Below are 57,671 nucleotides of genomic sequence, written 5' to 3'. Positions count from 1 at the left end.
GTTGAAAATGAATTAGAAAAAAGAACGTTAACGGATTCATTAACGGAAGTGTGTAATCGTTTTGCCTACTTAGAACGTATGAATACATTGCTTGAGTCGAGTACGAATTTATCGCATAATGTACAACATGCCGTATTTTTTTTAGACTTAGATCGTTTTAAACAAGTAAATGAAACACTTGGTCATACAATGGGTGACTTATTATTAATTGAAATTGCTAAGCGGATTAAAGCGCTGTTAAAAAATAAAGACATATTAGCACGATATGGTGGCGATGAATTTGTTATTACGTTAACAAATATTGTCCATCCGCGTGAAGCAGCAAAATTTGCAGAGCAAGTGATTCGTGTCATTGAAGCACCGATTATTATAAACGATCAGGAAATTTTTGTTTCTACGAGTATGGGCATTAGTATCTTTCCGACAGACGGTCAAACAACAGAAGAATTAGTAAAATGTGCAGATAAGGCAATGTCTTATTCTAAACAAAATGGCCGTAATGGTTTTTCATTTTATTTCGATGACTTAAGTACAGATACGAAACGGGTCCTTTTACTAGATATAGAACTTCGAAAGGCAATCGAACAGCAAGACTTCACACTTTATTTTCAACCGAAAATTGATATAAAAACATTGCAAGTGAATGGGGTTGAAGCACTTGTTCGCTGGCAAAATGAAAAATTAGGGTTCGTATCACCAGCTGAATTTATCCCATATGCAGAGGAAACAGGTCTAATCATTCCTATAAGTGAAATTATATTTGAAAAAGCTTGTGAAGGATACAAGCAATTAGTGGAAGCCGGTTTTCCTAAAATACCGATTGCTATTAACGTATCGAGTATTCATTTCCAACAGCAAAAGTTTTTAGAGTCAATACAAGCAATACTAGAAAAAAACAATACTTCTGCTCAAAATTTTGAAATTGAAATGACAGAACGTACTGTTATGAATAGTGCGGCGGAAACGATTAGTAAGTTAGTAAAGTTAAAACAACTTGGCTTTAAACTTTCGCTGGATGATTTCGGAACGGGCTATTCATCACTTAGTTATTTAGTAAGATTTCCACTTGATGTACTAAAAATTGATCGTAGTTTTATTCAACATATTTGCTCTCTTGATGACAAACAAGCTGTTGTCGATGCGATTATTCAAATGTCGCATCGTCTAAAAATGAAAGTTGTAGCTGAAGGTGTTGAAAGTGGGCGACAAGTGGAAATATTAAAGGGAATGGGCTGTGATATGATTCAAGGATATTATTACAGCAAGCCATTGCCCATGAATGAACTGTTAGATTTTTTACAGTTCTGGGAAGTCGAACATCAAGGAAGGTAATACATTTATGACAAAATTTCAATTAGTTGCAACAGCAGCGATGGGTCTAGAATCCATTGTAGCGGAAGAAGTACAAGCTTTAGGTTACGAAACACGTGTAGACAATGGGAAAGTATATTTTGAAGGTGATGAAACAGCAATTGCTCGGTGTAACTTATGGTTGCGTGTTGCAGATCGTGTAAAGATTGTTGTGGCACAATTTCCTGCGACAACATTTGAACAACTTTTTGAAAGCACGAAAGCAATTGAATGGGAGCGCTATTTACCGGTCGACGCAGCGTTCCCTGTATCTGGGAAGTCTGTGAAATCTAAATTATTTAGTGTCCCGGACTGCCAGGCAATTGTGAAAAAAGCTATTGTTGAGCGAATGAAATTCCATTACAAACGGTTAGGCTTTTTAGATGAATCGGGTGCAACATATAAAATTGAAGTATCCATTTTAAAAGATGTGGCAACTTTAACGATTGATACATCGGGTGCAGGCCTTCATAAACGTGGGTATCGTCAAGTACAAGGGGAAGCCCCATTAAAAGAGACACTGGCAGCAGCATTAGTGAAAGTTTCGAAATGGAATCCGAACCGCCCGTTTGTTGATCCGTTTTGTGGCTCTGGGACAATTCCATTAGAAGCAGCGATGATTGGTCAAAATATTGCACCGGGGTATAACCGGGAATTTATCTCAGAAGATTGGCACTGGATGAAAGCGAAAATCTGGGATGAGGTACGGGATGAAGCGGATAGTATAGCGAACTATGACCAACCACTTCAAATTATTGGTTCAGATATTGATCATCGAATGGTAAATATTGCACAAGAAAATGCATTAGAAGCAGGTTTTGGGGATATAATTACATTTAAGCAGATGCAAGCAACAGATTTTACAACAAAAGTAACGGATGGTGTTATCATTTCCAATCCACCATACGGCGAGCGTATCGGGGAGAAAGAAGAAATTGAACGTGTCATTCGTCAGCTTGGTGAAGTGATGAACAATTACCCAACATGGTCTGTCTATATGTTATCTTCAATGGAAAATTTTGAGGCACTTTACGGGAAAAAGGCAACGAAAAAGCGTAAACTATTTAATGGCTTTATCCGTACAGATCTGTATCAATTTTGGGGACAAAAGTCGAAGCGCGAAGATTAATCTAGACGGAAGGGGGTGGCTCCTTCCGTTTCGTGTTGTAATTTAAGAGTTTTAAGGGAGACGTTATATGAGAGAATCTTTACCATTTGAGTTACAAAAAGACAAATCCTTCTTTGATTCATTAGGAGATTGGTTAGGGGATGTCCTATATGATGAGCTACCAGAAAAGGGCTTTGAATGCCGCGATGAACAAATTTTTATGGCCTATCAAATTGAACAGGCATTAAAGGAAAAGAATGTGTTATTTGCTGAGGCAGGGGTAGGCACAGGAAAAACAATTGCTTATTTATTGCCAGCGGTATCGTATGCTCGTTATACAGGACGTCCTGCACTCATTGCTTGTGCTGATGAAACATTGATTGACCAGCTTGTAAAAGAAGGTGGCGATATTCATAAGCTTAAACATGTGTTAGGTTTAAATATCGATGTCCGTCTAGCAAAATCGCGGGATCAATACTTATGTTTAAAGCGTTTTGAAGAAGCAGAAAAAGTGGAGACAGATGAATGGATTGATGATATCGCCTTTACAATCCCAGAAGAAGTATATGCTTCCGGTCCCTTGACAAAAGCTGTGCCGTACGGTGATCGCTCGGATTTCCCAACGGTTGGGGATGAAGATTGGCAAAAGGTAAATTACAATGCTGTCATGCAATGTGCTGTTTGTGATATGCGAAATCGTTGCGGTCAAACATTGCATCGAATGCATTATCGTCAATCAACGGATTTAATTATTTGTTCGCAAGATTTCTTGATGGAGCACTTAGCAACAAAAGAATCGCGTGAGCGCGAAGGACAGTTACCACTACTTCCGGAAGTTTCGATGATGGTATTAGACGAGGGACATTTACTGGAGTATGCCGCACAAAAGGCGATGACAGTAAAAGTGCAAGCATCAACCATTGTAGGCATGCTAGAGCGTTTAATGGTCGATGGTGTGCGTGAACGTACACTTTATGCAATGGAGCGATTACAAGATAACCATGAGCTGTTTTTTGATGAATTACGCGATTGCCTAGTGGAATCAATGGAAGACCGCAAACGTATTAATAAATCAGAACGTCTTCTATCTTTAGGGAAACAAGTAATTGATGCTGTAGAACAACTGCTTGAAGAATTTGTATTCGAATCAGAGCTTTATATGATTCCAGAATACGAGCTAAATATGGCGGAGGAATTTTTAGAGCAATACGTCGCAGCCATTCGTATTTTTGTAGCACAAGGAGATGCAGTTGATTGGTTAGAAGAAACAGATGGTGAAGAAACACTTGTTATTATGCCGCGCTTAATTACAGAGGTGTTACAAGAAAAACTATTCTCAAAAAAATTGCCGATTATTTTCTCCTCTGCAACACTATCGGTCAATAAAGATTTCTCTTATATTGCTTATAGCTTAGGAATTAAGAAATACCAATCATTTAGCGTACCATCACCATTTGATTATGAAGATGTAATGAAAATTTATGTACATGAGCTACCACAAGAAGAAAAGGTGCGTAAAGTGCAATCACTTCTTCGGGATGGCGAGAAAACGCTCGTGCTATTTAAGTCAAAACAAGCTATGATGGCGTTTAAATCAAGCTTATCCATTATGGACCGTATGTCAGTTGCATTTGAAGGAGATCGCGAATTATCAGCTATCGTGCGTGATTTCCAAGAAGGCACAGTGAAAACGTTATGCTCGTATCATCTATGGGAAGGGTTAGACTTACCAGAAGAAGCATTAACACGTGTCATTATTTTTGACTTACCATTCCCACCGTACGATCCGCTATTTGATGCAAAGCGCTCCTTTGCAGAAAATCCATTTGAAGAAGTGGAACTGCCATTTATGCAACTACGCTTGCAACAAGGAATAGGGCGTTTAATTCGCACATCCAATGATTATGGGGATATTCATATTTTATTAAATGAACAAGAGGCAACAGTAAAAGCTGAATTTGAAAGCATTTTACCGGTGAAGCCTTGTTAAAATAAAGAGTGCAGGATAAGTGTGAATACTTATTCTGCACTTTTTATATGTTTCATAACGCATTGAATAATTCATATACTTAAGAGAAAAGGTTTTTTTCCTATATTTTGATATATAAGGTAGGGTTATATTTTACATAATGTGGTAAAATGAGTTTGCGCTTTTAATGCCGTATGAGTGTGGAGAAGGGGACTCACAAGAACAGCGAGGAACGAGCTGCTAGCACAAATCAACATATCCCCATGTACTCATTAACGATAAAAGGTTAATCAACACGTGTGATTTAATAGATAGTTTGTAGTACATACATTACCAAATGGGTAATTATGGGGGGGAGAGAAGTTGGATATTTTATATTCGAAAATAGTGGCGCCCAATCCGGCTGCACACTATATGCGAAAATCATCGATCATGAAAAAGTTAAAGAAAAGTAAAATTTCTACACTGACGTTGTTACATAGTGGTCCGGGATATGGGAAAAGCTCTTCGTTAGCCCAATATTTTGCAGATGAGAACATATTATTTAGTTGGTATCAAGTAACTGAAAACGATGATAGTATTTTGCCATTTTTAAAATATTTATATGAAAGTATTAAAACAGTTTATACGGACTTTGAACTGCTTGATCCTTCTTGGGATCAAGTGACAACTTTTTTAAAAGTAGAACATTTAAACAAGTTATTCACATTATTTTGCAATGCATTCGCTCAAATGAAACAAGAGATTTTTATTGTAATCGACGATTTTCATCTTGTACAGCATGTGTTTCAAATCAATTATGTACTGGACCAGATGATGAAGTTTGCACCACCAAACGTGCACTTTGTGATAGCGACCCGCACATACCCTACATGGGATTGTCTACATCATTTAAAAAATAAGCGTTTACTAACGGTTATTTCGGAAGAAGATTTTGTATTTACGACAGATGAGATTAGCGTTTTATTTGATGATTATTATGAAACAATCTTAACGGAGAATGAAGTAAACAAAATTTATGAAATAACGGAAGGGTGGGTAATGGCTGTAATCCTTCTTGCTATGCAAGTTGAAAATGAGCGATATCCGTTTGATTTTTCAAAAATTACATTGCAAGACTTTGATGAGTACTTATCCTATGAGTTATTTCAGCATTTAGATTGGGATTATCAACAGTCTTTGTTTAAATTTAGTTTATTTGATACATTTTCTGCTGACATTATTCAAGATATTTTTGGGGAAGAGGAAGTAGAGCAACTCGATTATATTTTAAATCATTATGCATTTATACAAAAACTGTCTAACGATAAAGAATATCGATTTCACAGCTTAATCAAACAGTTTTTAGTGCAACAATACGAAAAATTAAACCAACAAGATGTCGCAAATATGCATAAAAAAATAGCCATTTATTTTATTAATAGTAACAATATTGTACAAGCGTTTTACCATATTACCCAAACAAATGACGAGCCGTTTATTTGTGAGATGTTAATTCATTATGCGGATTATTTTATGCAAGTCGGACATTATAAATGGTTGTTAGAACGAATCAAAAAATGTTCGTTTGAAATGCGAGAACAGTTTTATCCGCTTTATTATATAGAGGGAGAATGCTTACGAATCGGTGCTTTTTATAAAAAAGCGAGTATGGCGTTTGATACATGTATCGAAAAGGCGACACACCACCAGGATTTACTGTCGATTGTTCGCTCTAAGGTCGGGCTTGCCAAAATATATGTAGATACGTTGCAACCTTCTATTGCAAAGGGGTATTTACATGAAGCATTAGCGTTATCAGCGAAATGTCAAATGCCCAAGCAAGAATATATTCAGTTGAATCTTCAGTACGTAGAAAATTTAGTGAATATTGGGCAAGCTTATAAAGGCATTCACTATTGGCAACAATTAAATTTAGATAATGATTTATTGCATTTAGGCAATATCGATATTCGTATGTATTTAAGACAAGGGGCCTTACATGAGGCAAAGCTACTTGCAGAGTCAAGGCTATTTGAACAACAAGGTGGAACGGTTGCTCATCGCGAAACAGATGCATTATTGTCATTGATTTATGCCATGATGGGGAATAGAGCGCGTGCTAAGGAAAGTGCTTATAGAGGCTTGCAAAACAGTACAGCGACGCATGAAGTGTTTAACATAGCTGTTGCGCATATACGTAATGGACATGCAGAGCTATTATTAAATCCATATGACCCGTCGGAAGCAATTACCCATTATGAAACAGCAGTACAGCAAATGGAACAAATACGAATTAAACGTATTAAAGCGGAATGCTATGTAGGATTAGCGATAGCCTATGGCCGTACTGGCAATGTAATCGAAGCAAAGCGTTATGCATTTTTAGGTTTAACAGTGACAGAAAAGGTGGAAGATCGGTGGGTAACAGGGTTATTGAAACTAGCTCTTCTCATTTTATATGTAGAAAATGACTTGATGGATGAAGCAAGACAAATGGCGAAGGAAACGCGGATTGCTTTTGAAGAGGTAAAAGATTCTTACTGTCTAATGGTCACGTATTTCTGGTCTATGTATGTAGCAATGAAAACAAACGATGTACATGAATATAATGAATATAAGAGAATGTTTGAATCATTAATCAATCAGCATGCCTATCACTTCTTTTTATCGAAAGTCACGTTATTTGGTGCAAGAGATTTGGTGGAAACGCAAAGAGTACTTCATTTTAATAGAGAAGATCATAAGCCCGCTATCTATATAAAGCTTTTTGGACCAACGTTATTTGTGAGGAACTGGCAAGCTGAGCATAAAGTATGGCATCGAGAAAAAGCGAAGGAATTATTTATTTATCTTTACCTAAATCGAAATCGATATTGCTCAAAAGAAGAAATGACCGCTAAGCTATTTCCAAATAGTATAGAAGAAGTAGCTGTAAGGGATTTTAAAGTGGCCTATAATGCGCTATTAAAAGTGTTAGAGCCTAACAGAAGTGCACGGGAAGAACCTTTTTATATTGAGCGCAAGCAGTCCATGTATCGTATTTGCCAGAGGCCTTATATTATGAGTGATATTGAATATTTTGAGCAGCTTATTGCTCTAGCAAAAAGGCAGCATGATCCGTCGCTTCAAAAACAATGGTTACTAAAAGCCGTCCAGCAATACACAGGCGATTTATATGAAGATAGCACACAGGTTGAATGGATTCAGCAAGAGAGAGAACAGTATAAAACACTCTATGTAAAAGCATTACAGCAATTGGCGCATATTTATTTTGAAGAACAACAGTTTGAAAAATGTTTGCAAGAATGTGAAAAAATCATAGTAAAAGATCCCACTTGGGAAGAAGCGTATCGACTGATGATGTGGTGTCATTTCTATCTTGAAAATAAAGTACAAGTTCAAAAAACATATGAACGATGTGAGAGGGTGCTATTAGAAGAGTATGAGATGGAACCGATGTCATCCACAACAGAAATTTTTGAAAAACTTATCAAAATATAAAAGCACTTGGGCTGTCCTAAAAGTTATGATGCAATGACTTTTGAGGACGCCCTTTTTATTTTAGAAGCTTATCGGATATATGGAGAGCTTTTTGTAACTCGTTTGTAACTACTAATAAGTAAGATAGTATCAAAGCATTATGTAAGCGCTTTATTTCATGTGAAGGGGGAATGAAGATGAAGAAAATGTGGTCGCTTTTATTTTTATGTTTGTTCATGTTAGTGTTAGTCGCTTGTTCGGGGGATGAGGGTACAACAAACTCTGATTCTACTTCAAATGGTAGTGATGTAGCTTCAGAAGAAGGTCAAAATGCAGCAGAAGGTGGCACAGTTAAAATTGGAGTACTTGCTTCTTTAACGGGTGCATTAGAATCCTATGGGAAGCAAACGCAGCGCGGTTTTGAGCTAGGTTTAGATTATGCGACAAACGGTACGCTAGAAGTGGAAGGCAAAAAAATTGAAGTAGTTTGGGAAGATACAGAAACAAAACCAGAAGTAGCTGTACAGAAAGCAACAAAATTATTAGAAGATGATGGCGTAGATTTCCTAGTAGGCTCTTCTAGTTCTGGCGATACACTTGCTGTGTTACCGCTTGCGGAAGAGTACGAAAAAATTATGGTTGTAGAGCCCGCAGTAGCAGATAGTATTACAGGTTCAGAGTTTAATCCATATATTTTCCGTACGGGACGTAATTCTTCACAAGATGCGTACGCTGCTGCGGCTGCGATTGCAGGTGACGGCGTGAAAATCGCTACATTTGCCCCAGACTATTCATTTGGATGGGATGGTGTGAAAGCATTCAAAACAGCTGCTGAAAAGCTTGGAGCTGAAGTTGTGTTAGAAGAATATGCAGATCCAGCAGCGACGGACTTCACATCCAATATTCAAAAAATTATTGATGCCAAACCGGATTACCTATTCGTTGTGTGGGCTGGGGCAAACTCCCCATGGCAACAAATTTCAGATATGAAGGTACAAGAGAAGGGGATTAAAATATCGACAGGTGCTCCAGATATTATTGCTTTACAGTTAATGGGACCATTAGTCGGTATGGAAGGCTTTAGTGTGTACTATCACACGCTGCCTAATAATGAAGTGAATACGTGGTTAGTAGAAGAACATAAAAAACGCTATAACAATGAAGTACCAGATTTATTTACACCAGGAGGGTTTTCAGCGGCTGTAGCCATTGTAGAGGCTTTAAAACAATCTGGTGGAGATGCAGATGGCAATACATTAATTCCGTTAATGGAAGGCATGTCATTTGAAACACCAAAGGGTACGATGACTTTCCGTAAAGAAGACCATCAAGCATTGCAAACGATGTATTCAATCCGTTTAGAGACGGTGGAAGGTGTTGAATATCCAGTACCTGTTCTCATTCGTGAACTTTCACCTGAAGAAACAGAGCCTCCAATTATGAATGAATAAATGCTACACACAGACCGCAAAAAAGCGGTCTGACTCTCTTAGTCTTTCTGCATGAAAAGAAACATTAAGAGAGTCAGATCGAAGGAGGGGAAGAAATGGAGCCTATTTTAAAAACTGCTCATTTAGGAATACAGTTTGGTGGACATAAGGCTGTGGAGGATGTGACGATTGAAATTCCTGAAAAACATTTTAAATCGATTATTGGGCCGAATGGTGCTGGTAAAACAACCTTTTTTAATTTAATTAGTGGTGAGCTACGCGCGACTAACGGTGAAGTATTTTATAAAAATCAAAATATTTCTAAGCTTTCCCCAGTAGAAAGGACACGGTTAGGGCTCGGGCGTTCTTTTCAAATTACAAATGTATTTCCGAATTTAACTGTATTAGAAAACGTAAGGTTAGCAGTGCAATCAAAAGAAAAGGTACGATTTCACGTATTTAAACATTTCACCTCCTATAAAAAAATGCTAGAAGATGCCATGAATATGCTGGAGCAGGTGATGCTTGCAAATAAAGCCTATGTGCTAGCAAGCCAATTATCGCATGGTGAAAAGCGAAAGTTAGAAATTGCAATGCTATTAGCTTTAGATACGGAAGTGCTTTTATTAGATGAGCCAACTGCAGGTATGTCATTAGAGGAAGTGCCAGCGATATTAGATGTGATCCGCACAATTAAGCAAAGTGGTGAAAAAACGATTCTCTTAATTGAACATAAGATGGATATGATTTTAGACTTATCGGATTCCATCATGGTGCTATTTAATGGACGCTTATTAGCAGATGGTACACCACAGGAAATTATGAATAATGAAACAGTCCAAAATGCGTATTTAGGAGGGCTCTACGATGAACAGCTTACTTCGACTTGAAGATGTACACACACATATTGGGCAATATCATATTTTGCAAGGCATCAATATTGAAATTGTAGCAAATGAAGTAAATGTACTATTAGGGCGAAATGGTGCGGGCAAAACCACAACATTAAAAACCATTATGGGCTTAACACCAGCATCCAAAGGGACTATTCATTTTCATGAAACGAATATTACAAAAAAAATGACGTATGAAATTGCCAATATGGGCATCGGCTATGTTCCTGAAGATCAAGGAATTTTTAGTGACTTAACGGTAGAGGAAAATTTGCGTGTGGCGATGCGAAAGGAAGACGATAACACACTGCAAAAAAGAGACTATGTACTTGAACTTTTCCCAGACTTAAAAACATTTTGGAAAAAAGCCGGGGGTAAACTTTCAGGGGGGCAAAAGCAAATGCTAGCGATGGCACGAGCTTTTGTCAATGATAGTGAAATGCTATTAATTGATGAGCCTTCCAAAGGTTTAGCACCGATTGTGATAGAGAAAGTCATGGAAGCGATCAATGAGATGAAAAAAGCCACAACGATTGTACTCGTCGAACAAAATTTCTTCATGGCAAGTGGGGTTGGGAATTATTATACGATTATTGATGATGGAGAGACAGTGCAATCCGGAGTGATGAAGGAGTTAATTGAGAATGAGCAATTAAAACGCAAATACTTAGGAATCGGATAGGGGGGATGAGAATGGAGCTAATCATTAGTTTAATCATTAATGGCTTGGCTACAGGGATGTTAATCTTCTTATTAGCAGCTGGGGTGACATTAATTTTTGGCTTAATGGATGTACTTAACTTTGCACATGGTGGTTTGTTCGTTTGGGGCGCTTATACCGGTATATTTGCTTATGCAGCGACAGATAGCTTTATCATCGGGATATTGATAGCACTCGTAACGGGTGCGGTACTTGGACTCATTACAGAAAAGTTGATTATTACACCTGTGTATGGAAATCACATTCAACAAATTTTAATTACGCTAGGATTAATGATTGTTTTATCCGAATGTATAAAAGTCGTATTTGGCCCTAATGGCATTCCTGTTAGTGTACCGCCATTGCTTGCAGGTAGCTGGGAAGTAGGCAATATTATCATTATTAAGTATCGTATTTTCATTATCGTCATTGGCTTTATTATTTACGGTATATTCCATTATATTTTGACAAGAACAAAGATTGGTTTAATTGTCCGGGCAGGCGTAATGAATAAGGAAATGGTGCAAGCATTAGGGATCAATATTAAACGCGTATTTTTATATGTTTTTATGGTCGGTGCAGCACTAGCGGCACTTGGCGGGGTGTTAATGGCGCCGTATTCCGGTGTGATTTATGCAGAAATGGGCATGGAATATGCAATTTTAGGCTTTATCGTTGTTGTAATCGGTGGTATGGGCAGTTATTCGGGTACATTGTTAGCGGCGATTTTAGTCGGATTAGCAGGTAGCTTTATGGCCTATTATGTACCGTATCTATCGCTTGCGGTCAATATGATTATTATGGTCATTGTCCTTGTTTTCCGTCCACAAGGCTTATTTACAGTAGCGAAAGGGTGAGATGATGAAAAAACAATCCGCGTTTACAACCTCTAATATTGTCCTTTGTTTAATAGCTATTGCACTCATTATTTTACCGTTCATTTCAGATTCAAGAACAATGCTTATTTTACTAACACAAATTTTTATTTTTGGTATTTTAGCAATGAGCTATGATTTATTGCTAGGTTTTACAGGAATTGTGTCATTTGGGCATGCCATGTTTTTTGGACTAGGTGCTTATAGTTCAGCGATACTGCTTAATATATATGAAAATACAATGCTTGTTTTTATGATATCGATTGTCATTGGTATGATGCTATCCGCTATTTTAAGCTTTTTTGTAGGGTTATTGACATTGCGCCTAAAAAGTCATTATTATGCGATGTTAACACTGGCCATTTCAGGACTTTTATTAGTATTAGCGGAAAAATGGCGTACAATGACAAAAGGGAATGACGGCTTCACATTTCGTGCACCAGAGATTTTTCGAGATCGCATGATGTTTTACTTTTGTGTATTAGCTTGTTTAATACTCCTCTTTATTATTTGTAAACGCTTTGTTAGCTCCCCTCTCGGAAGGGTTTTAATAGCAGTCAGGGAAAATGAGCAACGTACGGCCTCATTAGGATATAAAACATTACATTATAAAGTCATTGCTTCTATGATAGCAGGGGTAATTGCAAGTATTGCCGGCTCATTGTATGCGGTATCTTTACGTTTTGTAAATACGAGTGTGATGTCAATGGATATTACGTTAGATGCCCTTCTAATGACAATTATTGGTGGGGTCGGTACATTAGTCGGTCCTTTAATTGGGGCAGCTGTTATTGAATTTGCACAACACTATTTATCTGGTTTAGCAAGAGAGTATCCGATTTTTGAGCGGTGGATTATTATCTTTGGGATTATTTACATTTTAGCCGTCATCTTTTTCCCAAAAGGAATTGCTGGCACGTTTGCGCAAAAGTACGGGGAATGGAAAATGAAGAGAACAGTAAATCATCATCCCCCTCCGAGTAAGGTGCAGTCTATACCTGTGGATGAAAGAGGTGAGGTGAAATGAACATTGGTATTTTATCAACAGGTGTTTATTTACCTGAACTTAGGATGACAGCGGAAGAAATTAGTGCACAGTCTAATATCCCTGTTAATATTATAAAAGGGAAAATGGGCGTAATTGAAAAACCAATTCCTGCTAAATATGATCACACAGTTCAAATGGGCATTTGGGCAGCTCAAAAAGCAATTGCGAAAGCGAAAATCGACCCGAAGCAGATTGATGTCATTATTTATATTGGGGAAGAACATAAAGAATATCCCCTTTGGACAGCAGCCATTAAAATGCAGGAAGAGCTCGGGGCTAGTAATGCTTGGGCATTTGACGTTCAATTACGCTGTGGAACAACAATTATGGCGATGAAGATAGCGAAAAGCTTAATGCTTGCAGATGAGTCCATTCATACCGTTCTTCTAGCAGGAGGATATCGCAATAGTGATTTGATTGACTATCACAATGAACGAACACGTTTTATGTTTAATTTAGCTGCAGGCGGGGGCGCGATAATTCTTCAAAAAAACCTCAATGAAAATACGGTGTTAGAAGCTGAAATTATGACGGATGGTTCTTTTTCAGAAGATGTGGTTGTGCCTGTAGGTGGAACAAAGCAGCCGCTTACAGCAGAATTACTTGCACAAGGGGCATATCGTTTAGATGTATTAGATCCGGAAGGCATGAAGATGCGTCTGGAGGAAAAATCACTGAATAATTTTATTAAAGTTATTCGTTCATCGTTAGCGAAAAGTGGCTATAGTGAGCAAGATTTAAAATATATTGCGATGTTGCATATGAAAAGATCGGCTCATAATTATGTATTAAGTACATTAGGATTGTCTGCGGCGCAATCCATTTATTTAGAGCGATACGGTCACATCGGTCAGCTCGATCAAATTTTATCGCTGGAATTAGCACTGCATGAAAATAAAATTCACCAAGGGGATATTATCACGTTGGTAAGTGCTGGGATCGGCTATGCTTGGGGAGCGATTACAATTAAATGGGGAAAGGAACATGCATATGAATAGTATGGATTGTTTAAAAGAAGTGCAATTATCTAATGGTGAAACGCTCGCCTATCGTGAACGACCGGGTGGAGAACAAGTAGTTCTTCTTGTACATGGAAATATGACCTCCTCGAAACATTGGGATTTATTAATGGAAAATTTACATGAGGAATTCCGTATCATCGCGCCAGATTTAAGAGGCTTTGGGGGCTCTAGTTACAATAAGCGGATTACACATATAAGTGATTTTGCTGAAGATTTAAAACAATTTGTCGATGCATTATCATTAAAAGATTTTCATTTAGTCGGTTGGTCAACAGGCGGGATGGTATGTATGCAATATTGTGCTCTTTATCCAGAGGACTGTCATAAACTTGTACTGATGGCATCGGGGTCTACACGTGGTTATCCGTTTTATGGCATGACACCTACTGGACAAATCGACATGGCCAATCGGTTTACAACATTACAAGAAATTGAACAGGACCCATATAAAACAAAGGCAGTACAGTATTTATATGATACAAAAAATAAGGATGGTCTCCGGGCAATCTGGAATGCTGCTATTTACACACATCATCAACCACAGCCAGAGCGGTATGAGGCGTATTTAGAGGATATGTTAACACAGCGAAATTTAGGGGATGTTTATTATAGTTTAAATACGTTTAATATGAGTACTATAGATCACGAAGCAGGAAAAGGAACGGGTGAAGTAAATCATATTACACAACCTGTACTCGTGATGTATGGTGACCGAGATTTTGTTGTCGTAGAGCAAATGACAAACGAAATAATTGAAGATTTTGGCGGTAAAGCAAAAGTAGTCAAAATGGAAAACTGTGGTCATTCACCGTTAATAGACAACTTGGAACAATTGACAAGCGAAATTGAAAAATTTTTATTGGAGGGGTAATATGCGATTACAAAACAGGGTAGCCATTATTACGGGCGGTGCAAGTGGAATCGGCTTAGTGGCGGTAAAAAAATTTATGGATGAAGGAGCCTCAGTCGTTGTAGCTGATTTTAATGAAGAAGCGGGAAAAGAACTGGTAGCTTCTTATAAGCAACATGAAAAGCCAATTTTATTTGTTCAAACGGATACATCTAAACGTCAAAGTGTAGAGGCACTTGTTCAGAAGGCTGTCGATACGTACGGCAAAATTGATATTTTAGTGAATAATGCAGGAATTACAAAGGATGCGATGTTACACAAAATGACAGAACAACAATTTGATGATGTGCTAAATGTTAATTTAAAGGGGGTATTTAATTGTACGCAAGCTGTTATCCCCCACATGATAGCACAAGGTTATGGCAAAATTATTAACACATCATCTGTCAGTGGTGTTTATGGGAATGTAGGGCAAACGAATTATGCGGCAACGAAGGCAGCTTTAATTGGGATGACAAAGACATGGGCAAAAGAGTTAGGACGAAAGGGCATTAATGTAAATGCCGTAGCACCAGGCTTTACATTAACAGCAATGGTTCAAAAAATGCCTGAGGAAATATTAGCGAGAATGGAATCTGTTACAGCCCTGCAGCGTTTAGGTCAACCTGAGGATATTGCTAATGCATATTTATTTTTAGCTTCCAATGAATCAGATTATATAACAGGTCATGTTCTTCATGTCGATGGGGGTATTATGATGTAAGGGGGGAGTTTGATGTATGATGGGCAACAATGGATTTTAAAGCGTGCACAACTAACCCCTGATAAAAAGGCGCTAATTGAAATCGAAACAAAGCGGTACTGGACATATCGTCAGCTCACAACGGAAATTGAGAAGTGGCAACGTATTTTATGTGCACACAACATTCAAATCGGTGATCGCGTATGTATGATGAGTGAAAATAATATAGATACATTTGCGGTGTTATTTGCATGTGGGCTACAAGGAGCGATTTTTGTACCGATTAATTGGCGCTTAAGTGAGCAGGAAATAGTATATGTTGTGACGGATTGCAAACCACAGCTTTGTATATATGAGCATACATTTGCGTCTATTGTAGAAAATCTCCCAGTAGAGCATAAATGGTCGCTTTCTGAGCAATTAGGGGATAGAACCGTACAGCTATCTAGCTTTTCATCATGGCAACCAACAAAACCATGGCTCATTATTTATACAGGTGGAACGACAGGACATCCGAAAGGCGCTGTATTGTCATTTGAGTCAGTTAATTGGAATGCAATTAATACGATTGTGAGCTGGAATTTAACTACTGACGATTGCACGATTAATTATATGCCCCTTTTCCATACGGGGGGAATTAATGCGTTAGCGGTGCCGTTATTAATGGCAGGGGGAACAGTCGTAATTGGCAGGAGATTCAATGCGGAGATTGCGGCGAGAGCGTTAAATGAATATCATTCGACCATTTCATTATTTGTCCCAACAATGTATCAGGAACTCGTGCAAACGGAATATTTTCAACAGGCACATTTTCCAACCGTTAAAGTATTTTTATCTGGCGGAGCACCGTGTCCACAAACCATTTACGATACGTTTCATCAAAAAGGGCTGTTGTTTAAAGAAGGCTATGGGTTAACAGAAGCGGGGCCGAATAATTTTTATATTGACCCGATACAAGCGATGAAAAAGCGCGGGGCTGTCGGAAAAAGTATGCAATTTAATCAAATCCGTATCGTAAAAGCAGATGGTTCGTTATGCGCTATTGGTGAGGTTGGCGAATTGCAACTAAGAGGAAAGCATTTATTCAAGGAATATTGGGAAAATGAGCAGGCAACGAAAGCGGCATTTAGTGATGGTTGGTTTAAAACAGGGGATTTAGCAAAGATGGATGAGCAACAAGATGTCTATATTGTTGGCCGAAAAAAAGAAATGATTATTTCAGGTGGAGAAAATATTTATCCACAAGAAGTGGAACAATGCATTATTCAACACCCAAATGTGAAAGAAGTAGCAGTGATCGGCATACCAGATGAATACTGGGGTGAAATTGTCGCTGCTTGTATTGTTTGCGAGCAGGAAGTGAGCGATTTCGAAGAGGAAATTCGTATAAGCTGCACGAAACAGTTAGGAAAATATAAAATCCCGAAGAAAATCTTTCTACTGAATGAACTGCCAAGAACAACAGTTGGAAAGATTGATAAAATAAAGCTAAAGCAAGCTGTTATTTTAAATGGATGTATGTAGCGGTGTTCGGTGGTGTAAAGTAACTAAGAAGGGGGCGTCTGAAAAGAAATTTTGAGACGACAACTTTCCGAGCACTATAGGAGTAATATTTTTATTAAGAAGTGAGGGGGGTACCGAAAGTTTTTACTTTCTGTACACCTCCTCTGCAATGTTAGAAATAGTTTATTTTTAGTATGCCTTTTTTCTCTAAAATCGGCTTAACTTAAATAGCTCATTTGATAATTTTGGTTTTCCATCGATCACCATTTGTGCGAGCATTTCCCCGATTGCACTACTAAATTTAAAACCATGACCAGAGAAACCTGATGCAACAATGACGTTTTTATGTTCAGGTAAATAGTCAATGATAAAGTGCTCATCAGGTGTCATTGTATACTTACATACTTTCCCTTCTTTTAATGCGCCAACTTGCGGCATATAAGATTGAATGAATTGCTGTAAATCCAATGCATCCGTTTCATCAAAAGGTCGTAGCTCGTCGTTCGGGTGAATCGTTTCACCGCCGTCATGCCGCCCAATTTTATAACCAGCTCCATCAATACTAGGAAAACCGTAGTAACACGCATCTTTCAGTTCGACCGCAAAGGCAGGAAAGTTTTCTTGTCCGTAAAGCCCTTCTTCTACTTCAAACCAAGCGAATGTTTTACGGATTGGATTGAGGGGTAAACGGAATGGTTTCAACAATTCACTTGTCCAAGCTCCCGCACAAACAATGCAAGTGTCTGCTTCATATGTAGCAACAGCTGTTTCTACTACAACCACGTCACCACATGTAATGTTTTGAACAGGCTCATTTACATGAAGTGTAGCGCCTGCTTTTATTGCTAATTCCTTGTATGCAGTTATACAATCTTCTACACGAAGGACACCTGATGTGGGCTCAAATGCAGCAATCATATGATCATCTACCTTGATACCAGGCCAACGCTTTGCAATTTCTTTAGCGTTTAATATTTCAAGTGGCAAATGAAACGCTTGAGCACTTTCAATAACGGTTTGCACAAACGGGTTGTTCTTGTCACCAATGTTTACTACGCCTGTTTTTAACAACAACTGTTTATTCACTTGGTATTCAAGTTCTTGCCACAGTTCTGCAGCCCGTAAAGCAAGTGGTACATAGTCCATCCCTTCTCCGTAAGCGTAGCGAATAATGCGCGTTTCGCCATGATGGCTTCCATTTGTATGGGGAGGGTCAAATGCATCAATCATACATACTTTTTTGCCAGCTTTCGCTAAAAAATAAGCAGCAGCCATCCCCATTGATCCAGCACCAATAATAATCGAATCAAATTTCATATCGTCACAACTTTCTTTTTATTCTGTATTATAGCGAAATTCATTTTACTAAAGGAAGGATAGTAAGATTTATAGTAAAAGATTGCTGTTTGTAGAAAAAGAGGAGAATTAGAGAAAACATATGTTACATACTATCCACAAAAGGAACAGATACTAATAGAAAAAGGAGCAATATGTATGGCAGTGTGCCCTTTATGTAATGCATTGAAAACAGTAGAAATGACTTGTCCAACATGTAAGGCCAGATTAGAGGATTCAGGAAAAGTATCTGATTTTTTAGATCCGTATGGTCATTATAACGATGAAGAGACTGTAAAAATGGGGGATGGATACCCTAATACAGCGAAAGATCAAATTTGTCCGCATTTAATGGTTTGTCAAGAATGTGGATATGATGAGGTCAAATTTATACAAGAGACATAGGCGCTTCTTATTTTGGGAAGGAGGGGCATACCTCCATAGGTTGAAGGTATACCATAACAGTTTAAGTAGTTCTTTGGGCTAGTAGCTCATGGTGAATTTCATGTGTTGGCATCGGTTTATAGTATAAATAACCTTGGGCAACAGGGCAATTTAATTGATTTAAAATAGTTGCTTGCTCAGTTGTCTCAACACCTTCAGCTACAACATCAAGCCCTAAGCTTTGTGCCATTGTAATAATGGATTTGACGATCGCGTAATCATTTTCTTCTGTGATATCTTGCACAAATGCGCGATCAATTTTCAGTTGTTGAATAGGTAAGCGTTTTAAATAATTTAGTGAAGAATACCCCATACCGAAATCATCAATTGAAATATAAATAGCATGACGTTGCAATGCTTGTAGCTTTTTAATTACTTCTTCAGGGTTGTTCATCGCGATACTTTCTGTAATTTCAAGCTCTAAATAACGGCCTTGTAAGCCAGTTTCCTCTAAAATGGACAACACTTTATCAATAAAATCAGGCTGCTGAAATTGTTTGAGTGAAATATTAACAGCTATTCGAATATTGTCAATGCCGTCATCCAACCACTGTTTTCTCGTTTTACAAGCATGTCGTAAAATCCATTCGCCTAGTTTAATAATTAGCCCCGATTCTTCAGCTATCGGAATAAACTTAGCAGGTGAGATAAATCCTTTTGTCGGATGTATCCAACGTACAAGTGCTTCAACTCCAATAATTGTCTCTGATGTAATACATACTTGGGGTTGATAATGTAGCTCAAATTGATAATTGTTAATCGCCTCATTTAATAGATTGGAGATTTCAAATGTTTCAGCTACTTCATCTTTCATGGAATCATTATAAATCGTATATTGATTTTTACCATTTTCCTTTGATTTGTACATAGCCATATCAGCGTTTTTAATTAATACATCAAGTGTTAATCCGTGGGCAGGATACAGGCTAATACCGATGCTTAATGTTGTAAAGAATGACATATCATGTACGACAATAGGGTTGTTTACAGTATGTAAAATACGGTGTGTTCGTGAAATGACTTCCTCTACATTTTTAAAATTTTGCATGACAACAATGAATTCATCTCCACCAAATCGGTATATGGCATCGTCTTTTTCTAAGCAGTGTGCAATTTTTTGTGATAAAACGACTAATAATTCATCCCCAATACGATGTCCGAGTGTATCATTGATTGATTTAAAATGATCTAAATCTATAAAAAGTATAGCTAAGTTATTGGAGGATTGAAGTAAGCGATTTATTTCTTGCGTTAAAGATGCTCGGTTAGGTAATTTAGTGAGTACATCAAAATAAGCTAATTGATTTATATGTTGTTCATGTTGAATTTGAAGCGAGATATCGCGTGTAACACCTCGATAACCGATTAGTTGGTTGTTCGTATCAAATATGGGTAACGTATTTGTACTTAAATAGACAACTTCACCCGATTTTTTCTTTTTTTTATATATAATATTTCGGAAAGTGGTCAGATTTTTAGACTGCCTAGTATGTACCTCTTCACCTGCGTAGACTGGCCTGGCATTGCTTTCAAACTGTTTTATAAATGTTTCTCTTACATGATTTTTGTCATTATTCGTCATATAGTCGAATTTCAATGTTCCAAGTAACTCATTAGGAGAATAACCTAAAATAGAACTCGCTCGTTCTGAGACATATGTATAATGCCCATCTAAATCTGTTTCCCAAACATACTCGTCAAAGGCGGTTACGACATCGCGAAAACGCTTTTCACTCTCAATGAGTGCAAGCCGACTATTTGACACTGCTTCGTACACTTCAATTAATTCTGGTGAGAAAGCGGATAGGTCAATATTTTCTTGCTCACTTTTAATTTGGTCCTTAAATAACTTTAAGTTGTTAAAGTATTGATTCGTAATGATGCGAGAACCAATTAATCCAATAGCAATCATACTAAACAATAGTAATGACATTTTAACGAAAGCATCTTTGAACAACGTAAATAAATCCTCTACTAATACATTGGTCCATATATGACCAATCATTTCACCATCACGAATAATAGGATGAATATTGGCAACTACATAATTCTTGCGTGTTGGCGAATAGTTATAAAGCTTTAACGGTAGACCTGTTGTATACACTTCGCTAACCTCAGATGTTTTGCTCATATCCGTTAAACCAGCTTCATCAAAATTGGGTCCAAATGCAACAACTGAGTTTAACTCTTTCGAATAATAACCTGCGCCAAAATTTACGTAGGAATCGGTGATATTATTGATATAAGGCTGCAGTTTTTCGTTTAAACTAGCGACTTTTTCTGCATCTGTCATGTTAGGGTGTTCCAGTAAATCATTATAAGTACCTGTTAGACTATTATCTAATAATGTACTAATCGAAGTCACTTCGTTGTATTTGTCATCTAATAATTTATTCCAATTTAAGTAAAGGTCTATACTAAATGTAGCAATAACCGTAAACATGACAAGAGCAGTTGTTAGTATAGAAATTCTTCGCTTAATAGACATTGTTTTATTCACTTCTCTTCTCTCGAAATAGGATAAATAGACTGTTTTCTAATATATGTATATGTTAGTATAATGTCCCTATAATAAAATACATAAAAAAATATAAATAGTACAAAGAAATAGTTAAACAAATGAGATACTGTAATAAATTAAGTGGAATTATGAATATTTAATAGGGAAATCAATAATGGTTCAATACCAAAATATGTTCTTGATTTAAAAATGTAGGATTCTAAAAGCACATGGAGTGAAGGGCGGCGACTCCAGCGGGAAAAGCGAGAAAGTTGAGACCCCGCAGGAGCGAAGAATGAGCGACGAGGAGGCTCAACCTCGCCCGCGGAAAGCGTCCGCCCGTAACGGAATGTGCGGTCAAGTACACGTTTTGGTGAAGAGCCTTAATAATTGAGTAGAAATTATTTTGTTTAAAGTATGTAAAGTGGCGTTATTTCGAAAGTCGAATTATAATATTGGAAAGGGGAGTGTATTATGTCAGTGAAACAATCATTTATGAACTATGTGAAAAAAATGCAAAATTATAGTGAGGCGTTATCGGTTATTTATTGGGATATGCGTACTGGGGCACCTAAAAAAGGGTTGCCACAACGTGCTGAAGTAGTCGGTACATTATCAGCGGAATTATTCGCACTTCAAACTTCTGACGAATTAGGTCAGCTGCTAGAGGAAATTTCAAAGGAAGAATTAGATTTCGTCACAAAGCGTCTATACGAGGAAGTAAAAAAAACGTATGATGAATCGAAAAAAATTCCTGCAGATGAATACAAAGAGTATGTCATCTTACAGTCAAAAGCTGAAGCAGTATGGGAAGAGGCAAAAGCGAAATCTGATTTTTCTTTATTCTTGCCGTACTTAAAACAAATTGTTGAGTACCAAAAGAAATTTGTACACTATTGGGGTATTAAAAATGGCTCAGTGTATAACACTTTGCTAGATAAATATGAGCCAGAAATGACAACGGACATTTTAGATCGTGTCTTTGGAGAACTTCGTGACACCATCGTACTACTTGTGAAAGCAATTAAGGAATCGCCAAATAAACCGGATACATCGATGCTGTTTAAACATTTTCCGAAAGAAGGGCAACGGGCGGCTTCACTTGAGCTTTTAACGCAACTTGGCTACGATTTTGAAGCAGGTAGACTCGATGAAACCGTACATCCGTTTATGATTGGACTAAATAGTGGGGATATTCGTGTCACAACGAAGTACGATGAACATGATTTTCGTTCAGCGATTTTTGGCACAATTCATGAATGTGGTCATGCCATCTATGAACAAAATATTAATCCGGAGCTTAATGGACTGCCTTTATCAAAGGGTACATCAATGGGCATTCATGAATCACAGTCATTGTTTTATGAAAATTTCATTGGTCGTAATGAACAATTTTGGAAGCATAACTTCAAGTTACTACAAAAACATTCACCAGAGCAGTTTGGCGATGTAGCAGTAGAGGATTTCTTACAAGCGATTAACTTTGTGGAGCCTTCATTTATTCGAATTGAAGCAGATGAGTTAACATATCCGCTGCATATTATGATTCGTTATGAAATTGAACGTGAATTGTTTGATGGAAACTTGCAAGTGGAGGATTTACCACAAGTATGGAATGATAAGTATGAGCAATATTTAGGTATTCGTCCGAAAAACGATGCGGAAGGTGTACTGCAAGATATGCACTGGAGTGGTGGGAGCTTTGGTTACTTCCCGTCATATGCATTAGGCTATATGTATGCAGCACAGTGGAAGGCCGCGATGGATCAAGCTATTCCAAACTTTGATGAGTTATGTGGCAAAGGGAATCTCCAGCCAATCCGTGAATGGTTAACAGAAAAAGTACATCAATACGGAGCATTGAAAAAGCCATTTGAATTATTACAAGAGGCAACAGGGGAAGGTCTTAATGCTTCCTATTTAGCGAACTATTTAAAAGAAAAGTATACGGCTTTATATCAATTGTAAAAAATCTCCCCCAACTCAACTGGAGATGGGGGGGATTTTATTTTTACCAGAACTGGAACCCTTTTGAACCTGCTGGTGAGTTCGTAATAATTTCATAGATTGGGATTGTGTAAGCAAACAAGATGAGCGCTACTAAAATGATACCCCATACTTTAAAGTTTTCTAGAATGGCTGGTGTTTTTTCAGCACCAGCAGCAACTTCCGCAACAGGGAACTCTTCTTGCCCTTTCGGTGCAAACCAAGTTAAGTTTATAACGATATACATAATAAGGATAATCGCGATAAATAAAATGGTACCACCAATTGCTTGAGCGATTTGATACGGAACCCAGTCATAAGCCATTTCAGCACCACCGTACGTTGAAAACTCAGAGCGGCGAGGAGCCCCTAGTAAGCCTGCAATATGCATAGCAAAAGACATAATGAGCATTCCTGTACCCCAAAGAATACCTGAAATGTTACCTAAGTAGTTTAATTTTGGTGTGAGCGTTCGTCCCGTTAAATGAGGAATTAACCAAAATGCTACGCCAAAGAATGTTAACACGACTGCCGTTGCCACTGTTAAATGGAAGTGACCTGTTACCCAAATCGTATTGTGAACTAATTGGTTCATTTGGTGAGAAGCGTTTACGATACCGCCTGCACCACCAGGAATAAATGCTACCATCCCAATGAATGGTAATAAGAAGCGAGAATCACCCCAAGGTAATGCTTTAAACCAACCAAGAATGCCACGCCCACCGAGTTCGCGACCACGCAGTTCAAATGTGGCGAACATGGAGAAGGCTGTTAATAAAGAAGGAATCACAACAAAGAATGTTAAGACAACTTGAGTGAATTTCCAGAATCCATCAATACCAGGTTCTGTTAATTGGTGGTGAATACCTACTGGGAACGAGAATAGTAAGAATAACATGAATGATAAACGAGCAAGTGAATCAGAGAAAATCTTTGCACCAATCACTTTTGGAATCACAACATACCAAGCCATGTAAGCAGGTAATAACCAGAAGTATACTAATGCATGTCCGAAATACCAGAATAATGTACGAGATAAAAGTATATCAATCCGTTCAACTAAACCGAGTGACCAAGGTAATAATTGGAATAATACTTCGACAGCTACCCCTAAAGACGCTGTAATCCACAAAATCGAATTCACAACCGCCATAAATGTTAGTAAAGGTGACATCTCGCCAGGGTGAGCTTTTTTCCACTCGCGATATTTCATTATTTGCATAATACATAATAGCCAAGAGCCAACTACAACAAGCGTTAAACCAAGATAGAAAATCCAGTGTGCTTGTAGCGGGGCATAAAAAGTATAAAGTACAGTTGCTTTATTTAATAAAACCATTGTTGCAGCAGCAGCGGTACCAATGACCATTAACCAAAAACCAATCCAACCGATTTTGCGTTGGGTGTTTGTAAAGGCACCAGCAGTACGACTAACAGCAGCTAGTTGAAAGCCTAGAATGAAAAAAGTTGTTAAAATAAGCGCGAGTAAAATCCCGTGAACCGTTAACACTTGATAATAGCCAATTTTAATCCCTGTTGGTAATGTGAATTCACCGGAGCGAACTAAAACTTGTAGTAAACCTGCAAGGCCACCTAATAATAAAGCGATAAATGCGACATACATATGTGCCATTGCTAATTTTGCATCTTTGCCTTCTACATGAATAAATTGAGAGACGTTTTTGTGCTTGGGTAATGTAGGCTTAGAATCTTTTTTGATTACCGTTCTTTCCTCTACAAGTACATTACTGGCTGTTTTCTGCATTTTCGTCCACCACCTTCAGTGTACCGTACATGAATGTATGTCCAGTACCACAGTATTCATTACATACAATGACATATTCACCAGCTTGATTCATCTCTGCCACGTATTCAGAAATATAGCCAGGTTCAAGCATCATATTAATGTTTGTTTGAGCAATTTGATATCCATGAATAACATCTTTTGTTGTTGCATAAAACTTAACAACTGATCCAAGAGGAACTTCGATATCACTAGGGTTATAGTTGAATGCTGAAGCCACAAGTACAACTTCATAATCCCAATCTTTTCCCTCTACTTTGTGTACACCTGGGTTGTTAAACGGTGCAATATTGTCTACATTTTCATAATCAATTGTCTTTCTTCCTTCATTTGGGTGTGTACCGTTATGGAAAGCACCAATTCCTAAGATAATGAGAAATGCCACGAGCGCACCACCGCCAAACATAAGCCACCATTTCTCGTACTTGTGTATGTGCATTATAATCCCTCCTTAAAACGTCAGATTAATGTTAAAAACGATCCATGAATATACCAAAACAAGCGCCCCAAACAATGATAATGATTAAACCTACTCCGAACGTCATGAGGAGCGTGCCTTTTAAATCTGCCTCAGCCTTTTTCTTATGTGCCATATAAATCCCTCCTTATCAACTTTTATTAGAGTAGTACGTGTTTTCATCATATAAAAAAAGCTTTTTAGACGATGTGAGAAAATTCACAGGGAGAGGGGGATTTTGTGAAGAAAGTGTGAAAATATTGAAGGATTTAAGAAATGAGAAGGGATTGCGGTAAGTCGTTTGGAAAAGAACTTTGAAACAAAAAAACACGCAAGCCGTTGCTTACGTGTTTAATCTTCTTCGTCAATTGTCAGTAAAATAGTAATGTTACCAATATCACTAATAGTAGCAGGTAATTGAAAAGCATGGTGGAAACCGTATAGCTTCGTATTACCAACCATTACAGTAGGTGGTGTAATATCTAACTCAAGTTCATGTTGACCAGCGTGTGTACAAAGATTTCCTGCAATCATATTACCAAACTCCCCTGTAAATGATTCGAGCATTTCACCTTCAAGTGGCATACCAAACATACTTGAGCCAATACTGCCAAATGTAGAAGGCGAGCCATCAATAATAATACGTCCCTTTAAATCTCCTACAATCCCAATTAATACACCCATTTCCTCCTGAATATAAGGTTCTACTACAAGAGTTGGGGAGGCAACATTTATATTCATAGGTAAAATAGTTTGTAGTGCGTGAATCGTTCCATTTAAAATTGTTTGAATGTGCTTCGATGTACTCATAACCTTATCCCCCTTTTCTTTGCTTTTTCCCCATGGTATCATAAGGAATTTATGTATGTACAGACTAAATATAGTAAGTTAATAGATTGAATATTCAATTCATTGCATTTCTATCATGCAATTTCATGAAAATAGACAGATTTTAAAACAATAAATTAACAGAAAAATAGAAAAAAGTAGTGAATCGTGTAATTTTATAGCCGATTTTCAAGCGCATTCGTGTTACTATATGTTTATGACAAAAATAAGAACAAAGGGGCATTAGAAAGAATGAATGCTTTAGAGCAACAAATTGAAGAGTTATTACAACAATCTTCTATTCAATACACAATCTATGAACAAAATCACGACACAGAACGAATGGAGAAGCTGCATTTATTTGCCCGTAAGCTATTGCAAAAAGAATATGTAATCGGCTTTGCCGGTCACTTCTCAGCAGGGAAGTCGAGCATGATTAACGCACTTTCCGGAGAAAACATTTTAGCGACAAGTCCAATCCCTACAAGTGCAAACATTGTAAAAGTGCATAAATCTGATGAAGATTTTGCGATTCTGTATTTACACAATGAAAAGCCTGTTAAATTTGAAGCAGGGTATGATATTAAACAAGTAAAAGAATTAAGTAAAAATGGTGAGCTTGTATCTCAAATTGAAATTGGTCACTCTACATCCACTTTACCAGCGGGGGTAACAGTCATGGATACACCTGGGGTAGATTCAACGGATGATGCACATGCGATGAGTACGGAATCAGCGTTACATATTGCCGATGTTGTGTTTTATACAATGGACTATAACCATGTTCAATCTGAATTGAACTTCCAATTTACAAAGCAATTAATGAAATACAATGCAAATGTCTACTTAATTGTGAATCAAATCGATAAACACCGTGATGCAGAATTATCCTTTGAGGAATTTAAACAGTCTGTTCACAATTCATTTGCGGCATGGGGCGTTTATCCGAAAGATATTTTCTTTACTTCATTAAAGGCAACAGATCATCCGCATAATGATTTTCCAAAAGTAAAGAAAATTGTCATGGATTCTATGGAAGATTGGCAGGAGCAACTTGTGCTAACAGCGAAAAATACGTTAGTGAAGTTGCATCATGAACATGAGGCGTTTTTAGCGACTGAGAAACAGGAGCGCTTTGAAACATCTGAGGAAGTATTATCTGAAGATGATTGGCAACACCGCGAGGATTTATTAGAACAGTATAATAAATTAACGACGCAAACAGAATTATTCTCATATGAACAATGGACGGAGCGTTTTGAAGAGAAACGGAAAGATATTTTAGATAACGCAGCGATTATTCCAGCTGATTTCCGTGAAAAGTTGCGTGCCTACTTAGAGTCACGTGCAGAAGGTTTCAAAGTCGGTGGTTTATTTACAGCGAAAAAGAAAACGGCTGAAGAAAAAGAGCGTCGTGTACAAGATGTTAAAGATCAGTACCAAACGGTTTTACAATCACAAATCGTCGGTTTAATGAAGTCTTTAATGAAGCAAGCATTAAAAGATGTAGGTGCTTTAACGGATGCGCGTGCGGCAGAGGTTGATGCGCGTGAGTTTACGGTGCCGTTTTCAGTAATTGAAGATCAAGTACAAGGAAACGTCATGGTAACAGGGGATGCCGTCTTAAACTTTGCAAACCGTGTAGCAGAAGCAACAAAACGTTTCTTCGTTCGTGACACAGATGCATGGCTAAAAGAAATGCAACCTGTTTTACAGCAAGTAGCACAAGAAGCAGCAGCACCGGTTCAGCTAAAAATTAATGCAATGAAAGATAAAATTCATGCGATTAAACAAATTCAAGCAATCGATGAACAGAAAGTATTCAGCGATCAGCAAATGAAGCAAAGTTCAAAAGAGACGCGTGCAGCTGCGAAAAATCAATTTGTGAAATGGCAACAAGATTACGAAAAGGCATTAGCTGATATTCGTCCGTTTGATGAATCGATGCTTATACCAAAAGAACAACAGCAAGAAGTATTTGAAGAAATGGCGCTAACGCAAGCAAGTTCATCTCATAATACAGAAGCGGTTGTTGCAAGTGCACTGAAAACTGCTCAAGCGGTAGGGAATGTTCAAGGTTTTAAAGAAGTAGCAAACTTCTTAACGAAAAAGGTAGAGCGTTTACAGAAAAAAGACTTCACCATTGCCTTATTTGGTGCATTTAGTGCAGGGAAATCAAGCTTTTCTAACGCATTAATGGGCTCAAAGGTATTGCCTGTATCGCCAAACCCAACGACGGCAGCGATCAATAAAATCCGCCCGGTCACACCAGAGCATCCACACGAAACAGCAGATGTTCAATTAAAAACAGCCGCTCAACTGTTAGAAGATATTCAAGGCTCCTATGAAGCAATTGGTTTACGTGTTTCTTCATTAGATGAGGCATTCAATCGTGCTGCAGAAGGATTAGCTGTGGAGTTAACAGATGAGCGTTTAAATGTGCATAAATCATTTATTCGCGCTTATTCAGAAGGCTACAATGAATTTAAAGAAAAGCTTGGCACAGTCATTCGTGTTAATCGTGAAGACTTTGAGAAATTTGTTGCGCAAGAAAACAAATCATGTTTTGTTGATAATATCGATTTCTACTTTGATTCACCGTTAACTCGTATGGGTGTCACATTAGTAGACACACCGGGAGCAGACTCGATTAATGCCCGCCATACAGGAGTAGCGTTCGACTATATTCGAAATGCAGATGCGATTTTATTTATTACGTATTACAATCACGCGTTTGCCAAAGCAGACCGCGAATTTTTAATTCAGTTAGGGCGCGTAAAAGATGCGTTTGAACTGGACAAAATGTTCTTCGTCGTAAATGCGATTGATTTAGCATCAACAGCAGAAGAAGCCGAAGAGGTAAAAGGGTATGTTCGTTCAGAATTACAACGTTTTGGTATCCGTTTCCCTCGTCTATACGGCGTATCAAGTTTAATGGCGTTGAAGGAAAAGCAAGAGCAAGCCAATTTCCATTCAGGTATGGCACCATTTGAAGATGCATTCCATCATTTCCTAAATGATGAGTTAATGAGTATTGCCGTACAAGCGTTACACGAGGAAGTAGAAAAGACGCATGCACGTCTGCACGATTTAATCGAACAAACAGAAGAGAACTTAAAGCGTAAAGATGAACGTCTAGCGGAACTGACGCAGCTTGAACAACATGTGCGTAACACATATAGCACAACGAATACCGCGATGCTTGAGTCGGATACAAAACAAGAGCTTGATGAATTATTGTACTACGTTATGCAACGTGTGTACTATCGTTATCCAGACTTCTTCCGTGAAAGCTATAACCCGTCAACATTTGCACAAATGTCGACACAACAAGCATTAGATACGGCGTTAAAAGAAGTATTACAAGCGTTAAGTTTTGATTTTTCACAGGAAATGCGTGTAACAAACTTCCGTTTAGCACAGTTTGTACAAAAGAAAATGAAAGAACGTTTTAAAGAGGATGCACAAAACTTAAAAGAGTTTAACCATAGCTTCTCGTTTTTAGCTTATGAGTCAGAAGAGCCTAGCATTTTAGACTTCGTAGGACCATTTAGTCATCGTGAGAAGTACGCGAGCGTAAAATCTTATTATAAAAATCAAAAAGCGTTCTTTGAGAAAAATGAGAAAGAACAGCTAAAAGAAGCACTGGAAAACTTAACAAAACCAGATGCACAACAATATGTTGAAGATGAAAAGAACCGCCTGCAAGATTGGGCAATGCGTTTTATTGCAGAAGAAGCAGAAGGTTTACGTCTGCACCTGTTTGGACAAGCACTTGAGCAAATTGAAACAGAGCGCATGCTGCTACAAGAGGAAAGCCGTCTTGCAACGTGGAAAGAAATTTATGCACAACTTCAAAAATAAGGAGTGGCTCAGATGACAAATGTATTTGTAACGGTAGATCAAGTAGAGACACCTGCACGTTTTATTGATGTACGCTTTAATTTAATGGACAACAATGAAGGGCGTACACAATACGAAAAAGAGCATGTGGCAGGGGCCGTTTATTTTGATTTGGAAAGAGACTTATCGAATATGTCAAAACAAGATGGTCGTCACCCAATGCCAGAAAAAGAGCAACTTATTGAATTATTTGAGCATGTTGGCTTACATTTAGCAGATCGTATTTATATTTATGACCAAGGGGGAGCACCTTTTGCTCCTCGTGCTTGGTGGATGTTGAAATATGCTGGATTTGAAAATGTCGCTATCGTCAATGGCGGATTTGAAGCATTAAAAAATGCAGGGTATGCTACGACATCAAATAAAGAATCGTTTGATCGTTCGAGTATTACACCGAATTGGCAACAGGACATCTATGCTGATCGTGAATATGTAAAGGCGATTACGGAAGGTAAAAAAGAAGCTGTGTTGCTAGATGCGCGCGCGGCCATTCGTTACCGTGGGGAGCACGAGCCACTGGACCCAGTAGCTGGTCATATCCCAACGGCGAAGAATTTTGACTGGGAGCAAGTAAAAGACGGCGCTCACCTTGTTGTAACAGACGCGCTAAAGCAGGCTGTACCAACGGATCAAGAAGTAGTCGTTTACTGTGGCTCAGGTGTTACTGCTTCCCCCTTGTATACGGTATTAAAAGAAGCAGGCTACAATCATGTAAAATTATATGTCGGTAGTTATAGCGATTGGATTACACAGTATCCTATAGCAACAGGTGAAGAATAGTAGATAGGCGAAATCATTCGTGATTTCGCCTATTTATATAAGGAACTCTGAATGAGCAAAAATACATCCTAAAAATACCAATTAAATAGTAAAAGACATGTATCATAGCCTCCGCGCTTTGCCACAGCCTACACAGGAGCTAAAATAGGCGTGGCCTGTTTGGATCTCCTGTTCCTGCTCCTGACGCTTACGCTTTCGTCGCAAAGAAAATCTTGGCTCCTGTGGCTATGGCGCGCTACGGCAAAAGTAAATACTTCTCAATATGCTAGAAAAACATTTCTCTTCTTTAAAAGAAATCATTTTCTTTCCGTTTGCATGTATAATTGCTCAGCCTCTACCGAAATGGATGAGAATCTTTCTTTATTTTTAAAAACTGATTATTGTACTCAACCAAATGTATTGATTAAGAAAATATTTCCTTTATAGAAGCGTTTTTTTAGAAAAACATGATCAAAAATGACTTGCCCGTTGATTGAAGTGGAATCGGCGAGACTCCTACGGGAATCGCATGAGCTGAAGACCCCGCAGGAAATTTATTTGCGACGAAAGCGCAGCGACAGGAGCACCGAGGTACGAGCGACGAGGAGGCTGAAGCCATGCCCGTGGAAAGCGAGCCGAATGGAGCGGAAATCAACAGTTACTTAACTGGTAATATATGTATATAAATTTGCTCGTTATGAGTAAGGAAGAGAAATGAAAGTACGTGATAGGAGTATGATTATTGGAAAACTACCAATTGGACCTAAATAAAACTGTCGACATTGAGCGGTCAAAAAGCTACGGTATCCGAGCCAAACGTCGCTGCATCCGGTCAAAACTACCTGGCGCGAGCAAAACAATGCCGTATCCCAGCAAAAGTTATGCTGGAACATTAAAATGCATATATGGAGGCTTGTCATGAAAGAAGAAAAAGTATTACATATTGATGCATTTAGCACAACACCAAATAAAGGAAATCCAGCAGGAGTTGTGTTAAATGGTCAGGACTACATAGAAGTGGAAATGCAATTGATTGCAAAAGAAGTAGGGTTTAGTGAGACAGCCTTTGTGCTACCGTCAGAAGTAGCAGATTACCGTATCCGTTTCTTTACGCCAGGTTTTGAGGCGAATTTGTGTGGACATGCAACAATGGGAACAGTTTTTGCGATGAAAGAAGCAGGGATGATTGAACAAAATCGTTTTTTAATTGAGACAAAGGCAGGTATATTACCGATTGAAGTAAAAGAGGAAGAGGGGCAAATACTCATTACGATGCAACAAGCCGCACCTGAATTTATCCCATTTGAAGGCTCTATGGCAGAATTGGCAGCTTCTATTGGATTAGGCGTAGATGAACTGGATGAACGCTATCCTGTCATGTATGGTAGCACTGGTAACTGGACATTGATTGTACCGATTAAGAAACTAGAAAGCTTTTCAAAAATGCAACCACAGCAGGAGAAGTTCCCAGCCCTAACCCCTGCCAAGCCAAATGTATCAATCCATCCGTTATGCTTAGAAGTATATGATGCTGAGAGTACGATGCATGGTCGTCATTTCTCTTCCCCATCTGCTGGCATACTGGAAGACCCAGTAACAGGAACGGCTTCAGGTGTGATGGGTGCATATTATAAAAAATTTATAAAGCCAGATCTCATGCTTCCTGCCACATTAATTGTAGAACAAGGTCATGAAATGAATAAAGAAGGAAAAGTATATGTGCATGTAAATGAAGGCATATCTATTTCCATCTCAGGAACTGCTGTATTTTCAGGAGAAATAGTAGTAACGATTTAAATATTTTAATAGTTTAAGCTTTACTTAAAAATAAGTGTAGACAAAATCAAACTTTGTCTACACTCTTTTTTAATCTGTAATATGAAAATAATCTTTTACAATGTCAATGTAGTGTTGCATAGCAAGTGGTAAGTGGCGGTGACGCAAGTATGTTAAATAGACGGAACGATGTAGTAGTGGGTGATGAATATTTCGTTGGACGATCGAATTAGCAGTCGGTCCTTGTAAATAACTTTCAGGTAAAATCGTAATCCCTAAATTTCCCCGCACAAGTGAGACGGCTGTTTCGAAATGCTCCACTTCATAATAGATATTGGGATTAATATTTTCTGCATGAAAGGCGGTTAAAATATCTTTTCTAGATTGAAATCCTTCAGCACAAATAATAAAGGGCTCATTTTTTAAATCAGCTAGTGTTAAATGCTCCTTTTTGGCGAGTGGATGTTCTTTTGGAAACACGATGACGAGTGGTTCGTCGTATAATTTAATCGCCGCTACGGCATCATCTTCCACTTGTTGGTTTGTAATATTTACATGTGTATGCTGTGTTTTTAAAGATTTTTTCACTTCTGCTGCACTTAATACATCGGCAAGTTTAAAATGCATTTGAGGGTAAATGTTTTTGAGTTGATGAATGGTTGAAGGAACCCAATATTTCACGGATTCAATGACACCAAGGGCTATTTCACCTTGTCCAAATTTCCCGGTTTCATCCAATTCCTGACGTAAAATTTTCACGTTCAATAAAATCTCTTTTGCTCGTGCGTATAATAATTCTCCTACATCTGTAAGCTGTAATTTTCTAGTGTGACGCTCTAGAAGGGGGTGTCCTACCTCGGCTTCCAATTTTTTAATTGCTATGGAAAGAGAAGGTTGAGAAATATGTAATTGTTCTGCTGCTTTTGAATAGCTCATTGAATCAACAAGCTGTATAAAATACTCTAGTTGTCTAATATCCATGCTGTTTAACCTCATTTATAAATTTAAACTATAATTTTATGTATATTATATATTAGATTTATGATAAATGTAACAATATACTTAGATAGTACAGAGAGGAGTTCGTGTAATGGCAAAGACAAATTGGCAGGGGCGAGTAGATCATCCAGTGACACCGCTTACATTAAGATATCATCAAGTAGTAAAAGTGATTGAGCATACCGCTTTATCTCAAGGTGAAAAGACTGTAGCCTTTGTTGGTTTTGAATGTGAAGCAGGTGTAGCACGTAACCAAGGAAGAATTGGCGCAAAAGATGCACCACAAGCTTTACGCCAAGCATTATCAAGTATATCTTGGCATGGTTCGGAAAAAAGTATGCTATATGATACAGGGGACATCGCTTGTCATAATGATGAGTTAGAAGAGGCGCAACAGGCACTTGGTAAAAGAGTAAGGGACATTTTAGAGAAAAAAATTCCGGTCATTGTATTAGGTGGTGGTCATGAAACAACTTACGGTCATTACTTAGGTGTTCGCCAAGCATATCCAGAAGCGAAAATAGGCATTATTAATATTGATGCGCATTTTGATATGAGACCATACGAAAAACAAACTTCATCTGGTACAATGTTCCGCCAAATTTTAGATGAAGATTCAAATGCTTCTTATTGTGTTGTAGGAATTCAACGATATGGAAATACACGTGACTTGTTTGAACAAGCAAACAAATACGGGGTAAACTATATTTTAGAGGATGAGATGCTTGGGCATTTAGAACAAGTACAAGCAAGACTAGCTGAGTTTATCGAAGCACATGAAGTCGTATATGTAACGCTATGTACAGATGTACTAAATGCGGCTGAGGCGCCTGGTGTAAGTGCCCCTTCACCATTTGGTCTATCTGCCATTCAAGTTCGACATCTTCTTCGATTTATCACAGCATTTGAGAAAGTGGTCTCGTTTGATATATGCGAAGTAAATCCTGCGTTAGATCAAGATTTACGTACAGTCAAATTAGGGGCTCATCTTATTAATGAAGTGGTTTTACAATTTACAGATTTATGACACAAATTCGGGGATGATCAGTAATTCGATAAACTATTTATTGAGTAGAACGGAAATCAACCCCAACTTACAAAAGGAGATTAAGAAATGACATTCGATCAGACAGCGACAATTTTCCTAGCCGTATTTGTATTAACAATCGGCACAATTTTAATTAAACGTAGTCCTATTTTACAAAAATTCTGTATTCCGGCACCTGTAGTAGGTGGATTACTCTTTGCAATAATCGTCACGTTTTTAAAATATTTTAACATTGTTGAAATTACAGTGGACACATCATTACAAAGTTTGTTCATGATTACGTTCTTTACGACAGTAGGTCTAGGGGCAAGCTTTAGCCTTATTAAATTAGGTGGGAAATTATTAATTATTTATTGGATTGCAGCTGGTTCAATTGCAGTTATTCAAAATGTAGTTGGGGTTTCTCTTGCAAAAGTATTAGGCATTGAGCCGTTAATCGGTATGATGGCCGGTGCTGTATCGATGTCTGGTGGACATGGTGGTGCAGCTGCTTATGGTCAAACAGTGGAAGCATTAGGCGTTAGTTCCGCATTATCAGTTGGTGCAGCGGCAGCTACTTTAGGTTTAGTTGCGGGTGGTTTAGTCGGCGGTCCTGTCGTTAAATATTTAATGACAAAATATAATTTAAAGCCATCTGAAACAGAGTTACAAAATGCTAAGGAAGTTGAAGAAGTAAAAGAGGAAATTACAACAGACAACTTCTTTACGCAAGTATTACTCATTACATTTGCAATGGCAGTCGGTTCTTATATCGGTACTTGGTTCTCAGAAGCAACGGGTTATGCATTACCAGGTTATGTAGGGGCAATGTTTGCAGCCGTTATTCTCCGTAATATTGTAGACCGTGTAGCGCCAAATGCCATTAATATGCGCATTGTAGACTTAATTGGTGACATTACATTAGGAATTTTCTTATCAATGGCACTAATGAGTATCAAACTATGGGAAATTGCAGAATTAGCATTACCATTATTAATCATTGTAGCGATTCAAGTTCTTATTGTAATTCTGTTCTCAATTTTCATTCTATTCCGCGTTTTAGGGAAAAACTTCGATGCAGCGGTGATGGTTTCAGGTTTCTGTGGTCATACACTCGGTGCTACGCCAAATGCGATGGCGAATATGGCGGCAGCAACAGAGCGTTTTGGTCCATCACGTACCGCATTTTTAGTTGTACCGATTGTCGGCGCGTTTTTAATTGATGTAATATCAATGCCGGTCATTATCTTCACGATTAATATGTTTTCATAAAATGAGCATATAGCGCAGCTTAGGCAATATTGGAGCTAAATGTTTATAAGAAGCAAAACACCAGAATGTTCATCAAATACATTCTGGTGTTTTTCATTTTTCAAAAGAACGCCCTCCGCTTTTAATTATGTATTAATTAGTGAACAAAACTTGTTACATATTATTACATTAAAATTAAAATAAATATAAAAAATTGTAACCTTTTACAAAGTTATTCGACTAATTTATTGAATCAACTTTTAAAGGAGAGACAATCATGAAAAAATCAGTACCATTCGCTTTATCAGCACTATTAGTAGGGGGAGCATTTGCACCAGTTGGGTTTGCTAATGAGTTAGATGTTGTACCAGTAAATGCAAGTGAAAATGATGAAAAGGAGGAGCAAGTCCAAGAAAGCTTCATCAAATTGACAGGGACATTCCCAGCGTTTGAAAAACGTGATAATGGGACGTACTATGCATTAATCAAACAACAAGATGACATGTTTAGCATCGTTGTAGGAGAAGATACAGTCGTCGTGGATAACACAGGCAAACCTGTAGAATTACAAGAAGGAATGGAATTTACAGCATATGTAAATGCCAATAAACCGATGATTTTAATTTATCCACCACAATATTCACCAGAGTTAATTGTTGTGCAAACAGAAGAAATGGGCTTTGCAAAAGTGGCACAGTTTGATGAAAACTTTGCAAATGAAGAGCTGAAATTAAATGTTTCCGAAGATACGGTGATTGAAAATCTATCAGGGACAGCTTTACAAGCAGAAGATATTGTAGGGAAAGATGTTGCTGTATTTTACACATTCACGACATTTAGCATTCCTGCACAAACAACACCATCAAAAATCATTGTTTTAAGCTACGATGAGGAAGAAGAGGTTTCTGAGGAAATGGCAGCGATTCAGCAAATTATTGAAGGTGACTCCTATGTAGTGAATGGTGTGAAGATGGTACCACTTCGACTAATTGCTGAAAAGTTAGGGTGGACTGTGAAGGCGACAGGTAAAGGGGCGATTCTATCTAAGCAAAATGCTTCATTTACGATTACACGTGGTGAAAAAGCATATGGATATAACCGCGCATTGCATTATTTTGAAGAAGCACCCGCTTTACTAGAACCAACAAAAACATATGTACCTGTAGATTTCGTTGAGTTATTATTACCATAAATTTTAGATCATACATGTTAGACAAAATGGGCATTTGTCAATAGTCGGCGAGGTGTGTTGTATTGGGCAACACACCTCGCTTTATCCTTTTACTAACTGTCCATTTTTAAATTCAAATAGCGTAAAATCGTCTGCTACGAATGTATGGGGGAATACTGTCCGCGCTTCATTTACTAATTTTTCTACATCCTGCTTTAAAAAGCGAGCGCTAATATGTGTCATAACTAAGTTTTTTGCCTGTGCTTTTTTAGCAACTGTCGCTGCTTCTACATTTGTTGCATGCCCATAACTAGCAGCTAAATTTGTTGTAGAAGCATCAAATGTCGCTTCATGTACAACGATATCTGCCTCTTTTGCAAGGGTAATAGAGGCATCGCAATATTTTGTATCCCCTAAAATGGTAATAGTGAATCCTGGTTTAGGTGCACTCAATACATCGCTTGCTTTCACAATGGAGCCATCTTCAAGCGTTACGTTGTGACCTGATTTTAACTCTTTATAAAGCGGTCCACGAGGCACGCCGAGTGCTTGCGCTTTTTCGACGAGTAATTGTCCTGGTAAATCTTTTTGTTCAATACGGTAGCCGAAGCATTCAATCACATGCTGTAATTTTTTTGCATATACAACAAAATGGGTATCTTCATATATAATTCCTTCTTGTACCTCAATAAAATGAATCGGGTAGGTCAAATGTGTGTTCGACATTTGAAGAGCTGTTTCAATAAATGTTTGAACATGTGCAGGACCATAAATGGTTAGCGGTGATTCACCACCTAAAAATGAACGAGAGCTTAACAAGCCTGGAAGACCAAAAATATGATCGCCATGTACATGGGTAATAAAGATTTTATCGATGCGGCGCGGTCTGATCGCTGTACGTAAAATTTGATGCTGTGTTCCTTCTCCGCAATCGAATAACCAAATACTACCAATTTCATCTAATAGCTTAAGGGCGATGGATGTTACATTGCGTTCTTTGGAAGGCATACCTGCTCCTGTTCCTAAAAATTGTAGTTGCATAAAATTCCTCTTTTCGTTTATTGCTTCATTGCTGCATGAAAATAATCAATTGGCACAAATAATCCCACTTTGCCGTGTTCTTCTGTTTTTAATGTAGCAAAGACAACACCGACAACTTCTCCTGTTTCGGTAATAATAGGGCTACCGCTATTTCCTTTATAAACAGGAGCTTGCATCATCATCACAGGCTGCTCCCAATCCGTTAACTGTATCCAATTGAGGACCGTTCCTTCGTTTGCAATGCCTGTAAAATATAATGGGTTTCCGATAAAATAGATATGTTCTTCTGCATTATACGTATAAGTTTGTGCGACTTGTAAGTGTGGTAAATCCTCACCCGTTACTTTTATAAGTGCTGTATCAATGTCAGGGTAGGTTGCAATTACTTCCGCTTCATAGATGCCGTCATCAGGAAATACAACTGTCAACTGGAGTGCATCATCAATGACATGTTCATTCGTAATAATATAACCATCATTTGAAATCGCAAAACCAGTTCCTTTACTATCGCCAGTCGATATTTCTACAACGGCCTTTTTATATTGCTGAATATCTTCCTGATTCGATAATTTAGTAGATACTTGTAAAAATTCAATCGCAGGAATGGAGTATATATTGAATACAATAGCAAATGTATTGAAAACAAGTATACATGCCATAATCCACACAAACATCCTTATCATAGGTGTTTGTCTTTTTTTTATAACACCATGTTTCCGCCGTTCTCTTTCTTCTGCTAATGCTTTTTGCTGTTCTTCTAATACGAGCTCCAAAAATTCTTCTTCAGTGAGCTCTTCGTGTTTATTCGAATCGTTTTCTGTCATATAAAAGAGCCTCCTATATCCATTTAAGTGTAATAGATGAAATACAGTGGAGCAATGGATAAGTAGGAGTCTTTTATGAATAGGGTGATAAGATTCTATTTTAGTAGTTCTAGTATTAATTGGACGATTAAAATCGCTGTAATTATACGTAATAAGTACTTCGCTACTTTTGCACTGACTTTCCTTGCTAATATAATGCCGAGTTGTGAGCCAATGATGGAGCCTACCATTAAAGCCATTGTTTCTGCCCATAATATTTGTCCATTTACAATATACATCAACGCTGCACCGAAACATGTCGCAAAGATACCAACGCGTCCTAATACAACAGCCTTCATATAAGCTAATTTTTCGCTTGCATAAATGTATAAAAGGAGTGTGCCACTTCCGGGACCAAATAAGCCATCATAAACACCAATTCCAATAAGTAGGGAAGCTGTTCGTTTTTTTACATGTAATTGTAATTGTTCTCCGAAATCTGTTTTTCCGAAAAATGAGAGAACAAAAGCAAATAGTAATAAGCATAGAGCGATCATTGTGAGTGTTTGTGCTGTAAATAATGACGCAAGTCCTCCACCTAATAATCCACCGATAAAACAAAGTACGATAATGGGGAATACTTCTTTCCAAGTTGCCTCTTTTCGTTTGAAGACAGAATAAAAGTTTGACAAGGTAGAGATGGTATTTGCTACTTTATTTGCTCCAATGGCAGCGTGTACAGGCATGCCAAGTAATAACATCGTCGGCAATGTAATGAGTCCACCACCACCAGCAAGTGTGCCAATCACATTTCCGAAAAACCCAATTACGAATAAAATGAATAACATAAAAATCCTTCTTTCAATGATGAATACTTTTATAACTGTACAGGAAAGCTAAGTGAAAAGAAATATTAAGTGAGTGTATGTTGCATGTAAAGATAGTGTTTAAAATGTGGATAAATTGTGTCATTGTGTAGCTTTTCACATAAATCTCATAGAGATACTTTGTGAAATCATTCATATATTGCATGAGAAAATGAAACGTGTACTACTTCACAAAAAACCCTATGCTATAAAACGGTTCATAAAATGTAAGTGCTTTCTTTAATTATATTGATATAATTAAATGTAACCTAAATATAGGAAAAATAATTTGTGAAATATTGAGCATTTGATGAGAAAACAAGGGTTTTCAACGATTAGGGATTTTCTTTCAAAAAAAAATAATATTATTGTTGACTTTGCTTTGGTAAAGCAATATGATACTAAAATATAAAGGGCTAGAATAGAAAGAAAATTGTGATTAATTAGGAGGAATTCAACAATGGATTTAATGAAAAAGTCTTTAGAAATGCATGAACATTATGGTGGGAAAATGGAAATACGTGCAAAGGTACCTGTGCAAGATAAATATGATTTAAGCTTAGCGTATTCACCAGGAGTAGCGGCTCCATGTCTTGAAATCGAAAAAAATCCATCATTAGTATATGACTATACAATGAAAGGGAATTTAGTGGCGATTGTTACAGATGGTACAGCGGTTTTAGGATTAGGAGATATTGGGCCAGAAGCAGCATTGCCAGTAATGGAAGGGAAAGCATTATTATTAAAGCGTTTTGCTAATGTAGATGCTGTACCTGTATGTTTAGGTACGAAAGATGTAGATGAAATTGTCCGTGTTGTAAAGGCTATTTCACCAACTTATGGTGGTATCAACTTAGAAGATATTTCTGCTCCACGTTGTTTTGAAATTGAAGACCGTTTACGTGCAGAGTGTAATATTCCTGTATTCCATGATGACCAACACGGAACGGCAATCGTAGTAGGTGCAGGACTAATTAATGCAAATAAAATCATCGGTAAAGAAGTTGGAACGATGAAAGTTGTGATTAACGGTGCTGGTGCTGCAGGTATTGCGATTTTACGTATCTTACTGCAAATGGGGTATAAAAACGTTGTCATGTGCGATACGAAGGGCATTATTTACGAAGGTCGTCCTGAAGGGATGAACCCAATTAAAGACGGTATTGCCAATTTAACAAATCCAGAAGGGTTACGCGGTTCATTAGATGATGCATTAGTAGGGGCGGATGTATTTATTGGTGTATCCGTTGCAGATCTATTAACAGAAGCGCATATTAAATCAATGGCGAAAGATCCGATTATATTTGCATTAGCAAATCCAAACCCAGAAATTACACCTGCAAATGCAAAGGCGTGGGGTGTCCGTATTATCGGTACGGGGCGCTCTGACTATCCAAATCAAATTAATAATATGTTAGCATTCCCAGGTATTTTCCGCGGGGCACTAGATGTACGTGCTACAGATATTAATGAAGCGATGAAATTGGCTGCTGTAGAAGCGATTGCATCCCTTGTGACAGAAGAAGAGTTAAATGAAGAATTTGTTATACCAAGCTCAATGGATGAGCGTGTGGCAGGGGTAGTAGCTAAAGCGGTTGGTTCTGCTGCGATTGATTCTGGTGTATCTGAATTATTCAATCAGCCACTAAAAGATATCGTTGCTATGTAATCCATTACTACATGTTAATGTAGGATAAAAAAAGAGGATGTTTGAAAAGGGGTAACTTTTCAAACATCCTCTTGTGCTTATAAACTAAAATACTTTGCTTTTTTTACAATTATTCAGCTAACATAATTTTTTCAAGTTCTAAAGGCTCGATATAAGTGTCGCCTTTATAAGCGCGCATATTGCCGCCAGAAATTTCATCGATTAGTAAAATTTCGTTTGTTTTGGCGTCGCGACCGAATTCTAATTTAATATCGTAAAGTGTTAAGCCCTTTTTCGCTAGCTCAGCCCCTACAAATTTGGCAATTTCAACTGTACGTTCTTTTAAAATCGCATATTCTTCTAAAGAAAGAATACTTAACATATTTAAAGCATCTGCTGAGATAGGAGGGTCTTGACGGTCGTCATCTTTAATTGTTACTTCAACGAACGCATCTAAATCTTGACCTTCTTTTACATATGCACCATAGCGACGTAAAAATGAACCGACAGCTTTAAAGCGGCAAATTACTTCTAAGCCGTTACCAAATACTGTAGCTGGCTTTACAGTCATTGTTGCCTCTTCGAAATTAGCATCTACGAAGTGAGTTGGTACACCTTGCGCATTTAATTGTGAATAAAAGAATTGAGTTAGTTTAAGACCAGCTAATCCGGCACCTTCAATTGTTAAACCGACAGTATTTGCACCTGGGTCGAATACGCCATTTTCACCTGTTACATCGTCTTTGAATTTTAATACATAATGACCATCTTCTAATTTAAATACATCTTTCGTTTTACCAGTATAGATTAATTCCACAAAAAACCCTCCAATTTGAATGTCATAATCATTATAACACGAATATTTAATTGTTGTGAATATAAAAATGTTCGTATTTTTAAAGAGAGACGTCTAATAATTATCCAACAAAAAGATGATGACCTCAGTCATCATCTTTTCCATATAATAAGGGTAAAAGTATTAGTATACGCCTTCAGCGACCATACCGTCTGCAACTTTTACAAAACCAGCAATGTTTGAACCAACTACTAAGTTGCCAGCGTAGCCATACTTTTCAGCCGCTTCTTTCGATTCTGTGTAGATGGATTTCATAATATCTTGTAATTTTTCATCTACTTTGTTGAATGACCAAGCTGTACGACTAGAGTTTTGTGCCATTTCAAGTGCTGATACAGCTACACCACCAGCGTTCGCTGCTTTCCCAGGGCCGAAGTAAATGTCATTTTCAAGATAAATGTTGATTGCTTCTAAATCAGATGGCATATTTGCACCTTCAGCAACAAATTTTGTACCATTTGCTACTAAAATGCGTGCAGATTCACTGTTGATTTCGTTTTGAGTTGCACATGGAAGGGCGATGTCACATGGAATTGTCCAAATACCTGTACAACCTTCATGATATTCTGCGTTCGGGCGGTAGTTTAAATAAGTGTGAATACGATCGCCTTTTACTTCTTTAATTTCTTTTACTGCTGCAAGGTCAATACCTTCTGGATCATAGATGTAACCAGCTGAATCTGAACATGCAACTACTTTCGCGCCGTAGTGTTGTGCTTTTTCGATTGCGTAGATGGCAACGTTACCTGAGCCAGATACGACTACAGTTTTATTTAAGAATGACTCATCTTTTTCACGTAACATTTCCGCTGTAAAGTATACTAAGCCGTAACCAGTTGCTTCTTTACGAGCTAACGAACCGCCGTAACCAGGTTTTTTACCAGTTAATACACCTGCTTCGTATGCACCGCGAAGGCGTTTGTATTGTCCCCACATGAAACCAACTTCACGAGCGCCTACACCGATATCACCTGCAGGAACGTCGACATCTGGACCGATATGACGGTATAATTCAGACATGAACGCTTGGCAGAAGCGCATAATTTCTGCATCTGATTTTCCTTTTGGGTTGAAGTCAGAACCACCTTTACCACCACCGATTGGTTGGCCAGTTAAAGCGTTTTTAAAGATTTGCTCGAAAGCAAGGAATTTCATAATGGATTCGTTTACTGTTGGGTGGAAGCGAAGACCACCTTTATATGGTCCGATTACGTTGTTGAATTGAACACGGTAACCGCGGTTTACTTGTACTTGGTTGTTATCGTCTTGCCACGCCACACGGAATGAAATGATACGATCTGGCTCTACGATACGAGATAAAATATTGTGTTCGATATATTCAGGATGCTGTGCAACTACAGGTGTTAAAGAAAATAAAATTTCTTCAGCTGCTTGCAAGAATTCAGGTTGATGTGCATTTTTTTGTTTTAATTGTTCGAACACGCTGTTGATATATTCTTTTGCACGTGTATCGTTTGTCATTACTGATGTCGTCATTGTGTAACCCCCAAAAAAATTTGATAGCAGTATCGTATTATGATTTTTCTAACAATTCAATATCATTTTTAGTTCACGTGCCATTGAGAGGTTCATTTTATATTGAAAAAAACGGAGTTTAAATTATATTAGAATAATATAATTTTGGCATTTAAAAGAAGGAGAGAGGGCTTATTATTCAGTTATTAATCGATGCGGATGCCTGTCCAGTTGTTGATTTGGCGCTATTTATCTCATCTCAATATGAGATTAAACCTATCTTGTTTTGCGATACTTCACATCGGATTGAAAGACAAAATGTAATAACAATTATTGTACCCAAAGGACCTGATTCAGTTGATTTCAAGCTAGTGAATACGCTTTCAAAGGGAGATATCGTCATTACAGGTGATTATGGGCTTGCAGCGATGTGTATTGCGAAAGGTGCATATGTCATGGATGCTAATGGAAAAGAAATGACATCTGACAATATAGACCAATTACTTACATTTAGATATGAAAGTGCCAAAATTAGACGTGCTGGTGGCAAATTAAAAGGGCCAAAAAAGCGAACGGAAAAAAATAATATTTCGTTTGAAATGAAATTTCGACAAATTTGTGAACACGCTATTCAAGCACGAAAAGAGAGGGACAAATAATGAACAATTCAGTTGATATAGTAAAATTATGTTCGGATTTTCCGATGGTTCAGCAATTAGTAGATCGAAAATACGTACTTTGGATTAATAAAAAACGTAAAGTAGAGCATGCTATTTCGGTTGTATCAATGGAAGAAGTAGAAGAAGCTAAAGCGAGGTTAGAGCGCTTTTCTTCATATTTAAAAGTAGCATTTCCTGAAACGAAAATTTCGAACGGTATCATTGAATCAGATATTAAGGAAATTGCAGCGATGAAAAGGCTAATTGAGGGGCGTCGTGCAATTAAAATTCCTGGCCGATTGATGCTAAAATGTGATCACGCCTTACCGATTTCAGGGTCCATTAAAGCGCGAGGCGGCATTTATGAAGTATTAAAATATGCAGAAATGTTAGCGATAGAGCATGGTTATTTAAAAGTAACGGATAATTATGCGATTTTGAACGAGCCGCATATGAGAAAATTTTTCAGCCAATACAAAATTGCAGTTGGTTCGACAGGGAATTTAGGGTTAAGTATTGGCATTATCAGTGCAAAACTAGGTTTTCATGTAACAGTTCATATGTCTGCTGAGGCTAAGAAGTGGAAGAAAGAGCTACTCCGTTCATTAGGTGTCGTCGTTGTGGAATATGAACAAGATTATAGTGTGGCTGTGGAAAGAGGACGGCAAGAGGCGACAAACGATCCAATGTGTCACTTTGTGGATGATGAAAATTCAAAGGATTTATTTGTAGGATATGCTGTTGCCGCACTGCGATTAAAAGAGCAGTTAAAGGAACTGAAAGTAAACGTAGATGCCGATCATCCGTTATTTGTTTATTTACCGTGTGGTGTCGGTGGGGGACCAGGTGGCGTTGCTTATGGGCTGCAGCAAGTTTTCGGAGAGCATGTGCATATTTTCTTCGGTGAACCGATGCAATCCCCATGTATGATGCTCGGAATGATGACAGGGCTTCATGACGGCATTTCAGTACAAGATATTGGGTTAACGAATGAAACAGAGGCGGACGGTTTAGCCGTAGGGCGTGCATCTAAATTTGTTGGTTCCATAATGGATACCGTTATAAGTGGATGTTATACAGTGGATGATAGTTTTCTATTTAGAAGTTTAAAAGCGATGTATGAACAAGAAAATATCTTTATGGAGCCCTCTGCGCATGCGGGGGTATTCGGTCCGATTCAATTAGTCTATGAAGGAAAAGAGTATATAGAAGAACAGGGTTTAGCAAATAAAATGCATAATGCCGTACATCTTGTATGGTCAACAGGGGGGAATATGGTACCTGAAGCGCTTCGTCAAATATACTTGAAAACAGAGAAATAGGAGTAACAGTGTGTTAGGATTATTTGTAATTGGCGCATTTATTGCGGCTGGTATTTTAGATGTAGTGTTACGTAAGAAATTTAATATCGAAACAAATAAAAAATTTTCTGACCAATTTTTAAATAAAGGGCATATGGTTTTTGAAATACTCATAGGTGTAGTATTTTTAATGTTTATTTCGACAAGTGGTGTTTCTGGAAAACAAATATATATACTACTATTTTTATTTTTCGCCATGCTATATGCCGTTCGAGCATTACTTGAACGACTACTTCAACGGGAAAAGAAGAAATATATCATTTCACTGATGTACGTAACGATTTGTCTTGTTAGTAGTGTAGGGATTTTATTAGTTATGTAGTCTTTAGTGCAAGAAAAAAGGGAAATGGATCATCCATTTCCCCCTTTCGTTATTCGCCGATTTTTTCAGCTTGTATTTCTTCTACTGTTTGCTCTACTTCAGCACGTGTCATTTTTTCACGACCATCTTTCATCGCTTTTAATGTTTTATGTGCTAAAGCATGTGGTATTTTAGCGAATAAGTAGATTGTTCGTTTGCTAGTGACGCTCTTCATATATTCGTCACCATAGCTTAACTGCTCATCTGCATAAGCAAATAAATCATCACGCGTCCAGCCTGTTGGGACAAAGCTAACACCACGGTCATCCATATCTTCCTCTTGGTTACGTAAAATGTTTACCGCTTGTAACCCGCGACCATAGCCAATAGCTAATTCAGGATCCGTAATTAAGCCCGTTTTCCATTCCCATAACTCTGAAAGCATGCGACCAACTAAGCCAGCAACATAATATGTATACTCATCTAAGTCTTCGCGTGTTTCAACATGCCAGTTGCGTTTGGCCCATTTCCCCATACCCATCGCCATCTCTTCACAGGCAGCTAAAATAATTGGGCGAGCGCCAGCAGGGCAAAACTCAATCCAATCTTTCAGACGAAGCGTTACTTCGGGCATTTTTTCTTTTTCAGCACCTAAAAATTCAAAGTATTGTGTTTCATTGAATGGTTCTTTAAACAGGTGTTGTACATTCATTAAAATATCATGCTTGATATCATTATCTACATCTTCATGATCTTCAATTTCATCCAGTGCACGCATACAAAGATAAGCGGCACCTACGGCAAATTTCAATTCTTTCTCTAAAAATGTAATTGGGATGTAAAATGTACGGCTCGTTTCTTTGAGTACACGCATTGCATCTTTTTGCAGTGCTTTTTCGTTCATTGAGTGTTCCTCCAGTCTTTCATGCTTACCCTTTCTATCGTACCCCAAATTGCGTAAAAGATAAAATACAAAGTACAACAATCTCTCTAATAAAATGACGAATATTTTCTAGATACCACTAAAAATAAGGAAAAACAACATATCTTAATGTCCAATTCTATTGATTTGCGCTACAATATTAATAGGGAGATTGGGTGTTTTTTCGGGGGATAGCAATAGTGTTTTCTTGGATATCCGCACGAAAAGAACAGTAATTCAATCAAGAAGTGTCTTTCTAATCTCGGAAAGTTGAAGGTGGACGAAGTGATGCGAAAAAATACATATATTTGTATTGATATTGAGGCGGCATTAATACGTGGTCGACAATACATGATTGAGCTAGGAGCTGTTAAATGGAATCCAGACGGTACAATGGACACATTTACACAGCTTATTCAGCCATATAAATTTAAAAAATTAAATGCCCATATTCAAAAATTGACGGGGATTACAACGGAACAACTGTTGGAGGCACCGTCCTTTAAGGAAGCGATGTATACATTTAAACGTTGGTGTAAAGGGGATTGCATCTTTTTGACGTTTGGTGAGTTCGATCGAAAAGTATTTGAAGAGGAACTTGTGCGTAATTATATGAAAAGTGACTTCATCTTTCCGATGATCGATTTTCAACAAAAGTATATGATAGCCCACCATATAAAGGAACAACCTAGTTTAGCAGGATTAATGAAGCAATTAGGGCTAGAGGTAGAGGTACAGCACCGTGCACTTGCAGATGCGGATAGTTTACGCAAAATTTTTGAAGCAACGAACGGTGAATGGTTAATTGAACAGCAAAAAACTGATCATTTACGTGTTATTTTATCGAGTTTAAAGCCTACGGAAACACATTATGATTTAGTTTTATGTTCGATTGATTTGCAGGTACAACGGAATGGGATTGTCATGGAAAAGGTTTCGACAATCTATGAACAACTAGAATTTTCAGTTCATGAAGAACAGCGAACAAATAATGAAGGTGAAACGGAAATGGTGCAATTGACGACAATCCATCCGAGCGAAATCGCAAAGAACATGTTAACGCAGCTTGTACAAACGGTTGATTGTAAAGTGATTTTAACACGTGCAGGATTGCGTCCTTTATCGAAAGTTTTTCGCTTACATGGCTGTAGTATGCCTAAAACAGAGATGATGACATTGCAACAAATTTTACGTGATGAGGAAGCGGTTGCTCGTTTTTCTATGCAAGATGAGCCTGTACATGTATTCGAAGCGAAAATCTGTCATTTGTTAAAAAAATATGAGCATCTTCTTATTGAAGAATTTACAAAACGAGATTTATTTCCAAAAGAAACTATTGAACTGTAGTACAATTATGCCATACTATAGTGATTGGAAACGTTATCATTAGAAAAGGGAGAATGAAAAGGAGCAAGGTGAATGGCAAAAATAGTAGGTATTGATACTGGGGGTACACTCACGAAGCTTGCATATATGAATGAAGATGGAGCACTAGTACTCGAAGTTTTTCCCTCTAATGAGATGGAGCTAGTGAAACAGTGGCTAGATAGACACCCGCAAATTGAGAAAATTGGCGTAACTGGTGGGCGTATTGAGCAATTACGTGATATTTTACAAACAACTAAATCCATTCATTATATGGTGGAATTTGAAGCGACGTTAAAAGGAGTTCGTTATTTGCTGGAAAAAGAGGGCCATCGTATCGAACGGAGTGTCATTACAAATATAGGTACTGGCACATCGATTCATTATATGGACGGGAACACTCATGCTCGTGTTAGTGGAACAGGAATCGGCGGGGGTACACTCGTTGGGTTAGCTGCATTATTAACAGGCATTACAGATTTTGAGGAAATTAAATCCCTTGCAGCGAAGGGCAATCGGGCTTTTATTGATTTGTTAGTCAAAGATATTTATCAAGGAATGGATACACCGATTGACGAAAATTTAACGGCTAGTAATTTCGGAAAAATAGGGATTACAGAAGTAGTTAATCATCCGAAAGAAGATGTATTAGCGACTGTACAAGGGCTTGTTGGGGAAGTACTGACAACATTAAGTATTCAAGTGGCTGAAGAGCGAAAGGTCGAGCATATCGTGTTCATCGGCTCTACGTTAACAGATAACGAAAATCTCACAAAAGTGCTTTCATACTATACAACTTTAAAAAAGCATACACCTATTTTCTTAAAAGATTCTGGATTTTCCGGAGCGGTTGGTGCATTACTAAATATTATGGAATATAGCGATTAACATTAAATGCTTTGCTAGTAAACAAAATGTCTGTTTACTAGCATTTTTATTTACACACATAAAAAAGAAGCGTAGAATGAGTAATGCTATTATTTACTTAGGTAAACAAATATGGAGGGATAAAAATGAATCCACTATTTCATACGTTTTTTCAACAATATCGTTATTTAGTTAATCATTTAAATGATGTATTGAAAGAGCATGGCTTATATAGCTCGCAATGGACGATTTTATTTGTGTTAAAAGAGCGGGGGCCCATGACGTTAACAGCTATTTGGAAGTATTTAAATGTAGAAGCGCCAACTGTTACACGAACTGTTACAAGACTCGAAACATTAGGGCTTGTCAGACGGGAAGAGGGAACGGATCGTCGCGAAAAAATTGTTTATTTAACAGAGAAGGCACTTGCGTTAATGCCAGCAGTCGAACAATCGGTGCTTGAATTTGAAAGGAAGATGACCGTCCATTTAACGGATGCAGATACAACACAGCTGATGGAATTGCTACAGAAGATGAAAGGTTGATTGTTTTGGAAGTGAAAAATCAAATATTTACGAAGCGTTTTATCGCGTTGTTTTTAACGAATTTGTCTATTTTTTTAGTATTTTATGCACTGATCGCGACATTACCGCTATATGTTACAGGAAATTTAGGAAGAACCGATGATGATGCTGGTTTACTTGTAACGGCTTTTTTAATTTCTGCTATTATTGTCCGACCATTTAGCGGAAAGTTACTTGATATATATGGCAAGAAAAAAATGCTTGTATTAAGCGTTGTCTTGTATTTAGCTTGTACAATACTATATCTGTTTGTTCAGCCTTTTGCTATTTTACTAGTATTACGCTTTTTCCAAGGGATTTGGTTTAGTATCGCGACAACCGCTGCAGGGGCGCTTGCGGCAGATATTGTGCCGAAAGAACGAAAAGGAGCAGGGCTCGGTTATTATACAATGTCCACCAATTTAGCGGTTGTCATTGGACCGTTCATTGGTTTATTAGTTGTGCAAGCGGTATCGTTTGAACTGTTATTTATCGTGTTATCAGTCATTGGATTAGTAGGTTGTTTAATTGCTTTGACGATACAGACAAATGATTTAGTTGTACCAGAAGTAGAGGACCGCCGACTTCATTTTACATTTGATGATTTATTTGAACGAAAAGCATTGCCTATCGCATTTTTAGCTGCGTTGCTTGCGTTATCTTATTCGAGTGTCCTATCATTTATTTCGATTTATGCAGAACAACAAGATATGCTAACGGTGGCGAGCTATTTTTATGTGGTATTCGCAGCGGCGATGCTCATTACGCGTCCTTTTACAGGTAAACTATACGATCAAAAGGGACCTCGATTCGTTATGATTCCATCGTTTATTATTTTCTCAGTAGGATTATTTTTATTAGCTTTTATGGCGAGTGCTTGGCAGTTTATCGTGGCTGCAATTTGTATTGGGGTTGGCTACGGCACATTAACGACAAGCATGCAATCTCAAGCTGTTCAATCGGCGTTACAAAATCGTAGTGGTTACGCTACGGCAACATACTTTACATTATTTGATATTGGAATCGCAGTAGGTTCATATGTACTAGGATTACTTGCTGTCGCGTTTAACTATCAAATGGTTTATATGCTTTGTGGGGTATTATTAGTAATAAACATGGTTTTATATATGGTTTTTTCAAACAAAACGAGTACTAAGTAGTGCTCGTTTTGTTTATGTAAGACAATTCAATTATTTCTGCTGTTGAATCGCTTGTCGAGCTAATGCATCTGCGGCTTTATTTTGATTATCTGGAATCCATTTAATAAAGAATAAATCGATTTCTTCTATTAACTGTAAGGCACGAGCTAAATACGGTTTAAATTCTTCATTTTTTACATAAGCTTTTTCGACGGAGCTCACGACAATTTTAGAATCGGAACGCATGGAAATCAGATTTGAACCGAGCTTGATCGCTTCTTCAAGCGCACGAACAAGTGCAGTAAATTCCGCGATATGATTATTTGTCACACCGATATATTCGCTTATTTTAATTTGATGACCTTCCCCTTTAATGTAAATGCCAATACCACTTTTTCCGGGATTGCCAGCACTCGCTGCATCAATGTAAATTTCTAACATTCACTTTCTCCAATTCTTCTTTTTGTATATTATAGCAAAAAAGAAATGACCTCAAAATGTCTAGTGCCCATTTTATACTGATGGACTTCATCGGTTAGGCAATGTACTATTGAATAGTATTCCTCAAATATGGTAGAATAATTAACTAAAACAAAAAAACTTACAGGAGGGCGCTGATGAACAAAGTATTGGTGATGGAAGAAATTGATGCATTAACAGACACATATTGTACAGATTGTCTTGTCATCCGCGACCTTCGAAAAACGCGGGGGAAAACAGGAGCGCATCTTTTCTGTATTACACAATGTACAGTAGGGGAGCAATTGCAGTTTTTAGGGAAAGAACTGATGAAAGTGAAAGATGATATGGCATAAATAAAGGACTAACTTCACAAAGTTAGTCCTTTCATATTTCCTTAATTTACACTAAGCTGAGACAGCCGTATACTCTAGTAAATCTTGATAGTATTTATTTAATGACGAAGCAGATACACCGAAGCTTTCAGAGATTTCTTTTACTGTAAATGCTTTCCCGTCAAATAGGCCGCGGTCTTGACCGAAACGAATAGCTCCAGCCGCAATAGCAGCCGCTTTACGTGCTTTCGGTTGTTGTTCGATTAAGTAGTCTTCTAATGCAACGATTAATGCTTCACTATTACGGTTATGTTCTGCTAAGAAGTTTTTCGTTTGCTCTAATACATCTTGCTCAAACGTTGTAAATTCTTCCCCTGCATAGCCACCAGCAACTAAGCTTGTCCATAATGCCAAATGGTTGTCTTTTAAGAATGTAAGAGCATCTTGCTCTTGATTTGCAAACGTTTTTGCGAAGTTTTCAAATACTTTTGTATGCTCAGCAGGGAAGAAAATCATTGTCGATACAGCTAATACATGATCTACTTGTTCTGAACCATCTGGTAATAAGAATGCAAACACATACATACCTTCAGGAATTGGCTTATTGTTTTCGCGACGAATCATATATGTTTTGCCAGTTAATGCGTGAGCCGCTTTAAAATAACGTTCTTCTACAGTTTCTACGATACCGATGAAAATCTCAGGCGATTGCCATTGTTCGAACAATGAGGCTGTTTGCGGGCGTAATGTACGTTTCGTTTGTCGCTTTAAATAATTTGTCCAAATGTCTGGGCGTTGGTGGAAGAAAAATTCATCTAGTACAACCGCTTCGATTAATTCACGTTGTAATTTTCCGTTCATCGCAGGTGACCATTTCTTCACTAATTCAATGTATTCGCGAATGTCTTTTCTCTCTGGATATACAGCATAAAAAGTTTGTAAAGTACTTTCAATTTCCTCATTAATTAAGCTTTTTACATCTACTTGCTGCTTACCTTCACAACATTTTTTATATTTTTTATTGCTACCGCATGGGCACAAATCATTACGTCCTACCATATAAAACACTTCCTTTGTTTATTTAATAAAAATATGAGAGAAATTATAACTACTTAATAATAACGTCAGTTTGTTGTTAAGAAAAATGAAAGTATATTTCAAACATTGTGACATTTGCTTGCTATTAACTAATCTATGTTTTTTCTAGCGAATATATGACAGTATCGATAGATATGTTTATTTTTCATATGTGAAGAATAGAGAGCGTTTGTTCTAATTTCTAAAATAAAAACAGCCTAAGTGCTATCCTTAAGCTGTTTCTTTATGTGTTGTTGATTGTTTATTCATATAACGTGTTAAATATATTTGTTCAAATTGAGCTATTAAAGTCCCACATAAAATAAGAGCACCACCAATGAAGAGTTGGAATGTTAATACTTCACCGATAAATATCATCGCAAAAACAGCTGCGAAAATTGGCTCCAATGAAAAAATGAGTCCTGTATGCGTAGGCGATGTATACTGTTGTGCAACAGATTGTGCGATAAAACAAAATGCTGTACAAATAATGCCTAATCCTAAAATAGCAATCCAGCTCGTTGATGTGGAAGGCAGTGTAGGGGATTCATAGAGGAATGTGAGAATCAAACCGAATAATCCTGCAAATCCTAATTGATAAGTGCCATATGAAATAGAATCAACCGATTTTGTAAATTTACTATTAAGAATGAGGTAAACTGCATAAGCAAATGCTGCGATTGCAATTAAAACATCCCCTTGCTTAAATGATAGGGAGTCTTTTAGTGTGAGTACGGATATACCGAACATTGTAATGATAATAGCGATCGTAACGGCCCTTGATGGCAATTTACGGTCTAAAAAACTAGAAAAAATCGGTACTAACACAACCGTTAAGCTTAAAATAAAACCAGCATTAGATGCAGTGGTTGTTTGTAATCCGAATAAACTTAATGCGAAGACAGTAAATAGTAAGAAGCCTTGGATACCGGCAAATCCTAATGTTTGTATATTGATGTTCCTCATTTTTTTGTAAAAGATGAGCCCCGCCACAACGAAGGCGATTGAACATCTTAGAGCGACGATGTTATATGTATCGAGTGTTTCAAGTCCCATCGTCATAAATGTATAGCTCAACCCCCAAAACATCGTAACGATTACCATCAATAAATTTGCTTTGTTTTGTAAACTCATCCTTTCACCACCATAAAAAACTGTTATAACACAACTATATAAGGAGCATTGTGATTAGTAAAACGAATGTTTATAATGGTTAACATGAAAGAAATTCATGGATGATTAAAAAATAGGGGTATATACATAATGAGTTTGATTAAATACGAAATTTTGCAAACGGTTGCAGAAGTACAAAGTTTTACAAAAGCGGCGCAGCAATTAGGATTAACACAGTCAGCCATTAGCCATGCGATATCGAGTTTAGAAAAAGAATTTGGCTTTCCCCTCATTCACCGTAGTCGTGCAGGAGTAAAGCTAACAACTGATGGGCAAACAATGCTATTAGCGATGCGGAAAGTGTTACAAGCTGAAGAACTGCTTCAACAACAAGCAGCGCATATTACAGGAGTGACAAAGGGGACAGTACGCATTGGGTTAATCTCTAGTATTTCGACAAAATGGATGCCTAGCATTATTAGAGTGATGGAACAAAGGTATCCAGGTATAAAAATTGAGTTACGCGAAGGCGATTATTATGAAATCGAACAGTGGCTTGTGAGCGGAGAGATTGATTGTGGCTTTTTAAATCGAGCGAGTTTTAAACAGTTTCAATATATACCACTCATTAAAGACCCGCTTATGTGTATTGTGTCATCAAACAGCCCCTTATATGAGCAACAGCTAATTGATTTAAAGGAAATAGAAAATGAACATTTTATTATGCCTTCTTATAAAGGAACGAATGATGTCATCGCCATGTTTGAAAAGCATACTATTAAACCGAATATTCGTTTTGAACTATTCGATGAATCAGGTATTATTTCAATGATTGAACATCATCTCGGTGTATCCATTTTGCCGAAACTTGTTTTAACAGGGCTACCAAGTAATGTTCGTGCTATTCCCTTTAAACAAGAAACGTTTCGTATCATCGGGTTATCGACAACATATAATATTTCGCCTGCTACGGAAAAGTTTATGGAAATTTTAATGGAATGGTTAGAGGGAAATCAGGACATCGATTACTTATTGAAGGGAACATACTAAATAGAAGTGCTTGTGGTAAGGGGATGAAAAGGATAATGGTAAATGTTATTATAAAAAAACACCGGTATAAGCCGGTGTAACATTACTCTTTAAATACATTTGAAGCTTGTGGTCCACGATTTCCTTCAATTATATCAAAGGAAACAGGTTGTCCTTCCTCTAGTGTACGGAATCCTTCTCCACGAATACCAGTGAAGTGTACGAAAACGTCTTCACCATTATTACATTCAATAAACCCGTAGCCTTTTTCGTTATTAAACCACTTTACTTTACCTTGGTGCATGAGCGTTCTCCTCCCATACTTACAGATATAATTGTTGTTATCGCAAAATTAAGACAATTACCTTTAAAATATACAGGAACATTTAAAAACTGTCAACAAATTGGCTATATTTTAATCATTTAGGGCGCTTGCAATCGTCGTATATTGTATATAATAAAGTTTGATTACACTTGAAAGTAGGGGGCAACATGACAATCACAAAGCCACTAACAGATTTAGAAATCGCTAATCATGCAACAATGCAAGTGATTACGAAAATTGCTGAAAAGGTAAATATTCCAGAAGATGCATTAGAGCAATATGGTCGCTACAAAGCGAAAGTAGATCCAACTAAAATCCCTGGCGAAGCAACAGATAAAGTCGTTCTTGTTACAGCAATCAATCCAACGCCAGCAGGAGAAGGGAAATCAACTGTTACAGTAGGGTTAGCTGATGCATTAAGTCAGCTAAATGAAAATGTTATTGTAGCACTCCGTGAACCGTCACTTGGTCCTGTGATGGGGGTTAAAGGTGGTGCTACAGGTGGTGGATATGCACAAGTATTGCCGATGGAAGATATTAATTTACATTTTACCGGCGATTTCCATGCTATTTCGACAGCAAACAACGCATTATCAGCTCTTATCGACAATCATATCCATCAAGGGAACGCTTTAAACATCGACCCGCGTCGTATTTTATGGAAACGTGTAGTGGATTTAAATGACCGCGCATTACGTAAAGTGGTTGTGGGATTAGGTGGCGCGGTACAAGGCGTACCACGAGAAGACGGCTTTGACATCACAGTAGCGTCTGAAATTATGGCGGTATTTTGTTTAGCAACGAGCTTAGAAGATTTAAAAATCCGCTTATCGAATATTGTCATTGGTTATACGTATGACCGTGAGCCGGTATTTGTACGTCAATTAGGCGTAGAAGGTGCATTAACATTATTGTTAAAGGATGCATTTAAGCCGAACTTAGTCCAAACGATTGAAGGCACGCCAGCACTTATTCACGGGGGACCATTTGCCAATATCGCGCATGGCTGTAACTCGATTGTAGCAACACAAACGGCACGTAAATTAGCGGATATTGTGATTACAGAGGCTGGTTTTGGTGCGGATTTAGGCGCTGAAAAATTCTTGAATATTAAAGCGCGTCAAGGTGGATTTAAGCCTGCTGCCGTAGTCATTGTAGCGACTATTCGTGCGTTAAAAATGCATGGCGGGGTAGCAAAAGATGCATTAGCTACAGAAAATGTAGCAGCGTTAAAACAAGGTATGTCGAACTTAGCGAAGCATGTGGAGACTGTACGTGCCTTTGGTGTCGAGCCAGTTGTTGCATTAAATCGCTTTATTACAGATACAGAAGCTGAGATTGACACTGTCCTCACATGGGCGAAAAACGAAGGGATTCGTATCGCCCGTACAAATGTATGGGAAGAGGGCGGAAAAGGCGGTATTGAGCTTGCGAAAGAAGTGTTAGACGTATTAGCTGAGCCAAACGATTTCCACCATCTATATGAGTTACAAGAGTCAATCGAAGAAAAAGTAACGAAAATTGTGCAAACGGTGTATGGTGGAGCGGGTGTGCAATTTACAGACACTGCGAAAAAGCAAATCGCGCAAATTGAGAAGTTTGGTTGGGACATTCTGCCAGTATGTATGGCGAAAACACAATATTCGTTATCAGATCAAGCGGGGCTTTTAGGGCGTCCTGAAAACTTTACAGTTACAATTCGTGAAATCATTCCAAAACTCGGTGCGGGCTTCTTAGTATGCTTAACAGGGGATATTATGACGATGCCGGGATTACCGAAACAACCAGCAGCGCTTCGCATGGATGTAGATGCAGAAGGGAATGCGGTTGGGTTATTTTAAGGGAAAGCGCGGGAGAAAATTGCCCGCGTTTTTTCTATTTCTAAAGAGATAGAGGTTAAAAGTGTCCTACTTTATATTATAGTAGGAACTCTTTTGAATTGACTAATGTAAAATGTAACATAGAATTAAATCGATTATGGTTATTGAATGAAAGAGATAAATTTCTTTATTTAAATGCTGGTGTTTTTGAATAGATGCCAATATAATGGGATGTATGTTTTATAAGGTAGCAAGCTATTACTCCTTGAAATTAGTGAGCTTTTATATAGTAAAATAAAAAGAAAATTATTTTATAAAAACTATTGACGAATTTTAAAAGAGGTTGTAATATAGTAAATGTCGCTACGGTGACTGAAACGAAATGAACTTTGAAAACTGAACAAGCAAAACGTTAACAATAAACGTTTCTGAATAAGAAACAAAATTTTGGACA

The 57,671-nt window shown here is 37.7% G+C and carries 49 protein-coding genes (1 of these 49 running past the window's edge); 32 read left to right on the top strand and 17 right to left on the bottom strand.

Annotation, left to right across the window (positions count from 1 at the left end):
* From AC3II9_RS07750 to AC3II9_RS07690, 13 genes are all read left to right on the top strand, one after another.
* A protein-coding gene (locus AC3II9_RS07750) for a sensor domain-containing protein (protein ID WP_489154539.1) crosses the window boundary here: on the top strand, window positions 1-1,332 show its 3' portion. Its footprint begins 411 nt before the window's first position; 1,332 of the gene's 1,743 nt are visible here — the last part of the coding sequence; the start codon falls outside the window, past its left edge; its stop codon occupies window positions 1,330-1,332.
* Window positions 1,333-1,339: 7 nt separating this feature from the next.
* Entirely contained in the window at window positions 1,340-2,479 is a 1,140-nt protein-coding gene (locus AC3II9_RS07745; protein WP_489154537.1) for a THUMP domain-containing class I SAM-dependent RNA methyltransferase, read from the top strand.
* Between the two features lie 67 nt (window positions 2,480-2,546).
* The gene (locus tag AC3II9_RS07740) at window positions 2,547-4,448 is read left to right on the top strand and encodes an ATP-dependent DNA helicase (RefSeq protein ID WP_489154535.1); all 1,902 of its coding nucleotides are present in this window, start codon (window positions 2,547-2,549) and stop codon (window positions 4,446-4,448) included.
* Between the two features lie 342 nt (window positions 4,449-4,790).
* A complete protein-coding gene (locus tag AC3II9_RS07735) occupies window positions 4,791-7,910 on the top strand; it encodes a BTAD domain-containing putative transcriptional regulator (RefSeq protein ID WP_489154534.1) in 3,120 nt (1,039 codons plus the stop codon).
* A 176-nt stretch (window positions 7,911-8,086) separates the two neighbouring features.
* Window positions 8,087-9,340 carry a substrate-binding domain-containing protein gene (locus tag AC3II9_RS07730; RefSeq protein ID WP_489154532.1) on the top strand — a complete coding sequence of 418 codons (1,254 nt, stop codon included), beginning with the start codon at window positions 8,087-8,089 and terminating at the stop codon, window positions 9,338-9,340.
* Between the two features lie 95 nt (window positions 9,341-9,435).
* Complete coding sequence (locus tag AC3II9_RS07725; RefSeq protein ID WP_489154530.1) at window positions 9,436-10,209, top strand: ABC transporter ATP-binding protein; 774 nt, start codon at window positions 9,436-9,438, stop codon at window positions 10,207-10,209.
* Window positions 10,187-10,894 (top strand): ABC transporter ATP-binding protein, encoded by a 708-nt coding sequence (locus tag AC3II9_RS07720; RefSeq protein ID WP_489154528.1) that lies wholly within the window; start codon window positions 10,187-10,189, stop codon window positions 10,892-10,894. Before AC3II9_RS07725 ends, AC3II9_RS07720 begins: the two co-directional genes overlap by 23 nt.
* Window positions 10,895-10,905: 11 nt before the next feature.
* Window positions 10,906-11,769: a branched-chain amino acid ABC transporter permease gene (locus AC3II9_RS07715; protein WP_391372096.1), complete on the top strand. Its 864-nt coding sequence runs from the start codon at window positions 10,906-10,908 to the stop codon at window positions 11,767-11,769.
* A 4-nt stretch (window positions 11,770-11,773) separates the two neighbouring features.
* A complete protein-coding gene (locus AC3II9_RS07710; RefSeq protein WP_489154527.1) occupies window positions 11,774-12,814 on the top strand; it encodes a branched-chain amino acid ABC transporter permease in 1,041 nt (346 codons plus the stop codon).
* Window positions 12,811-13,833 (top strand): 3-oxoacyl-ACP synthase, encoded by a 1,023-nt coding sequence (locus AC3II9_RS07705; RefSeq protein WP_489154525.1) that lies wholly within the window; start codon window positions 12,811-12,813, stop codon window positions 13,831-13,833. Before AC3II9_RS07710 ends, AC3II9_RS07705 begins: the two co-directional genes overlap by 4 nt.
* Window positions 13,826-14,728 (top strand): intracellular short-chain-length polyhydroxyalkanoate depolymerase, encoded by a 903-nt coding sequence (gene phaZ / locus AC3II9_RS07700; RefSeq protein WP_489154704.1) that lies wholly within the window; start codon window positions 13,826-13,828, stop codon window positions 14,726-14,728. Before AC3II9_RS07705 ends, phaZ begins: the two co-directional genes overlap by 8 nt.
* A 1-nt stretch (window position 14,729) precedes the next feature.
* A complete protein-coding gene (gene fabG / locus AC3II9_RS07695; RefSeq protein ID WP_489154523.1) occupies window positions 14,730-15,470 on the top strand; it encodes a 3-oxoacyl-ACP reductase FabG in 741 nt (246 codons plus the stop codon).
* Window positions 15,471-15,482: 12 nt separating this feature from the next.
* Complete coding sequence (locus tag AC3II9_RS07690; protein ID WP_489154522.1) at window positions 15,483-16,973, top strand: class I adenylate-forming enzyme family protein; 1,491 nt, start codon at window positions 15,483-15,485, stop codon at window positions 16,971-16,973.
* A gap of 186 nt (window positions 16,974-17,159) precedes the next feature.
* On the opposite strand, the gene solA is transcribed toward AC3II9_RS07690, so the two are convergent.
* Entirely contained in the window at window positions 17,160-18,269 is a 1,110-nt protein-coding gene (solA, locus tag AC3II9_RS07685) for an N-methyl-L-tryptophan oxidase (RefSeq protein ID WP_489154520.1), read from the bottom strand.
* A 177-nt stretch (window positions 18,270-18,446) separates the two neighbouring features.
* On the opposite strand from solA, the gene AC3II9_RS07680 reads away from it, so the two are divergent.
* Complete coding sequence (locus AC3II9_RS07680) at window positions 18,447-18,692, top strand: hypothetical protein (protein WP_489154518.1); 246 nt, start codon at window positions 18,447-18,449, stop codon at window positions 18,690-18,692.
* Window positions 18,693-18,753: 61 nt separating this feature from the next.
* Here the strand turns inward: AC3II9_RS07680 and AC3II9_RS07675 are convergent, their stop codons facing one another.
* Entirely contained in the window at window positions 18,754-21,231 is a 2,478-nt protein-coding gene (locus AC3II9_RS07675; protein ID WP_489154516.1) for an EAL domain-containing protein, read from the bottom strand.
* A 474-nt stretch (window positions 21,232-21,705) separates the two neighbouring features.
* Between AC3II9_RS07675 and AC3II9_RS07670 the strand changes: the two genes are divergently transcribed.
* Window positions 21,706-23,199: a carboxypeptidase M32 gene (locus AC3II9_RS07670; RefSeq protein WP_489154515.1), complete on the top strand. Its 1,494-nt coding sequence runs from the start codon at window positions 21,706-21,708 to the stop codon at window positions 23,197-23,199.
* 43 nt (window positions 23,200-23,242) lie between these two features.
* On the opposite strand, the gene AC3II9_RS07665 is transcribed toward AC3II9_RS07670, so the two are convergent.
* From AC3II9_RS07665 to AC3II9_RS07650, 4 genes are all read right to left on the bottom strand, one after another.
* A complete protein-coding gene (locus tag AC3II9_RS07665) occupies window positions 23,243-24,850 on the bottom strand; it encodes a b(o/a)3-type cytochrome-c oxidase subunit 1 (RefSeq protein ID WP_489154702.1) in 1,608 nt (535 codons plus the stop codon).
* Between the two features lie 112 nt (window positions 24,851-24,962).
* On the bottom strand, window positions 24,963-25,460 hold the full coding sequence (locus AC3II9_RS07660; protein WP_489154513.1) for a cytochrome c oxidase subunit II: 498 nt from the start codon (window positions 25,458-25,460) through the stop codon (window positions 24,963-24,965).
* A 31-nt stretch (window positions 25,461-25,491) separates the two neighbouring features.
* Window positions 25,492-25,614, bottom strand: a complete 123-nt coding sequence (locus AC3II9_RS07655) for a hypothetical protein (protein ID WP_391372119.1) — start codon at window positions 25,612-25,614, stop codon at window positions 25,492-25,494.
* A 215-nt stretch (window positions 25,615-25,829) separates the two neighbouring features.
* Window positions 25,830-26,288: a chemotaxis protein CheX gene (locus tag AC3II9_RS07650; RefSeq protein ID WP_489154512.1), complete on the bottom strand. Its 459-nt coding sequence runs from the start codon at window positions 26,286-26,288 to the stop codon at window positions 25,830-25,832.
* Window positions 26,289-26,558: 270 nt separating this feature from the next.
* On the opposite strand from AC3II9_RS07650, the gene AC3II9_RS07645 reads away from it, so the two are divergent.
* The 3 genes from AC3II9_RS07645 to AC3II9_RS07635 all read left to right on the top strand — a co-directional run bounded on the left by AC3II9_RS07645 (window position 26,559) and on the right by AC3II9_RS07635 (window position 32,765).
* Window positions 26,559-30,170 carry a dynamin family protein gene (locus AC3II9_RS07645; protein WP_489154511.1) on the top strand — a complete coding sequence of 1,204 codons (3,612 nt, stop codon included), beginning with the start codon at window positions 26,559-26,561 and terminating at the stop codon, window positions 30,168-30,170.
* A gap of 12 nt (window positions 30,171-30,182) precedes the next feature.
* Window positions 30,183-30,989: a sulfurtransferase gene (locus AC3II9_RS07640; protein WP_489154509.1), complete on the top strand. Its 807-nt coding sequence runs from the start codon at window positions 30,183-30,185 to the stop codon at window positions 30,987-30,989.
* 897 nt (window positions 30,990-31,886) lie between these two features.
* The gene (locus AC3II9_RS07635; protein ID WP_489154507.1) at window positions 31,887-32,765 is read left to right on the top strand and encodes a PhzF family phenazine biosynthesis protein; all 879 of its coding nucleotides are present in this window, start codon (window positions 31,887-31,889) and stop codon (window positions 32,763-32,765) included.
* A 69-nt stretch (window positions 32,766-32,834) separates the two neighbouring features.
* Here the strand turns inward: AC3II9_RS07635 and AC3II9_RS07630 are convergent, their stop codons facing one another.
* The gene (locus AC3II9_RS07630; RefSeq protein ID WP_489154505.1) at window positions 32,835-33,725 is read right to left on the bottom strand and encodes a LysR family transcriptional regulator; all 891 of its coding nucleotides are present in this window, start codon (window positions 33,723-33,725) and stop codon (window positions 32,835-32,837) included.
* Between the two features lie 109 nt (window positions 33,726-33,834).
* On the opposite strand from AC3II9_RS07630, the gene hutG reads away from it, so the two are divergent.
* From hutG to AC3II9_RS07615, 3 genes are all read left to right on the top strand, one after another.
* A complete protein-coding gene (hutG, locus tag AC3II9_RS07625) occupies window positions 33,835-34,770 on the top strand; it encodes a formimidoylglutamase (RefSeq protein ID WP_489154503.1) in 936 nt (311 codons plus the stop codon).
* A gap of 87 nt (window positions 34,771-34,857) precedes the next feature.
* Window positions 34,858-36,042: a sodium/glutamate symporter gene (gltS, locus tag AC3II9_RS07620; RefSeq protein ID WP_489154501.1), complete on the top strand. Its 1,185-nt coding sequence runs from the start codon at window positions 34,858-34,860 to the stop codon at window positions 36,040-36,042.
* 256 nt (window positions 36,043-36,298) lie between these two features.
* Complete coding sequence (locus AC3II9_RS07615) at window positions 36,299-37,213, top strand: stalk domain-containing protein (RefSeq protein WP_489154499.1); 915 nt, start codon at window positions 36,299-36,301, stop codon at window positions 37,211-37,213.
* 81 nt (window positions 37,214-37,294) lie between these two features.
* On the opposite strand, the gene rnz is transcribed toward AC3II9_RS07615, so the two are convergent.
* From rnz to AC3II9_RS07600, 3 genes are all read right to left on the bottom strand, one after another.
* Window positions 37,295-38,233 (bottom strand): ribonuclease Z, encoded by a 939-nt coding sequence (gene rnz, locus AC3II9_RS07610; RefSeq protein ID WP_489154497.1) that lies wholly within the window; start codon window positions 38,231-38,233, stop codon window positions 37,295-37,297.
* Window positions 38,234-38,250: 17 nt separating this feature from the next.
* Entirely contained in the window at window positions 38,251-39,057 is an 807-nt protein-coding gene (locus AC3II9_RS07605) for a S1C family serine protease (RefSeq protein ID WP_489154495.1), read from the bottom strand.
* Window positions 39,058-39,152: 95 nt separating this feature from the next.
* Entirely contained in the window at window positions 39,153-39,884 is a 732-nt protein-coding gene (locus AC3II9_RS07600) for a sulfite exporter TauE/SafE family protein (protein ID WP_489154493.1), read from the bottom strand.
* A gap of 478 nt (window positions 39,885-40,362) precedes the next feature.
* Here AC3II9_RS07600 and AC3II9_RS07595 point away from each other — a divergent pair, with 478 nt between their 5' ends.
* Window positions 40,363-41,571 (top strand): NAD(P)-dependent malic enzyme, encoded by a 1,209-nt coding sequence (locus AC3II9_RS07595; protein WP_489154491.1) that lies wholly within the window; start codon window positions 40,363-40,365, stop codon window positions 41,569-41,571.
* A 109-nt stretch (window positions 41,572-41,680) separates the two neighbouring features.
* On the opposite strand, the gene AC3II9_RS07590 is transcribed toward AC3II9_RS07595, so the two are convergent.
* A complete protein-coding gene (locus AC3II9_RS07590; protein WP_489154490.1) occupies window positions 41,681-42,367 on the bottom strand; it encodes a phosphoribosylaminoimidazolesuccinocarboxamide synthase in 687 nt (228 codons plus the stop codon).
* A gap of 162 nt (window positions 42,368-42,529) precedes the next feature.
* Window positions 42,530-43,903 carry an NADP-specific glutamate dehydrogenase gene (gene gdhA / locus AC3II9_RS07585; protein ID WP_489154489.1) on the bottom strand — a complete coding sequence of 458 codons (1,374 nt, stop codon included), beginning with the start codon at window positions 43,901-43,903 and terminating at the stop codon, window positions 42,530-42,532.
* 176 nt (window positions 43,904-44,079) lie between these two features.
* Between gdhA and AC3II9_RS07580 the strand changes: the two genes are divergently transcribed.
* From AC3II9_RS07580 to AC3II9_RS07570, 3 genes are read left to right on the top strand one after another with little or no spacing between them, the layout of a single operon-like run.
* Window positions 44,080-44,541 (top strand): YaiI/YqxD family protein, encoded by a 462-nt coding sequence (locus tag AC3II9_RS07580; protein WP_489154700.1) that lies wholly within the window; start codon window positions 44,080-44,082, stop codon window positions 44,539-44,541.
* Window positions 44,541-45,863 carry a D-serine ammonia-lyase gene (gene dsdA, locus AC3II9_RS07575; protein WP_489154487.1) on the top strand — a complete coding sequence of 441 codons (1,323 nt, stop codon included), beginning with the start codon at window positions 44,541-44,543 and terminating at the stop codon, window positions 45,861-45,863. The genes AC3II9_RS07580 and dsdA overlap by 1 nt, the downstream gene beginning before the upstream one ends.
* Window positions 45,864-45,873: 10 nt before the next feature.
* Window positions 45,874-46,224 carry a DUF4181 domain-containing protein gene (locus AC3II9_RS07570; RefSeq protein WP_489154485.1) on the top strand — a complete coding sequence of 117 codons (351 nt, stop codon included), beginning with the start codon at window positions 45,874-45,876 and terminating at the stop codon, window positions 46,222-46,224.
* Window positions 46,225-46,273: 49 nt separating this feature from the next.
* Here the strand turns inward: AC3II9_RS07570 and AC3II9_RS07565 are convergent, their stop codons facing one another.
* Window positions 46,274-47,107, bottom strand: a complete 834-nt coding sequence (locus AC3II9_RS07565; protein WP_489154483.1) for a squalene/phytoene synthase family protein — start codon at window positions 47,105-47,107, stop codon at window positions 46,274-46,276.
* A 306-nt stretch (window positions 47,108-47,413) separates the two neighbouring features.
* On the opposite strand from AC3II9_RS07565, the gene AC3II9_RS07560 reads away from it, so the two are divergent.
* The 4 genes from AC3II9_RS07560 (at window position 47,414) to AC3II9_RS07545 (ending at window position 51,080) form a co-directional block, all read left to right on the top strand.
* Window positions 47,414-48,472, top strand: coding sequence for a 3'-5' exonuclease (locus tag AC3II9_RS07560; RefSeq protein ID WP_489154481.1), 1,059 nt, complete (start codon window positions 47,414-47,416; stop codon window positions 48,470-48,472).
* A 72-nt stretch (window positions 48,473-48,544) separates the two neighbouring features.
* Window positions 48,545-49,378 carry a type II pantothenate kinase gene (gene coaW / locus AC3II9_RS07555; RefSeq protein ID WP_489154479.1) on the top strand — a complete coding sequence of 278 codons (834 nt, stop codon included), beginning with the start codon at window positions 48,545-48,547 and terminating at the stop codon, window positions 49,376-49,378.
* Between the two features lie 125 nt (window positions 49,379-49,503).
* Window positions 49,504-49,902, top strand: a complete 399-nt coding sequence (locus tag AC3II9_RS07550; RefSeq protein WP_489154477.1) for a MarR family winged helix-turn-helix transcriptional regulator — start codon at window positions 49,504-49,506, stop codon at window positions 49,900-49,902.
* The gene (locus AC3II9_RS07545) at window positions 49,899-51,080 is read left to right on the top strand and encodes an MFS transporter (protein WP_489154475.1); all 1,182 of its coding nucleotides are present in this window, start codon (window positions 49,899-49,901) and stop codon (window positions 51,078-51,080) included. The genes AC3II9_RS07550 and AC3II9_RS07545 overlap by 4 nt, the downstream gene beginning before the upstream one ends.
* A gap of 30 nt (window positions 51,081-51,110) precedes the next feature.
* Here the strand turns inward: AC3II9_RS07545 and AC3II9_RS07540 are convergent, their stop codons facing one another.
* Entirely contained in the window at window positions 51,111-51,500 is a 390-nt protein-coding gene (locus tag AC3II9_RS07540; RefSeq protein WP_489154473.1) for a ribonuclease HI family protein, read from the bottom strand.
* Between the two features lie 176 nt (window positions 51,501-51,676).
* On the opposite strand from AC3II9_RS07540, the gene AC3II9_RS07535 reads away from it, so the two are divergent.
* Window positions 51,677-51,874 (top strand): zinc-finger domain-containing protein, encoded by a 198-nt coding sequence (locus AC3II9_RS07535; RefSeq protein WP_489154471.1) that lies wholly within the window; start codon window positions 51,677-51,679, stop codon window positions 51,872-51,874.
* Between the two features lie 51 nt (window positions 51,875-51,925).
* Here AC3II9_RS07535 and AC3II9_RS07530 read toward each other — a convergent pair whose 3' ends face one another.
* Entirely contained in the window at window positions 51,926-52,912 is a 987-nt protein-coding gene (locus AC3II9_RS07530) for a YecA family protein (RefSeq protein WP_489154469.1), read from the bottom strand.
* A gap of 249 nt (window positions 52,913-53,161) precedes the next feature.
* On the bottom strand, window positions 53,162-54,064 hold the full coding sequence (locus tag AC3II9_RS07525; protein WP_489154467.1) for a DMT family transporter: 903 nt from the start codon (window positions 54,062-54,064) through the stop codon (window positions 53,162-53,164).
* Window positions 54,065-54,193: 129 nt separating this feature from the next.
* Here AC3II9_RS07525 and AC3II9_RS07520 point away from each other — a divergent pair, with 129 nt between their 5' ends.
* Complete coding sequence (locus tag AC3II9_RS07520; protein WP_489154465.1) at window positions 54,194-55,093, top strand: LysR family transcriptional regulator; 900 nt, start codon at window positions 54,194-54,196, stop codon at window positions 55,091-55,093.
* 82 nt (window positions 55,094-55,175) lie between these two features.
* Here AC3II9_RS07520 and AC3II9_RS07515 read toward each other — a convergent pair whose 3' ends face one another.
* On the bottom strand, window positions 55,176-55,376 hold the full coding sequence (locus tag AC3II9_RS07515) for a cold-shock protein (protein WP_391372190.1): 201 nt from the start codon (window positions 55,374-55,376) through the stop codon (window positions 55,176-55,178).
* 188 nt (window positions 55,377-55,564) lie between these two features.
* Between AC3II9_RS07515 and AC3II9_RS07510 the strand changes: the two genes are divergently transcribed.
* The gene (locus tag AC3II9_RS07510) at window positions 55,565-57,238 is read left to right on the top strand and encodes a formate--tetrahydrofolate ligase (protein WP_489154463.1); all 1,674 of its coding nucleotides are present in this window, start codon (window positions 55,565-55,567) and stop codon (window positions 57,236-57,238) included.
* The last annotated feature ends 433 nt before the right edge of the window (window positions 57,239-57,671 follow it).

Source organism: Lysinibacillus sp. RU7 (assembly GCF_057837305.1).
Note: the sequence above shows the minus strand (reverse complement) of the source record. Positions and strands in the feature narration are given on the sequence as shown.

What these genes read in the sequence shown, in the direction of transcription:
- phaZ (WP_489154704.1), top strand. Translation starts at nt 13,826, where the DNA reads ATGAATAGTATGGATTGTTTAAAAGAAGTGCAATTATCTAATGGTGAA.
- AC3II9_RS07665 (WP_489154702.1), bottom strand. Translation starts at nt 24,850, where the DNA reads ATGGCACATATGTATGTCGCATTTATCGCTTTATTATTAGGTGGCCTT.
- AC3II9_RS07660 (WP_489154513.1), bottom strand. Translation starts at nt 25,460, where the DNA reads ATGCACATACACAAGTACGAGAAATGGTGGCTTATGTTTGGCGGTGGT.
- AC3II9_RS07515 (WP_391372190.1), bottom strand. Translation starts at nt 55,376, where the DNA reads ATGCACCAAGGTAAAGTAAAGTGGTTTAATAACGAAAAAGGCTACGGG.
- AC3II9_RS07510 (WP_489154463.1), top strand. Translation starts at nt 55,565, where the DNA reads ATGACAATCACAAAGCCACTAACAGATTTAGAAATCGCTAATCATGCA.
- AC3II9_RS07705 (WP_489154525.1), top strand. Translation starts at nt 12,811, where the DNA reads ATGAACATTGGTATTTTATCAACAGGTGTTTATTTACCTGAACTTAGG.
- AC3II9_RS07600 (WP_489154493.1), bottom strand. Translation starts at nt 39,884, where the DNA reads ATGTTATTCATTTTATTCGTAATTGGGTTTTTCGGAAATGTGATTGGC.
- AC3II9_RS07605 (WP_489154495.1), bottom strand. Translation starts at nt 39,057, where the DNA reads ATGACAGAAAACGATTCGAATAAACACGAAGAGCTCACTGAAGAAGAA.
- AC3II9_RS07550 (WP_489154477.1), top strand. Translation starts at nt 49,504, where the DNA reads ATGAATCCACTATTTCATACGTTTTTTCAACAATATCGTTATTTAGTT.
- AC3II9_RS07560 (WP_489154481.1), top strand. Translation starts at nt 47,414, where the DNA reads ATGCGAAAAAATACATATATTTGTATTGATATTGAGGCGGCATTAATA.
- AC3II9_RS07615 (WP_489154499.1), top strand. Translation starts at nt 36,299, where the DNA reads ATGAAAAAATCAGTACCATTCGCTTTATCAGCACTATTAGTAGGGGGA.
- gdhA (WP_489154489.1), bottom strand. Translation starts at nt 43,903, where the DNA reads ATGACGACATCAGTAATGACAAACGATACACGTGCAAAAGAATATATC.
- AC3II9_RS07535 (WP_489154471.1), top strand. Translation starts at nt 51,677, where the DNA reads ATGAACAAAGTATTGGTGATGGAAGAAATTGATGCATTAACAGACACA.
- AC3II9_RS07680 (WP_489154518.1), top strand. Translation starts at nt 18,447, where the DNA reads ATGGCAGTGTGCCCTTTATGTAATGCATTGAAAACAGTAGAAATGACT.
- AC3II9_RS07730 (WP_489154532.1), top strand. Translation starts at nt 8,087, where the DNA reads ATGAAGAAAATGTGGTCGCTTTTATTTTTATGTTTGTTCATGTTAGTG.
- AC3II9_RS07520 (WP_489154465.1), top strand. Translation starts at nt 54,194, where the DNA reads ATGAGTTTGATTAAATACGAAATTTTGCAAACGGTTGCAGAAGTACAA.
- AC3II9_RS07540 (WP_489154473.1), bottom strand. Translation starts at nt 51,500, where the DNA reads ATGTTAGAAATTTACATTGATGCAGCGAGTGCTGGCAATCCCGGAAAA.
- AC3II9_RS07715 (WP_391372096.1), top strand. Translation starts at nt 10,906, where the DNA reads ATGGAGCTAATCATTAGTTTAATCATTAATGGCTTGGCTACAGGGATG.
- AC3II9_RS07670 (WP_489154515.1), top strand. Translation starts at nt 21,706, where the DNA reads ATGTCAGTGAAACAATCATTTATGAACTATGTGAAAAAAATGCAAAAT.
- gltS (WP_489154501.1), top strand. Translation starts at nt 34,858, where the DNA reads ATGACATTCGATCAGACAGCGACAATTTTCCTAGCCGTATTTGTATTA.
- AC3II9_RS07740 (WP_489154535.1), top strand. Translation starts at nt 2,547, where the DNA reads ATGAGAGAATCTTTACCATTTGAGTTACAAAAAGACAAATCCTTCTTT.
- fabG (WP_489154523.1), top strand. Translation starts at nt 14,730, where the DNA reads ATGCGATTACAAAACAGGGTAGCCATTATTACGGGCGGTGCAAGTGGA.
- hutG (WP_489154503.1), top strand. Translation starts at nt 33,835, where the DNA reads ATGGCAAAGACAAATTGGCAGGGGCGAGTAGATCATCCAGTGACACCG.
- AC3II9_RS07725 (WP_489154530.1), top strand. Translation starts at nt 9,436, where the DNA reads ATGGAGCCTATTTTAAAAACTGCTCATTTAGGAATACAGTTTGGTGGA.
- AC3II9_RS07565 (WP_489154483.1), bottom strand. Translation starts at nt 47,107, where the DNA reads ATGAACGAAAAAGCACTGCAAAAAGATGCAATGCGTGTACTCAAAGAA.
- AC3II9_RS07635 (WP_489154507.1), top strand. Translation starts at nt 31,887, where the DNA reads ATGAAAGAAGAAAAAGTATTACATATTGATGCATTTAGCACAACACCA.
- AC3II9_RS07655 (WP_391372119.1), bottom strand. Translation starts at nt 25,614, where the DNA reads ATGGCACATAAGAAAAAGGCTGAGGCAGATTTAAAAGGCACGCTCCTC.
- AC3II9_RS07710 (WP_489154527.1), top strand. Translation starts at nt 11,774, where the DNA reads ATGAAAAAACAATCCGCGTTTACAACCTCTAATATTGTCCTTTGTTTA.
- AC3II9_RS07630 (WP_489154505.1), bottom strand. Translation starts at nt 33,725, where the DNA reads ATGGATATTAGACAACTAGAGTATTTTATACAGCTTGTTGATTCAATG.
- coaW (WP_489154479.1), top strand. Translation starts at nt 48,545, where the DNA reads ATGGCAAAAATAGTAGGTATTGATACTGGGGGTACACTCACGAAGCTT.
- AC3II9_RS07690 (WP_489154522.1), top strand. Translation starts at nt 15,483, where the DNA reads ATGTATGATGGGCAACAATGGATTTTAAAGCGTGCACAACTAACCCCT.
- AC3II9_RS07525 (WP_489154467.1), bottom strand. Translation starts at nt 54,064, where the DNA reads ATGAGTTTACAAAACAAAGCAAATTTATTGATGGTAATCGTTACGATG.
- AC3II9_RS07650 (WP_489154512.1), bottom strand. Translation starts at nt 26,288, where the DNA reads ATGAGTACATCGAAGCACATTCAAACAATTTTAAATGGAACGATTCAC.
- AC3II9_RS07640 (WP_489154509.1), top strand. Translation starts at nt 30,183, where the DNA reads ATGACAAATGTATTTGTAACGGTAGATCAAGTAGAGACACCTGCACGT.
- AC3II9_RS07530 (WP_489154469.1), bottom strand. Translation starts at nt 52,912, where the DNA reads ATGGTAGGACGTAATGATTTGTGCCCATGCGGTAGCAATAAAAAATAT.
- dsdA (WP_489154487.1), top strand. Translation starts at nt 44,541, where the DNA reads ATGAACAATTCAGTTGATATAGTAAAATTATGTTCGGATTTTCCGATG.
- rnz (WP_489154497.1), bottom strand. Translation starts at nt 38,233, where the DNA reads ATGCAACTACAATTTTTAGGAACAGGAGCAGGTATGCCTTCCAAAGAA.
- solA (WP_489154520.1), bottom strand. Translation starts at nt 18,269, where the DNA reads ATGAAATTTGATTCGATTATTATTGGTGCTGGATCAATGGGGATGGCT.
- AC3II9_RS07595 (WP_489154491.1), top strand. Translation starts at nt 40,363, where the DNA reads ATGGATTTAATGAAAAAGTCTTTAGAAATGCATGAACATTATGGTGGG.
- AC3II9_RS07645 (WP_489154511.1), top strand. Translation starts at nt 26,559, where the DNA reads ATGAATGCTTTAGAGCAACAAATTGAAGAGTTATTACAACAATCTTCT.
- AC3II9_RS07745 (WP_489154537.1), top strand. Translation starts at nt 1,340, where the DNA reads ATGACAAAATTTCAATTAGTTGCAACAGCAGCGATGGGTCTAGAATCC.
- AC3II9_RS07720 (WP_489154528.1), top strand. Translation starts at nt 10,187, where the DNA reads ATGAACAGCTTACTTCGACTTGAAGATGTACACACACATATTGGGCAA.